Here is a 57,671-nt window from a genome sequence, read left to right on the forward strand (position 1 = left end):
CCCAAATCAGAATAACTGCTACACTTGCTACAATTAAATTCTGTTAAATTCCCATTCTCACAAAACATTTCCGGAAATAGATAGTTATACATATCGAATTATCCAGATGTTTCGATAATTTTAACAATATAGAACAATGAGCAAACAACAATTTTTGAAGCGTGCCTCATTGACTTTTCTACTTACCCTTATTCTATCGGGTATCTCGTTTGGTCAAAATTGGCAAACCGATTTTCAGCAAACATTACAAACAGCAAAAGCAAAAGACCAACCCATTATCCTGGTATTTTCGGGATCGGATTGGTGCGCCCCGTGTATGAAGCTGGAGAACGAGATTTGGAGTTCGGATGAATTTAAAAACTATTCAGCAGAACATTTTGTACTTTACAATGCCGATTTTCCGCGAAAGAAAAAGAACCAGCCCGACAGCGAGCAGGTAAAAGCCAACAAAGCATTGGCCGAGAAATACAATACCAAAGGCTTCTTTCCGCTGGTGGTGGTGTTGGATAAAACCGGAAAGGTGCTGGGCGAAACAGGCTACAAAAAACTGTCGCCCAACGAATACATCAAACATCTTGAAACCTTTGTGAACTAATGGTTCGCCGTTTTTTAATACTACTTTTTTTAGTGTCTCTCGGAATTTCGGGTTTTAGTCAGCAAGCTTACAAGCAAACACTAAAACTTATGGGAAGCCGCTTTGATATTACTGTGGTTGCCACTAACGAGCAGGAAGGAAACGAATATATCGATCTGGCAGTTTCGGAGATTAAACGCATCGAAAAACTGATCTCATCGTGGGATGCCAATTCAGAAACCTCGGCAATAAATAACAATGCCGGAGTTCAACCGGTAAAAGTATCTCCTGAGTTATTTGCTTTAATCGAGCGGGCCATTCGTATTTCGGAATTAACCGACGGCGCTTTCGATATCAGCTATGCCTCGATGGACCGCATCTGGCAATTCGATGGAAGTATGACAGTGATGCCTTCGGAAGAAACCATTGCAGCTTCAGTGGCGAAAGTTGGATTTAAAAATATTGTGCTTGATAAAAGTGCCTCAACCGTTTTTCTGAAAAAAGAAGGGATGAAAATTGGTTTTGGTGCCATTGGCAAAGGTTATGCAGCCGACAAAGCCAAAGCGCTGCTGATGGAAAAAGGCGTGAGTGCAGGGATAATCAACGCATCGGGCGATATGAATACCTGGGGCAAACAACCCGACGGAACATACTGGAAGGTGGCGATTACCAACCCGATGAACAAAGACAAGGCTTTTGCACTGCTACCCATTAAAAATAGTGCAGTTGTTACTTCGGGCGACTACGAGAAGTTTGTAAAATTTAATGGGATCAGGTATACACACATTATCGATCCGCGCACCGGTTATCCGGCACATGGTATTATTAGTGCTACCGTATTTGCGCCAAAAGCCGAACTGGCCGATGCACTGGCAACATCCGTTTTTGTGATGGGAATTGATGTAGGCCTCGACCGCATTAACCAGCTGCCTCAAATAGAATGTATAATCATTGATGATAAAGGAACGATTCATCAATCAGAAAATATAAAAATCGAAACAGAATGACGATGAAGAAAAAATTCATTTTACTGGCCGGACTGGGCATAATGCTTTTCAGTTCGTGTACAGTGCTAAAGGAGTACGAGAAAGTAAATATAAACGATCCGGATATGGCACTGGCCAACCGCAAGATCGACAAATTTCAAACTACTTTTCAATCGTACCGCGAAGCGGCATCGGGAGCAAACGGAGGTAAAACCGGTGGTGGATGCGGCTGCAATTAAATCCAATTTCAGATATGAAGTATTTATTTAGTTTATTATTTATTGCTTCAGTACTTGTTGCAAGTGCCCAGGAAGATAACGCTGCGGGCGAATACAAAAAACGCGTACTGGAACATACCGAGATCGATTTTCTACTGAACTATTACGAGCAGGATGGAGAGAATGCCGCTGTTACAGGTGGCCGTGGAACCGAGGAATTACAGGATGTTTCGCCAACAATTATTGTAGCTGTTCCGTTAAACGACGACGATGTGCTGACCATTAACGCCAATATTTCGGCCTACACTTCAGCCTCGTCGAGCAATATAAATCCTTTCGACGGCAAACAACCTGCCGATCCTTTTGTGGCCAGCAGTGGTGCCTCAAAATCGGATATGTGGGGCAATGTGGTTGGTAGTTACAGCCACAGTTCCGACGACCGAAACCGGCTATGGAATGCCAATTTATCGGTTTCTGCCGAATTTGATTATGTCTCGTTTGGTTTTGGTGCGGGCCGTACCTGGTTGTTTAACGAAAAGAATACGGAATTATCGCTGAACGGAAATGTGTACCTCGATACCTGGAGCCTGATCTACCCCATCGAGCTGCGTCCACCGGGAGATGATGAGCCCGACGAAGACGATTATATGCTGGACGATGAAGATGACTTTTCGGGTAGTACGTTCGAACTCATTGTTCCCGGTTACAATCCGTCGTTTACCGAGCATCCGGGTAAGGGGCGAAACTCGTATTCGGCGGGACTTGGCCTGTCGCAAATTCTGTCGAGTAAACTGGTTGGCTATGTTTCGGCCGATTTTATTCTGCAGGATGGATTACTGTCGACACCCTACCATCGTATTTATTTTGCCGATAAAGAAGATTCTTTCTACGAAAACTTTCATTTGGCCGATGATGTGGAACGCCTTCCCGACTCGCGTTTTAAAATTGCATTGGGTGGCCGGCTCAACTATTTTGTGAATCACCGCATAACGCTGCGCACCTACTACCGGTATTATACTGATGACTGGGGCATAACATCGCACACGGCAAGTATTGAGATTCCGGTAAAGGTAACTGATAAGTTTACCATTTATCCGTCGTACCGGTTCTACAACCAAACGGCAGCCGATTATTTTGCGCCGTACAACGCGCATTTATCGACAGAAGAATTCTACACTTCGGATTACGACCTATCGGAATTCAGTGCCAACAACTACGGTTTTGGTGTTAGCTACACCGATGTATTTACCCAAAGCCACATCTGGAAACTGGGTTTAAAAAGTATCGATTTGAAATTCCATAAATACGACCGCGACTCGGAATTCTCGGCATCGATGGTTTCATTAGGGGTGAAGTTTGTTGTTGATTAAGCAATAGTAACTTTTAAAAAAAGCCCGGGGCTGTAAAATTTAAAACTTTGCAACTCTGGGCTTTTTTGCTTTAAAAACTGAATGGCTGTTTAATTCGCTACCCCTCTCCCTGTCGGGAGTTCCCCTCGCGAGGGGAGCCGGTTACCAGCTGCTGCACTGCGTTCCATCAACGCTTTTCACGAGTTTATTGGGATGTTGACAGACAAAGGGGTAAATTTTACAGTTAAAAATAACCGTTTATTCGCCAGAACCTACCGCTTATTGCCTGAGACCTACCGTTTATAAATTACCTCTTCATTTAAGTAGTATTTAACGTAACTTCATGGTCGATATCAATCAAAAGATCAAATACTAATTTTAAAATTTAAAAAATGAACAAAACTCAAACAAATCAATTCAGGATGTTTTTGAATACGCAGGAAGCATTAGACTCGAACAGCACATTATGGAGCAGTATTCCGATTATGCTAAGTACCAAGAACAATTTAGATGAACTGATTCAGCGCATTAGCGATGTAAACGAAAAAACAGTTTTGAATAGCAAGGCTGTAACGGCCAACAAAACGGCATCACTGAATGCCCTTATCGAAAAAGCGGTAACGCTCTCGGGAATTTTGCAGGCATATGCTGCTGTTACCGACAATATGAAGCTGGCAGGAAAAATTGCCCTTACCAAATCGGATATTACCAAAATACGCGAAACCGATGTTGAGGCTGTTGTGACCCCGGTAATTGATGAAGCGCGTAAAGAGTTGTCGAACCTGGCCGATTACGGATTAACCGAAGAGCTAATTGTAGAAGCAGAAACGTCGCTTGACGATTTTAAAACACAGATTGGCCAGCCACGAGTAGTACGCAACCAGGCTTTTGCTGCCATGACCTTGATGGAAGAACTTTTTGATGCGGCCAACGATTTAGTAAAAAACACGCTCGATAAACTGATGATCCGGTTTAAGTTTACCAACACCGAATTTTACTCGGAATACGAAAGGGCACGTACAATTGTAGATTAATTTAACGAAAAATATAATCTGGTTTCCGAAACGATTGTCGGAAGCCGGATTTTTTAGCAGGCCTGCAGTGAAAAGATGATGACGACAAATGAAAAGCTAAACAGAGTTGATGAAAAGATGTTGGCAAGTAAAATTTCGATAACAACAAGATGTGATCTGATTGAAGCAAGCAGTGAAAACAACTCCACACCTTATGAAAACATGACTGAACTGTATGAAAACATGATGCAAAGCAGTGAAAACATGTCGGCAAGTTGTGAATTGATCGTGCCCACAAGTGAATTGAACACCAGCAGAAGCGAAAACCACTCCATGCCTCATGCAAAGAACACCCAATCAGCATGTTACGGCACTTAAACTAAAAATATAATAACGCAATCTAAAACGCTATTAAACAACAATACAGCTCATTATACCCGAATTATGTATATATTTATGCTACCAAAAGATTAAAACCGTTGAATACTCGCCCGCAAATAAAGCTTGAACCAGGGAAACACCAACAACAGGAAATTATTCTGGTGAAGTTCGCACACAACCATGCGATTACAAACCGTTTGAAAGAATTATTCGCAGCACGGTGGAGTTCCACGCTTTTAGGCTGGACAATAGCAAGGGAGGATTTTAACCTGAGCCATTTTTTCGAAGCATTCAGAGAACTGGCTTATATTGATTATTCGGCGCTGAAAATAAAAACCAGGCCTGAGGTTTCGGAGAAAGCTAAGCGCGACTATTCTCACCGATTAGCCACCAAGCTGCCCAAAGGCTATCTTGAACTTTTAAAACAAAAACGATACAGCAAGAGTACAGGCAAGACTTACTCGGCCTATTTCAAAGATTTTATGCATTATTTTGATGAGAGGGATTTAGCGGAACTACAGGTTGAAGAGATAAATGCGTATTTGTTGGAACTAATAAACAAATGGGACATAACCACTAGCGAGCAGAACCAACGAATAAATGCCATCAAATTTTTTTACGAAAAAGTTCTCGGAAAAGGAAGACATGTGTACGAATTAGAAAGGCCCAGAAAAGAAACACTTTTACCGGATGTACTGAGTAAAGAAGAGGTAGGCGACATTTTAAATGCCACAAAAAATTTGAAACATAAAACAATGCTTTCGGCTATTTACTCCTGTGGTTTGCGAAGAAGCGAGGTTATTAATGTGCAAATTACCCATATTGACTCGAAACGAATGATGATAAAAATAAAGGGGGCAAAAGGGAAAAAAGACCGTTACGTTCAACTTTCGCCCAAGCTTTTAGAAATGTTACGTCAGTACTATACCCAATACAAACCAAAAGTTTGGTTATTTGAAGGACAAACGGGAGGCCGGTACGGAGCAGAAAGTATTTCGAAGTTATTAAAAGCAGCAGCCTACAGGGCCGGAATTAAAAGACGCGTGCACCTGCACATGCTGAGACATAGTTTTGCCACGCATCAGCTTGAACAAGGAGTTGATATACGTTATATACAAGCCTGGCTAGGACACGAAAGTGTTAAAACCACACAACGCTACACCCATGTTACGGAACATAATTTTAAGAATTTTAAAAATCCATTAGATGAACTACTTTAGCAAAAAGGTTGGGTTACACACCCATATTAGCCGTATAACCCAACCCGACAATAGAGATATAACCCAATGTTTTGGGTTCCAAATACGTTGTGTGGCATATTAAACAAAAGAAAATCGACAATCTAAGACATCAAATTGATACCAAAGAATAAAATGATATGAATTATAGTACTAATGAATCAACGAAAATCTTAAGTGATTATACTCAAAAAATTGAGCGCACATTACGTGAAAAAATTGAAAATCAAATTAATGGAAAATGGAATACAACCAATGGTGAATATGAAATAATTAAAATTGAACATTTTTCTCTGCATACAATTAATATTGAGGACGATAAATTTCATCTTTTGTTTTCACCGACTGGATGTGAGATTTCTGGGAATATTTCAATTAGAGCATTAGCTTATCCTCCTGGCTCAGATAGAAATGGTTATACGTCACATTATTTCGAGATTAACTTTAATCCAACAAACATAAAGTTCAATTTTGAGAATGAAATATTTATAATAGAGAACAATATCGATATTAGTTATATCTCCGTAAATAGAAATCATTTCTTTTAAAAGACTACTCCACAAATTGGTTGGTGCATATTGACAAATAAAGACATGGATGATTTAAAAAAGATATTTAGATTTTTCACTAAAGAGAATATTTCAATTACTCTCTTAATTATTTATTCAATCAGCTTTGTTAACTATTATCTTTATTATAAAAGCTTCAACATTCCTGTTTTTAATTACCTGTCTATTCCAGATTTGGTGTATTTCCCACTTGAATATATTTTTCAGATAGTGTTAATAATATTAATTTATGAAATATTTTTTTTCATAGTCTTTTCGATTTTTTGGACAATTTATGAGAGAATCGTACTAATCATAAGGAAAAAATTCTTTTACTATTTGCGTTTAGATAAAACCCAAAAAGCAAGGATTACTGATTTATTTGAAAAACCATTTAAAAATGGACTAACTGGCAGTAAATTTATAATCGCACTACTTGGAGTCTTTTTTATAGGTTATCTTCCAAATAAGTTACTTTTCATACCAGCATATTTTGTGTATTTCATTTATCTGACGGAGATTATGTCTGACAAAAAAATGCTAAATATTTCAATACCGATGGTGACAGTAATAATAATACTTTGCATGATTTTCACCACCTTATATAATTCATACACAAAAAGATTTGAAAAAGATGAATATTTAATTTCGTTCATTGAGAATAATGAATTTATCACAACGGAAAAGTGTAAAAGCAATTTAAATTATTTAGGAGAAACTTCCACAAATATTTTCTTGTACGATATTGAAAACAAAGTATCTAAAATATATAGCAAGTCAAAAATTACCAATTTGGAGATTCAAAATACGAGTAGTTTGGATGACATAATTCTGAAAATACGAGATTTTTACCCAATTAAAATATTTAGGGAGATGCTAAATGAATAAAATACGCCACACAACACGGTACATATTGCAGGGCGGGGTTCGGCGGTACGCCAACTGCGGATTCTCGCATCGCAGTTCCGTGTCCTTCGGACAGGAACGCTCTCCGAAATCCGCCCCGACAACATGTACCAACCGTTAACAACAAGCTTAAAAAAAGACGACAACGATGAATAATGAAAAATGGAATGAAATCTGCTTTCTGCTCTCCGAAAATATTCGGTCTGACATTAGTGAAAGTGATTTTGAAAAAAATGTAATTCAAGCATTGAGAGTTTTAGATTGGAAAGAATATTTGGGTGATATTCAAATCCGACCTTCATTTCAAATTGGAGCATCAAACAGAATAACTCCAGACTTTGTAATTAATTCATCGGAAAAAAGAAACCTTTTTGTAATTGAAATAAAACAACCAAACCTACCTTTAAATACAAATTTCCAACAACAATTATTCTCATATATGCGCCAATTGAGACTTCAATATGGAATTCTAATTGGTCAAGTCATTCAAGTATTTTATGACGGTGATTTAGCAAACCACGACGACCCCGTTTTACTTGAAACGATTGAATTTGAACAGAATAATCCCAAAGGAGCTAAATTCGTCGAGTTGTTTAGTAAAGAAAGTTTCAGCTTTGAATCATTAAAATCGTTCACAATAAACTCACTCAAAAAGATAAATCGCCGAACTGATAAAAAAATATTGGCACAAAAAATCTTGTCAGCGGACTACGAAAAAGAAGTGAAAAAATTGATTAAGCAAGACTTTTTAAATCAATACGACAGCGAGCTAATTGACAGTGTTTTAAATGAAATTTCAATAAACATTTCAAATCAAAATCAGGAGATAATTGGACAGCCAGAAATACAATCAGGAATTTTTGAAAAACCGGTAACGAATAGTTCAAGGGACAAAACAAAATACATAATCAACGGGACAGGACAAAAACTTGGGAAAAATAGGTTTGTCTTGGAATTAGTTCGAGCGTATTTGAGAAATAAACCGACGGATTTTATGAGCTTAAAAAACATTTTTAGGGATGATTTCCAAGGTTCAATTGGCGTAATTAACAGACTTGACCACGTTGAGACAAAATATGCAAATAAATCAGACAAAAGACATTTCACCGGGAAAGACGAAATTTTAACAAGTTCAGACCATGTGAAATTTGTTGTTTCGACACAATGGGGAAAAGGTAATATTGACAACATCGTGAGTTTAGGAAGAAAATTAGGATTTAAAATTGAAGAAATTGAATAAAAGCCAGTTGTTAACACAGTACATATTGCAGGGCGGGGTTTGGTGGTACGCCAACTGCGGATTCTCGTTTCGCAGTTCCGTGTCCTACGGACAGGAACGCTCTTCGAAATCCGTCCCGACAACATGTACCAACCGTTAGCAACAAGGCTAAAACTGTCTGTGGCAACAATCTCTAAAAAAAATCGTTTATTTGTAAAAATGGACTAAAAAGAAATTAAAATGAAAAGAAAAATGAAGATGAGGCTTAAATTTCTAATTGTATTATTATCAATTTCAGTTGCATTTGTTGCATGCGACAAAGACGACTTAAGTGGAGATGCTACCTTAAAAATTTCAGCAAAAATAAAAAATGGAGTAACTGAAAAAAGTAGCAGTAATATTACATCTGCTCAACTAACCTTTAATGAAGGATATGTCTGGGTTAGTGAAATTGTATTTGACGGAGATATAAAAGGAGAAGCATCCGTGAGTAAGTCAATTGAACGATTTTCTAAAATTAATTTTGCTACCGGGATTGCCGAGCCATCTTTGGATGATATTATAATTCCTGCCGGTGAATATACATCTGTATATCTCGGAGTTGAATTAAGAGACGAAGATAGTCAACCATGTATATTAATGAAAGGTACTTATCAAAGGACAGATGGGACTTCTTCGCCAATTGAATTCAGGTTTAATTCAGGTGAGGTGTTCGAGGCTGAGTCGGATGGAACCATTGTTGAAAGTAATAAAACCGCAATTGCAAGTATTGTTTTCGACCCTTCTGTATGGTTTAGTGTTATAAGTGCAACTCGCCTGGACAATGCAACGGTAAATAATGACGGAGTGATTATAATTAGTGAAAGCAGCAATGAATCTATTTTTGACGATGTTGCAGATAGATTGGATGTTTCGACAGAAGCTGAATTTAAATAAATGCAATAAAAATATTTGTGTAGAATGAGGGTATTAATATATCCTCATTTTTTTTGTTAATTAAATCAAAGCCCAGTTGCTAACATTTTGTAAATTGCATTGCGGGGTTCGTGGTGTGTCGTTCGCTGGATTCTCGCAACATCGTTCCGTCCTGCCGGACAGGAACGAGCTCCGAAATCCGCAACGACAACTTACAAGTGACCGTTATGCGGCATATTAAAAAAGACAAACTAACGAATTCTCAAATATGAAAAAACTAATTTTTATTGCATTTATTCTTTTCATCGCATTTTCATGTGAGAAAGAAGATTTTGGAGATGAAAATGAAACTCCACAGGAAACTAATCTAAAAAGTAAAACCATTAAAACATATCCTTATAAATACGGAGATGTTTATGGTGTTCCAATTATCGAAAAAAGCTGGGAATATGACTCAAACGGACTTTTAACGAAATACATTTTTAATCAAGACAATGGAAATTATTTTAACAGAGACAAAGAAGAATATTTTTACGATGAAAATAATCTATTGATAGAAAAAAAAGAATACAGTTTCAGCTCATTAGATTATCGTTACACCTATGAATACAACGAAAAAAACCAATGTACTAAAATGGTGCAACATGGTGAATATTCAAGTCAATCATACATCTACGAGTACGACAATAATGGTTTCCTCAAAAAAGAAACATGGAGATTTGATGACAGTGGAAACATAGGAAGAATAAAGACATTTTATAAAAATCAAATGGGACTTGACACTTTGGTAATCTATGATTACTCATCATCTGGAGTTTCCGAATATCGTTACAAATATGACTCAAAATGGAATATATTATCATGCGACATTTACAAGGTGGAAGACGCTGAAAATCACAATGAATACACAAACTCCTATGAATATGACGAAAAAGGAAGAATAAAAAGAAAAACAACCGTTTGGGAATATGTTATAAATTTTAATGGATATTACTATTCATACGACTACACATACATGGACAACGATTCAATTGAAAGTATTGATATTGACAATGCAATAAATACTGACTACCAACTTGAAGATTGGAGAATTGAAAAATATGAATACGAATATTATTAAATGCTAAAAATCAATAAAATAAAGAAAAAATACGACCGCATAACAAATTGTAAATTGCATTGCGGGGTTCGTGGTGTGTCGTTCGCTGGATTCTCGCAACATCGTTCCGTCCTGCCGGACAGGAACGAGCTCCGAAATCCGCAACGACAACTTACAAGTGACCGTTATGGGGCATTTTAAAATCAAATACAAACTAAAAATTTAGAATCATGAAACATCTAACATTTCTATTCAGTTTATTACTTTTCGCTTGTTCTATTCATGCGAAACATAGTTTTAATCCTATCGAGGTTAATGGCATTGAAGGCTACAATAATTTAAACAGATTGCAGCCAAATGACAAACATTTCGAAAAAGGAATGGAGTATCTTAAGTCAAAAAAATATGAGGAAGCGATTAAAGAATTTGACAAATCAATTAAACTTAATTCGGAGAATGGGAATGCATATAAGCAAAGAGGAATTGCCAAAGCTGAATTAGTTGGACAATGTTCAATTTACAATGCAAAAAAAGAGGAAGGAACTCCAGAGAAAAAGCCTCCTTTCAGTAAAGATTCGGCAAAAGAAGATTTAAAAAAAGCAAAGGAACTTGGTTGCGAGACAGACAAAGAAACTTTATTCATGCTTGGAATAAAACCGTCAGAATTATAAAAACACTCCATAGAAACTAAAATTTAGAAAAGGAAAATGAGAAATATTAGTTTTAAACTTTTTGTATTAAGTATATTAATTTTGTTTTTAATAAATTGTCAGAAACCTGATGGATTTATAATCAAAGGATATTTGACCAACGCTGATGGCAAAAAGGTTTACATAACACAAAGAGGAGGTGGGTTGTCAAGTGGCTCAAAAGTTGAGTTATTAGATTCTTGTATTGTAAAAAATGGAAAATTTCAATTTCATGGGAATTTAGACGAACCAAATTATTATTCAGTATTAGTTGAAAACACTAAGGGATGGAAACATTTTATTTTGGATTGTAATTCTATGTTGACTATTGATGGAAATGCAGATTCAATCTGGAAAGCAACGATTTCGGGTTCTGCAGACAATAAACTTTTGGATTCGTTAAAAATTGAATTAACAAGCCTATATAAGACAAATAAAGAAATCTGGGATTCTATCCGTGTGGCAAGAAAACAAAAAGATGAAATAAGAATCAAAGAATTGTACGCTGAACGTGCGTTATTAGATAAAGAAATTCTAAATCATCGTATTAATTTTATTCGAAAACACCCCGATTCATTTGAGAGTTTAATCCAACTATCAATTATATATGACGATGGAAGGAACGAAGAAAACACAATTGAGTTGTTTGATATTATTTCAGATAAACTTAAACAACACTCTGTTGGAAAAGAGATTCATTATCAATTATTTGAATTAAAAGATTTTTTGTCCCAACCTGTTTCATTTACACAGCCTGACACTACAGGGGAATTAATAAGTACAGATTCTTTTAAGGGTAATTACTTGTTGATTGAATTTTGGGCAAGTTGGTGCGGACCATGCAGAGCCGAAAATCCAAACCTTAAAGAAGCATACAATAAATTTAATAAAAAGGGATTTGAAATTATTGCTGTTTCTTTAGATACAAAGAAACAAAACTGGATTAATGCCATTCGAGAAGATAATTTAAACTGGATTCATGTTTCGGACTTAAAAGGTTGGAAAAATGAAATTGCCCAGAAATATGTTATTACCTCAGTCCCTTCAAATCTTCTTTTGGATAAAGATGGAAATATTATTGCAAAAGATTTAAAAGGTGAAAAATTATATAAAAAAATAACTGAACTATATGAATGACAAAAAACACCCCATAACAAAAGCTATATGTAATGCGGGGTTCAGCGGGTAAATCAACCGCAGTTCTTCGCATCAATACCGCCAATTCATCTTTGACGATTTGGCTATAAAAACAAAAATAGGAATAAACGAATTGGCTCAGTGGCAGCCTGACTGTGAAGCGTTTCAAAGTCCCGCACTCCACATAGCCAAACCGTTAGTGCCCATTTAAATGAACATTTACAGAAATGAATAAACGATTTTTAATATTTTGTTTTCTTTTAGTCTTGGTCAACCTGATTGGATTCAGCCAATCTGCAGCTGATTCATTGAAAATAGATATTTATTCCAGTGATTCAATAAACGGAATTTATATTCCCAAAGATTTGAATGATTGTTTTATTCAAATAGATGGATTTTGGAATGATTCTATAAAAACCAAGGTTCAGTCTTGGACAGAAAATGAATTTTGTGGTAATGCTCATTTGGGATTTGGGATGTGGATGAGAAATAATTGGGGATTATGGAGTGGTTCAAGACTACAAGTATATTTTAAAGATAAAGGAATATATCATCCTGATGATATGAGTGGTATCATCTTGACATCTTATCATAGGTATTTGACAGGGAAAGACGTTGAATTAAAAAAACAAATAAAGGAATATAAAGCATATTGGAAAAGTACTAACGCTAAACAAACTTCTTTGCGATTCGAAGCTAAAACAATTGGAAATAGAAAGTATACAAATATTGACACAGCTTTATTATATACTGATAGTATTATTGATATTGAACTTATTGGATATACCAAATTACCCAAGAAACTGAATAAATTTAGTAATTTAAGTAAATTAACTATTGAAGACTGTCCAAATTTAGATTTTCATAAAGCTTTTAATTCATTAGCAAATTATCAGAATCTTACAGAATTATATCTTTTTGATAATCGGATTAATGATTATCCATCAAATCTTGGCGATTTATCGAGATTAAAAAAATTATGGATATCAGGAGATAGTCTTACAAAACTACCTCTTGAAATTAAAAAAATAGAAAGCTTGAATGAATTAATGATAACCGAATGTCCTAATATCAATCTAGATACATTATTTAATTTATTAGTTGATGTAAAAAGCTTACGTGAACTTGATTTATCAGAAAATGAATTGTCCGAGATTCCCAATAGTATAAGAAACCTCACTCAAATAACTGAATTGTGGTTGGATGAAAATCAATTAACCGAAATACCACAAGGTGTCAAATCCTTATCTAACCTTGATTATTTAAGGTTGTTTAGCAATAATATTGAATCATTGAATTTAAAATCAGGTGATTTAATAAATCTTACAAATATTGATTTGTGTTACAATAGTTTTGAGAGTTTTCCGATGGAATTGGAATACTTAAAAAAATTGAGACGAGTGACAATGTGGTATAGTGAGATATCAATTATTCCTGAAGAAATAACTAAATTGAAAGGATTGGAATATCTAAACCTTACAAGAAATAATTTAACAGAAGAACAAAAGGAAAAATTGAAATTACAATTACCTAATACTGAGTTGAAACTGTAAAAAAAAACGGGCACTAACAATGTATATACAAAATAGGCGAAATGGTAGTAAATTCAACGGTTGTAGCCCGCTTCAAAATCATATCAGTTTGATAGGTTTGAAGCCCGCAATCGCCTACATTGCATATACTAACCGTTATGCGGCATATTAAAAAAGACAAACTAACGAATTCTCAAATATGAAAAAACTAATTTTTATTGCATTTATTCTTTTCATCGCATTTTCATGTGAGAAAGAAGATTTTGGAGATGAAAATGAAACTCCACAGGAAACTAATCTAAAAAGTAAAACCATTAAAACATATCCTTATAAATACGGAGATGTTTATGGTGTTCCAATTATCGAAAAAAGCTGGGAATATGACTCAAACGGACTTTTAACGAAATACATTTTTAATCAAGACAATGGAAATTATTTTAACAGAGACAAAGAAGAATATTTTTACGATGAAAATAATCTATTGATAGAAAAAAAAGAATACAGTTTCAGCTCATTAGATTATCGTTACACCTATGAATACAACGAAAAAAACCAATGTACTAAAATGGTGCAACATGGTGAATATTCAAGTCAATCATACATCTACGAGTACGACAATAATGGTTTCCTCAAAAAAGAAACATGGAGATTTGATGACAGTGGAAACATAGGAAGAATAAAGACATTTTATAAAAATCAAATGGGACTTGACACTTTGGTAATCTATGATTACTCATCATCTGGAGTTTCCGAATATCGTTACAAATATGACTCAAAATGGAATATATTATCATGCGACATTTACAAGGTGGAAGACGCTGAAAATCACAATGAATACACAAACTCCTATGAATATGACGAAAAAGGAAGAATAAAAAGAAAAACAACCGTTTGGGAATATGTTATAAATTTTAATGGATATTACTATTCATACGACTACACATACATGGACAACGATTCAATTGAAAGTATTGATATTGACAATGCAATAAATACTGACTACCAACTTGAAGATTGGAGAATTGAAAAATATGAATACGAATATTATTAAATGCTAAAAATCAATAAAATAAAGAAAAAATACGACCGCATAACAAATTGTAAATTGCATTGCGGGGTTCGTGGTGTGTCGTTCGCTGGATTCTCGCAACATCGTTCCGTCCTGCCGGACAGGAACGAGCTCCGAAATCCGCAACGACAACTTACAAGTGACCGTTGGCAATAATACTAAAAAAGCACCGTGCAATTGAATATGTCAGTTCTTATGTGTATATTTGCAAAATAAATGCACATTTTAAAATAAGAAAAATGATTATTCAAGAATTTAGTTTCGGAAACTTCAGGTCATTTAAGGATATTCAAACCTTAAATCTTGCATCCGCTAAAATAAAATCAAAATATGAATCTATTGATGAAAGTAATATTATTACAGATTCAAAATATAAGGATGCTTCATTTCTTAAATCAAAAGCAGTTTACGGAGCCAATGCGTGTGGGAAGAGTAATATTGTAAAAGCTTTTGTAACTTTTATTCGCATTATTCGGCAATCTGTTAAAGATGAGGAAATTTTAAATTTGGTTGAACCATTTAGACTTTCTACAGAGACAGAGAACGAACCAAGTTTTTTCCAATTAATCTTTTGGGTTGGCGATGTTAGATATAGGTATGGATTTGAACTGGATGATACCAAGGTTTTCGCAGAATGGCTTTATGCTAAACCAGGTGAACGAGAGCTTGCTTATTTCATTAGAGAAAATCAAGAAATCATTGAAATTGATAAAACCAACTTTAGTGAAGGGAACAAACTAGTAAGTTTATTTGACGATAGTTCTACTGACAATGAGATTTTTAGAAACAACTCCTTATTCCTATCGAGTATCTCTTCTCTGGGGTTTGGGAAATTATCAAAACAACTGACTGATAATATTGCATCAATTTTTGTGATTAATGGTTTAGGACATAGTGGACTCTTTTCATATGCTGGTGATTCTTTAAGTGATGAAAAAAGGAAGAAATATATTATTAATTTCTTGAAATACGGTGATACTGGTATTGAAGATATAGATACCTTTGACGTCCCATCAGAAGGTTCTTCAAAAGAATCAGAAACAGAAAACACTAACTCAGAAAAGGATAAAAAAACAAAGCTGGTTGTTTCGACAAGAAAAAAATATGATGAAAATCTTGAATTTTTAGAGAATGAACCTTTTCCTTTTAGAATGATGGAATCCGAAGGTACTCTAAAGTTGTTTGAACTAAGCCCTTTTGTATTTGAAGCATTGAAAGAAAATAGACCATTAATTATTGATGAATTCGATGCGAGGTTCCATCCATTGCTGACTAAAAAGATTATTGAATTGTTTAATTCAAAGAACAACCTGAGTTCTCAATTAATTTTCACTACTCACGACACAAATTTGTTATCAGCAGATATACTACGTAGAGACCAAATTGAATTTGTTGAAAAGGATAAATATGGTGCTAGTCATTTATACTCTTTAGTCAAATTTAAAGGAATTAGAAATACAGCTTCTTTTGAAAAGGATTATATCAATGGTAAATATGGCGCAATCCCATTCTTAGGTGATTTTAAAAAACTTTTAAACTTTGAAGACAATGCCTAAGAAAACGAAAGCGATAAAAGTTACTGATAAAAGAGCACAAAAGGCTTGGTTAAAGAAAGTCAAACCTTCGGTATATGAGATAGAGGTCAAGGAGCCAAACAAGACAATTTTAATTGTCGGAGAAGGACAAGCTGAAAAGTTATATTTTGAATCATTTCCTGTATTAACATTGACGGTAGAAGCAATCGATTTAGGTGGACAAAGTAAGCTTAAGTTGATTGAAATGACTGAATCTATTATTGCTAATAGCAAAAAGAAATATGATGAAGTCTGGTGTGTCTTTGATATGGATATAAAACAAGGTGAAAAAGAATTAGCAGATTTTGACAATGCAATAATAAGTGGTAAAGCAAAAGGTTATAACATAGCATACTCAAATGATGCTTTTGAGTTGTGGTTCTATTTGCATTATAATTTCACAGACCAAGCAAGCCATCGTAAATTCTATTATAAAACATTGGGGGATTTATGGAACTGTAATTATGAAAAAATTGGTAAATCGTATGAATTCTGCCAAAACATTTATGCTAGACTAGAGTCTGACATAAGTGCTTCACAGGAAGAAGCGATAAAACGAGCTGACAAACTTTTTAAGTCTCAATCACACTTGGACTATCACAAACAAAATCCCGTGACATTAGTATATGAACTTGTCAAATTCCTCAATGAGAATTCTAGAAAGTAGAAAGTACTATTGCCAACATTTTGTATAAGTAATGGCAGGGAAAGTACTAAATATCGAGGTTTGTAACCCGCTCAAACTGCTTAGCGGTTTGACAGGAAAGTACCACGCAATCTGCCACTACTCATACAATTTAACGTTGTAAGCAAGCTTGAACAAAAAACAAAAACTAAAATAGACTATGGCAAAAATCCCAATCGAAATTGAAAAAATCAAAACACTGAGTAAAAGTTATCGAATTGATAATTCAGACAATGAAGAAAATTATGTGACTGAATATCTTATTTCTGTAACTGAGAAGGGACAGGAATGGAGTAAAACTTTTCGTTGTGGGATAAACGAATTAATCAATTTCCGAGACAAAATTTCGGAACTAATAGAATCGACAACGACTGCTGAAAAGCTAAATATTACTAACGGCAAAGCAAACATTCTTGACAAACATTATGCTAACGATGAACTTTGTCAAAATTGTAATTACAAACTAACAAATCATTGTCTGACTTGTATTTTTGATTTACAAAGTCCTCTAGAAAGAAAATTATTTCTTGCATTAAACAAAGAGTATGTTCGATTTCAAACCCAATATACTCTAAATTGGAGAGGCGAAAGCATTTCAATTGCAGGGAAATCATACGACAACCCTAAAAACAATTTTAGAGAAGTTCTAACTGTTGTTGATTTTTATATTGAGAAAAGTGATGTTAAATTATGCATTTACACGGACGGACATACTTATCACGAAAGGACAGAAGAACAAGCTCAAAGAGACAAGCGTATTGACAGAAAACTTCAAGAATTGGGATTTAAAGTCTTGAGATATACGGGAAAAGATGTTAATGAAAATATTGATGAAATTATAAATGAAATTAAAAAATGGATATAAAAGCCAGCTTACAACAAATTGTATATGGCAGGCGGGGGTTTTAGCGGTCTGACAAGTCAGACCTTGTGCCTACTTTCCTGCGGGTCTGACACTCCCGATTGCATCGGGACCGCCCGACCACATACAAGTGACCGTTATAGGGCAGTTTGAAATAAAACACGACGATAAATGAAATAAAAAGATGCTTTAAATGATTTGTAGAGAGTAGAGACACAGGACGCATAGTTCAATGGATAGAACACGAGTTTGCCTAACACGGAGATGTGGGTTCGAGTCCCACTGCGTTTACTCTCAATTACAAATAAGGCACTAGGCAAAAAGCAACACTTGGAAAAGTGCTGCTTTGAATATTTTTAAAAATATCTGTGTGCCTAACACGGATGAAACAAAGATAAACGTTTTTTATAACACCTACAATACTGCTATAGGGCAGTTTAAAATGAATAAACGCGAAAACTAAACTAAAAAATAATGACATGGCAACATTCACCGAAATCAAAAACCAAGTAGAAGAGAAAATTAAAAATATAAAATCATTTAAAATAGGCAAAACAGGTCAACAGATGAAAGACAGGTTTGACAACAAATACAAAGACGAATATTCAAACTACGAAGAACTTGGTTGGTCTAACGAAAGAAATGTTATTGACAATGCAGAAGAATTTTTAATAAAAGAGTTTATAAACAACATGAAATGCAAAAATGAGCAAATCGGTAGCGGAGAAATGAAAGAATCAAAAAAATATATCATTTATATTGTTTGGAACTGATATGTAGATATGGGCGCGGCAATGCTCCAATAATCCAACGACTAGTATTGGGTAAACATCTCTCAACTATCTTGATGTGACAAATCCAAGAAACAATTTCTGAATATGTGTTTATAATTTTTTTCATACAACAAAAATACAACACTAAAAATCAACCGATAAAAAAGCCTACCGATGGAACAACAAACTGCATTAATAATATCAGCAACAATCTTAATTATTTCTGGTGTTTACAGTAAAATAAGGTTTACTTTAAACGACTTATCTGCCAAGATGTCTCATTTTAAACACGAACGAAACAAATTTGAGGTAATCATGCAGCCGAAGTGGTTTTTGCATAGCACGTATCCAATGATTGTTTTATGGTTGACATTGTCTATAATCTTATTTATGACTTTTAAATGGTGGGCGTTGCTTTACTTCCCATTAAGTATTATTGCTGTGTCAGTAATTTCGCTTATCACGCCTCCGAGTAAAAAATCAATTACTGTAATGTTTTTCAAAACAACACACATTAAATACAGGCAGAGGTTTAATTATAGCTCCGATGACGAAGAACTGCTAATAAAGGCAAATGACTTTCTATCCAAACTAACGGGGCTTAAAAACTAAACTAAATAATATGGAATTTATAGAAATAGAAAGCGGGATAGGGTCTACTTCGGAAGTGTCAGACTTTATTAAAGAAAATACGCGAATTACATTTCAGTTCGGATTTGACTTGACAATTAGGGGAACACGGGATGGTAAAAAAATACTTGCAACTAGATGGACTGCAAGACCAACTCGAAACAATATACGCACGTTTGAAATGTATTCAAACAAAGACTACGAAACGTGCGGAAAATACGATGCAAGCGATAAATATAAAATAAACGAGATACTGGATAAATCTCGTGAGAAATTCAACAATTACATAAAGGAAGAGATAAATGATGGCAAAATAAGAAATTTTGATTTTAGATATTTTCCCGAGGATTATCGTCTTGACCTTCTTCGTCGAATGAGTCAATATCTGGAATCTCATAAGTAAATCTGCCACCTATGCATTTGCCACTGCTGTCGTATATCCACTTGAAGGAATATCCCTTGTCATTTAATTCTTCTTTCATGAAACAAAGATACTCACCTTGAAAATAACACTTTAAAAAGCACCATGTACGAACCACATAGACAAAATAATAAATACGCAAAAGCAGCACTTAGGGGCTGTTGAGACTTGTCGTAGGAATTGTTATTGGAATAATTAGTGCAAAACGACACGACTGGTTGATTATTATAAATAAAGGCGGTGGCTTTATATTTATTGAAGCAGTGTTGACTTTTATAATAATCTACATAAAAGTACATAGAGATAATAAATTATACCAAGACATTCTTCCCAACCTCCCATATGTGATTGCAAATAAAGTCATGTGGCAGCAAGTGTTTTTATCGACACTATTCATTGGAGTTGTGGCGACTTTGACAAAACTAATAACAAATATTTTCGTGTAATGAAAATAAACGGAACATATCAAGATATAATAGAATCAAAAAACATAGAATGCATCCTGACAATAGAAAACAAAGAGTTATCTGTATCAGCTCCAATCAAGATATTTGGGCAAATAAAACAACCTAAAAACAAAAAAGACTTTAGATGTCACGAGTTTTCAGGAAACAAAAACTTCAGTTACACGCACATCATAAAATACATAGATACAGAAAACAAAGACATTGAAATCTTTGCGATATTATCTAAGAAAGAAGCTAAAAAGATAGACAATATTTTAAATGGGGTTTGGTTTAGAGGAAATCAGGCAATATTAGCATTTGTTACAACTGCAATTATACTTGCAGCTACAATTATTTTATTTGTAATACAAAACTATTGCATTAAATAAACAAACAACAAAACAGGAGTCATTATGGGAATCACAAACATTATAGCGACTATTGTTCCTCTGATTATAAAACCTAAGAAAGATTGGTGGTCTCTTGAGAAATAAAAGTCACCAAGGAAGTCTGCAAATCGTTCAAAAATATCTTCTATAAAATTATATATACGCATGACTATTAACCTTTAAAATTTATAAATTATGAAAACACCTGAATTTATTACAGTTCACACACCTCATGGAAAACGAATCTTAAACACATCAGAAATCGCATCAATAGAGCATAGAACAGATGGTAGTTTAATACGAATGACAGTAAAAAATGAAGATGACAAGTTTGTTGAATATTTCACAACTAAAACTGTATTCATAAACACTAACGAAACGGATTAGAAGATGAGTCAATAGGGCAATTGCGGGTTAGTGTCTTTAATTCATCGAGTAATAATTCAATAGCACTAATCGAGAGACCACTCAGAATTGGAAATATCTCTTCATAAGCATCTTTCCTTTTCTGTTCCATTGTTTTTTCTTTTTTTAGTTCTGACATGACAAAATTAAAAAACCGCCCTATAACAATCTGTATATAACACGCTTGGTGTTGTAGTACGGTGATAAAACATTATTTTAATTAACTCTGCGGTTAGTATGAAATGATACAGACTTTAATCAAGCGCATTACATACAGGTAACCGTTGTGTGGCATATTAAACAAAAGAAAATCGACAATCTAAGACATCAAATTGATACCAAAGAATAAAATGATATGAATTATAGTACTAATGAATCAACGAAAATCTTAAGTGATTATACTCAAAAAATTGAGCGCACATTACGTGAAAAAATTGAAAATCAAATTAATGGAAAATGGAATACAACCAATGGTGAATATGAAATAATTAAAATTGAACATTTTTCTCTGCATACAATTAATATTGAGGACGATAAATTTCATCTTTTGTTTTCACCGACTGGATGTGAGATTTCTGGGAATATTTCAATTAGAGCATTAGCTTATCCTCCTGGCTCAGATAGAAATGGTTATACGTCACATTATTTCGAGATTAACTTTAATCCAACTGTAAGCTTCCCCTTTTTAGGACTATCTAAAAATAGATTATTTTCTTTTTTATAACCAAATTCTAAAAGCCTTTTCAGTGTGATTTTTGGTTCTGTCAAGGGCGACTGAGTGAGCGAAGTCGTTTATATACCCTTGACAGGTTCATGAATCACATTTTCTTTGCTTTTTAGCTTTTGGTTTTTCATTTTATTGGCATAATCTATGGGAGTCATTCCCCCCAGTGAATCATGCGGCCTTTTATAGTTGTAATCAAATATCCATTTATCTGTTTCATCTCTGGCTTCATCCAGCGATTGGAACAGGTAAGCATCCAGTACCGCTCTGCGGTATGTTCCGTTTAGTCGTTCCACAAAAGCATTCTGCGTTGGCTTTCCTGGCTGAATATATAAAAGTTCTATTCCTTGAAGTTCACTCCATTCTTTTAAAAGTTCTGCAATAAACTCAGGACCATTATCCATCCTTATTTTCATTGGTTTGCCTCTACGCTTTATTAAGTGGTTCAAAACATAAACTACTTTATTACTTCGAATCGAATGGTCAAGTTCAACATGAAGTGCTTCTCGGTTAAAATCGTCCATGATATTAAAACTCTTTATCTTCCGCCCGTTTTCAAGTGCATCGTGCATAAAATCAATCGACCAGCAATGATTGATGGTTTCAGGAATTACCAAAGGAAGCTTAACTCTGGCAGGGAGCCTTTTCTTTACTTTCCTTCGCATGTTTAGCTTCATCATGCAATAAACCCGATATACCCGCTTGTGGTTCCAGTCATGACCTTCCAGGCGTAATCGGCCATAGGTTTTCCAAAAACCTTCGGTTGGGTGCTCTTTCGCTTTTATGGTAAGTGCTTCAATTATCTCAGCATCATCTTTTATCGATTCATAATAATAAACCGAACGACTGATGTTTAGTACACGGCACGCCCTGCGGATGCCTACTTTTGGAACTTTGCAAACTTCTTTTGCAATCTCTCGTTTTTCACAAGGCTTTAAAGCTTTTTTTCGATAATCTGTTTGGCAAGTTTTAAATCCAGGGCTTGTTCAGCATACATCATTTTTAACTTGCGGTTCTCCTCTTCAAGTGCCTTGAGCTTTTTTAACTCAGAGGCTTCCATGCCACCAAAACGTTGACGCCATTTATAAAAGGAGGCTCGGCTAACGCCATGGTCTCGAACAATTTCTTCTACGCTTTTGCCGTTCTCGTACTCCTTCAAAATGGAGGAGATTTGCTGTGGTGTAAATCTTTTCTTCTTCATCTTTTAACAGTTCAAAATTAACGTTTATTTGTCTACTTTTAAACTGTCCTGTTTTTGGGGAAGCTTACACAACAAACATAAAGTTCAATTTTGAGAATGAAATATTTATAATAGAGAACAATATCGATATTAGTTATATCTCCGTAAATAGAAATCATTTCTTTTAAAAGACTACTCCACAAATTGGTTGGTGCATATTGACAAATAAAGACATGGATGATTTAAAAAAGATATTTAGATTTTTCACTAAAGAGAATATTTCAATTACTCTCTTAATTATTTATTCAATCAGCTTTGTTAACTATTATCTTTATTATAAAAGCTTCAACATTCCTGTTTTTAATTACCTGTCTATTCCAGATTTGGTGTATTTCCCACTTGAATATATTTTTCAGATAGTGTTAATAATATTAATTTATGAAATATTTTTTTTCATAGTCTTTTCGATTTTTTGGACAATTTATGAGAGAATCGTACTAATCATAAGGAAAAAATTCTTTTACTATTTGCGTTTAGATAAAACCCAAAAAGCAAGGATTACTGATTTATTTGAAAAACCATTTAAAAATGGACTAACTGGCAGTAAATTTATAATCGCACTACTTGGAGTCTTTTTTATAGGTTATCTTCCAAATAAGTTACTTTTCATACCAGCATATTTTGTGTATTTCATTTATCTGACGGAGATTATGTCTGACAAAAAAATGCTAAATATTTCAATACCGATGGTGACAGTAATAATAATACTTTGCATGATTTTCACCACCTTATATAATTCATACACAAAAAGATTTGAAAAAGATGAATATTTAATTTCGTTCATTGAGAATAATGAATTTATCACAACGGAAAAGTGTAAAAGCAATTTAAATTATTTAGGAGAAACTTCCACAAATATTTTCTTGTACGATATTGAAAACAAAGTATCTAAAATATATAGCAAGTCAAAAATTACCAATTTGGAGATTCAAAATACGAGTAGTTTGGATGACATAATTCTGAAAATACGAGATTTTTACCCAATTAAAATATTTAGGGAGATGCTAAATGAATAAAATACGCCACACAACACGGTACATATTGCAGGGCGGGGTTCGGCGGTACGCCAACTGCGGATTCTCGCATCGCAGTTCCGTGTCCTTCGGACAGGAACGCTCTCCGAAATCCGCCCCGACAACATGTACCAACCGTTACATGTAATTTTGAAGAGAACACAAATGAGAACTATTTTAGTAATACTTTCAATATTATTTTCTTGCAGTCTTAACGCACAGACTAAAGAAAAAAATCAAATTAAAATTGAGCAAGGAGAATTGGGAATTGTTCGAGATTCCAATTTGGAATTTAAACTATTAGAATCAGGTGTTTATTCGAAAGACAGATTGTCAATAATTACAATTTATACGCTTACTGAACAGAATTTCGAACAAGATTGTAACGTCTATTCAAAGCATGGTAAGAAATATGACATTAAGATATCGACAAAGTATCAATTTAACAGAGAAGCTATTTCTAATATCTCAAAGCTTTCAAATCCAATCCCCTTAGATTATTTAAGATATGAGTTAATACCAGAAATAAGATTTGCAGCAAGAGAAATAACAGGATATTACACATTTGATGAATTAGACCAGAATAAGGCAGGGAAAGAAATATTGGAATTTCTTAAGACTCGCTTGAAAACCGGAGTTTTAATAAAATCAATTGATATTGAAATAATAAATAAATAAAAAACTACATGTAACACAGTGTAAATTTAATAGCGGGTTCGGTGGGTGTTCCAACGTTGGATTCACGCCCAATTATCCGTTCCTATCGGACGGATAACCGCACGCAAATCCGCTACAAAACTTACACAAACCGTTATCATTCAGTTTAAACAGTATGGTGGTAGATAAAGGGGAAGTGGAATCTAGCGGAAAGAAAAATGGATAAGAAAATAACCAAAATAATAAAGGAAAGATTCGCTAATAATGAATTTGATGTGAAGTCAAATTTGACGTTCTATAAGCAAAATAAAGCTGAGTTTTACGAAATGGTCAGGCGTGGAATTATCACCAAGAATGTAGGTGGTAAGATTTACTTAATCGAAAAACCAAAGCCATTTATTAAGAAACACGCAAAATGGATAATTACAACAGTAATCGCACTGGTTGTAGCAATTACCCCATTTGTAATCAAAAAATGTGATACGGATTCCCCGGCAAATAAGCAGAAAGATATAACCCAATCGTCATACCAAGAACAAAATAAAATAGAATCTGAAAAAAATTATCAGAATTTAAACCAAGTAGATTCAATACGTTATCAAAAAACCGATTCAGCAAGCGTCCCATAACTTAAAACTTAACAACACTATCGTGTTGGTTGATGTAGGAATAAAAATTTACAACTATGAAAAAATTACTATTCATTAGAAAAATCAAATTAGACTTTAATGGCAATGATCGCATGTTTATTCAATATCAAGATATCATAGATGGTGAACTATTGAGTCTTAAAGATGAAAACAAAGGCATTCAATTTAAATTTGCCGAAGAATTAACAGCAATAACAGAGGATCATGTCATTTTTTCATTCTGGGGCGATTATAAAGGCTAATAATATTCATAATACCTAATGCTAAACCTAAAGAACAAAAACCTTACAATACGCTTCTTTTTGAAGAAATTGCCATACAGTTTCTTTCGGGTTTCGTTCACAAGTTCATCGTGAATATAAAACAGAGGCCTTTTTACCATCACTTAGATTAAAAACCGAATGATAACAAATTGTATATTTCATTTCGGTGTGGTTACTTAAAACGGCCAGTATTTGTTATGAAACGATTGGTTAATACTTGAAATATCTTATTCCCGAAATAGAAACATACAAGTGACCGTTACCGCCAATATTGAGGGAAAATAATGACACATGCTAAAAGATAAAAACCATCTTAATTAGGGAGAAAATAAATACTAACAAAAACCAATAACAATGAAACTTGAAAAAATCCTCGACAATGTTAATTCTCTTGAGAAAAATTCATTTTTAAAGATAGTTGACAACATCAAATCTTGTAATCCAAAGAATAGCAAGGAAATTGACAAAATCCTCTCCGAGAGCAGCAACAACCTAAAAAGTGTTGACAGTATTAACATTGCAAAAGTTTTTGATTTAGTAAAAGATGAGTTTGCAGAAACTGTTAAAGCCGAATTTGTAAACACAACATCGCAATTGGACATACTAATTGATATAATCATAAAAGATGGCAACAACATATTAAAACAAGATTGGTTTGCCAGACTTTATGAGAAGGAATTAGCAAAAATCAAGAAGAAAACAAAAGAACTAAAAACACAACTTGAATCCGATAAATCTGAAATTGACGAATTAAGAAAACGTGACTATTTGATTTATAAAGCATGTGTGGAAACCGCCTACAATAATGACTATGAAAATAACAGGGATTCCAAAATTACTGATGATGAATTGTCAATTTTGTTAACCTTAACAAATCAACTAGAATTATCGCAAGAGGAAGTAAAACTAATCAACTACTTAATTATTCCTCCTGAAAAATCAGATATTGATACGGTAACAACATTCCTAAAAAATATTGGTGTAATATTCTATTCCAAGAAAAATAACCTGATTTATGTTGCTGACGAAGTTGTTCGTGTTTTACGAAAAATCAGAAAAAAGGAAATTGCCGACAAATATTTCCGGCGTGTACTAAAAACGTTAAAAGAATCACAAATAAATCTTATTTGCCGTAAGCATAATATTGACGTGAAAGACCTCGATTATGAGTCAAAAATTAAACAAATAATTAAAGAAGGAATTTCTTTTTCAAATTTATTCAAAAGCAGTATCCACAAAGACGGAACTAACTTAACAGACAGAAAAAAAGCGGTTAATGATATTTGGAGCAAAGGATTAAAAATTAATACAAATTTGAAAGGCGTTACTCTGGAGGAAAAAATTGAGAATATAATTACCTATTTCAATGAAATTGAACTTGACGAGAAAGTTGGAATTTCTGTTGAGGGCTATGAAAAACTACTTTTAGAATTAAATGAAGAATTAAAGTCATTTAGAAAGTTAGTACTGAATGAGTTTGAAATGCCAGAAGAAACAATATTAAACAGTAGCACACTTTTAGACTTTAACATAAAACCACGAGATGTTCTCGATATCTTACCGACAGAAGACCTGAAAACTTTTATTGCTGCAAAAGAGCTAAAATCACGAGGCGATTTAGTACTTAACATTTTGGATGCTTATAAAGACGCTGAAAACTTGCTAATTGAAAATTACGTTGAGATTGGCTTTAGAAATTTGAACCTACTAAAAGAGAACGGTATTACCATAAAAGAAAGTGAACTCGGATTAAAATTTGAATGTCTTACACAAAAAATATTTGAGCAACTAGGGTTCAATGTTGATGATTCATTAAGGAAGAAACTTAACACCGCAAAAAACAAAATCGACCTTGTTTTAAATTTGGGAAACAATGACATTATAATTGTTGAGTGCAAAACCGTAAAAGAAAGTGGTTACAATAAATTTAGTTCTGTTTCAAGACAAATAAAATCGTATGTTGACTTAGCAAAAAAAGAAGGACTAAATGTTGTAAAATCTTTACTTGTAGCGCCAGACTTTAGCGATGAGTTTGTAAACGACTGCGACTTAGAATTTGAAATTAATTTATCATTGATAACCGCAGGTTCGTTGGTAAATATCCTTGATGGATTTAGAGAATCAAAACACAAACAATTCCCTTATCAATTGCTAATGAAAGACGTTTTGATAAAAGAAGAAAGAATTTTAAAAGCAATAAAAAAATAAAATACTGGCGGTAACAAATTGTAAATTGCATTGCGGGGTTCGTGGTGTATCGTTCGCTGGATTCTCGCAACATCGTTCCGTCCTGCCGGACAGGAACGAGCTCCGAAATCCGCAACGACAACTTACAAGTGACCGTTAACAACAAGCTTAAAAAAAGACGACAACGATGAATAATGAAAAATGGAATGAAATCTGCTTTCTGCTCTCCGAAAATATTCGGTCTGACATTAGTGAAAGTGATTTTGAAAAAAATGTAATTCAAGCATTGAGAGTTTTAGATTGGAAAGAATATTTGGGTGATATTCAAATCCGACCTTCATTTCAAATTGGAGCATCAAACAGAATAACTCCAGACTTTGTAATTAATTCATCGGAAAAAAGAAACCTTTTTGTAATTGAAATAAAACAACCAAACCTACCTTTAAATACAAATTTCCAACAACAATTATTCTCATATATGCGCCAATTGAGACTTCAATATGGAATTCTAATTGGTCAAGTCATTCAAGTATTTTATGACGGTGATTTAGCAAACCACGACGACCCCGTTTTACTTGAAACGATTGAATTTGAACAGAATAATCCCAAAGGAGCTAAATTCGTCGAGTTGTTTAGTAAAGAAAGTTTCAGCTTTGAATCATTAAAATCGTTCACAATAAACTCACTCAAAAAGATAAATCGCCGAACTGATAAAAAAATATTGGCACAAAAAATCTTGTCAGCGGACTACGAAAAAGAAGTGAAAAAATTGATTAAGCAAGACTTTTTAAATCAATACGACAGCGAGCTAATTGACAGTGTTTTAAATGAAATTTCAATAAACATTTCAAATCAAAATCAGGAGATAATTGGACAGCCAGAAATACAATCAGGAATTTTTGAAAAACCGGTAACGAATAGTTCAAGGGACAAAACAAAATACATAATCAACGGGACAGGACAAAAACTTGGGAAAAATAGGTTTGTCTTGGAATTAGTTCGAGCGTATTTGAGAAATAAACCGACGGATTTTATGAGCTTAAAAAACATTTTTAGGGATGATTTCCAAGGTTCAATTGGCGTAATTAACAGACTTGACCACGTTGAGACAAAATATGCAAATAAATCAGACAAAAGACATTTCACCGGGAAAGACGAAATTTTAACAAGTTCAGACCATGTGAAATTTGTTGTTTCGACACAATGGGGAAAAGGTAATATTGACAACATCGTGAGTTTAGGAAGAAAATTAGGATTTAAAATTGAAGAAATTGAATAAAAGCCAGTTGTTAACACAGTACATATTGCAGGGCGGGGTTTGGTGGTACGCCAACTGCGGATTCTCGTTTCGCAGTTCCGTGTCCTACGGACAGGAACGCTCTTCGAAATCCGTCCCGACAACATGTACCAACCGTTACCTGCCATTTTGAATTGGGAAGAATGAAACTATAACAAACCATATTAATTGACATGAAAACCATACTATCCTTGACTTTTTTGTTTTTATCAACGACAATATTGTTCGGGCAAGACATTAAAATTGGGTTTAAAGATTCGATTCATTCGAGTGTGCTACATGAGAGCCGAAAATTCATCGTAAAACTTCCCCGAGATTATAATAATTCATATAAACCTTACCCTGTTCTTTATCGACTAGATGGAGACTTAGACATGTTTACCGAAACAGTGGGAACAACCAACCGACTAATTTATTTGGATGAAGCGATACCAGACATGATTGTGATTATGATTGAAAACACAAATAGGAATCGTGACATGATGCCAACAAATACAAGCTTTTTTACCTCAGAACCTGGTGCTGATAATTTTAAAAGATTCATAGAGGAAGAATTAGTTCCGCATGTAAATAGTTCGTATCGGACAACAAAGGAAAAACTCCTGTGCGGACAATCATTAAGTGCAATATTTACAATATATTATTTCTTAACGAGTCCAAATTCATTTGATTCATTTATTGCTTGTAGTGGAGGTTTTCCTGATTGTGAAGACTTTTTCATCGACCTAACAAACAATTTTTTTAAAGTCAAACAAAACAGGTCGACAAATATTTTCATGACACATGGTATGACTGATTTTTTAGACCCAGAAGGAGCAATAAAAAAGCAACTTGATGATTTTAGTCGAAGGATTGAATCAAAAGAAAATATTGTAAGTAAATTAAAAATCTATGAGGACGAGGGACACGTTCCGTTTCAGAGTTTATATCACGGACTGAGATTTATTTATACATTACCAAATGACAAATAAAAATAAAAACGGCAGGTAACAAAGTGCATATTTCAGAGCGGGTTTGGTGGGGTTCGAGCCGCGGATTCTCGCATCGCCGTTCAGTCCTACCGGACATGAACGCTCTCCGAAATCCGCTCCGCAACATGCACAAACCGTTATCACTCAGTTTAAACTAAAGATGATGAATAAAGGAAGCTACAATAAGATTGTAGGGTACATTGGTTCTATGGAAAACCAGAATGAAATAAAACCAAGCGAATTAAGTGAAATAATCAATGTAAATAAAAAGGAAATAGATAATGTATTTAAATCTTTACTAGAAAAAGGAAAAGCAATAGACCTAACGGGTACAGAATTAGAAACAACTATTACTTATGATAAAAAAGTAAATTATTCAGAATTGATTAAAAAATCTAGTATTAATCAGAAAATAATGAAGGGCATAATAGGTATAGGAATAGTATTAGGAGCGTTGTGGACGGCAATACAATTTTATGAATGGGCAACAATAAAATATAATGCACGGAATGAAGCAAAACAAAAACAGCCATCAAATAACGAAAAATTAAATGAAAATTATCATTATATTGATTCCATAAGTGAATAATAAATTTCATATCAATAAAGTTTGTTCAAAAATAATCCAAGATACTTGCGGATTATACGCAATGTCAGTAACGACTGAAATCGTTTAAATTTATTTTTATGATTGTTATTATTTTAATTTCTGCAATAATCGAATTGTTAAGGCAATTTGTAAAACTTGCAGATGAAACTCTTTCACTTATACATAAATGGAAGTGGAAATAATAATTAATTCCATGAAAAACAGAAAGTAGGTCGTTTATTAACAAAGGGACTTTGCGTGCCATCGTCCCTTTTACCTTGGATTATTTCAAAGAACTAAAAAACCGAGTGATAACAATTTGTATATGTAATTAGACATTGAATAAATGAACGGCTTGTTATTATTCGATTCGATTAGACATTAAGTTAATTTTTTGTTGTCTAACTACACATACAATTAACCGTTGTAGGGCATTTAAACAAATCCACCGATAAATATTGACAAACCGATTATAAATTGAAATATGAAAATTGCTAGATATATAATTACAACCTTGATAATATTTGGATTAAGTTATGTTTTTCTATTTCTTTTAGAATACATTCTCTCTAGTAGGATTAACATTCCCAATCAAATAAAATTTTCATATTCTGTGATATATAGCCTATTTGGGTTGACATCTATATTGTTATTTCGAACGATTTCAAATATAGGACTACTTTACTTATTGATAATTTTGATAGCATTATTTATAATCGAAGGACTTCTTTTTATGTTTACGGCAAACTATAATATCTCGCCAAATGTTACAAATGATATTTACTACGATTTTAAAAGCTTATATTATTTCCCTTTACTTCCTTTTATCCTGATTATAATATCTTTTGGATTAAAAAAATTGAGATTTAAGATGATTTTAAATAAAATACCTGTCATCAATACAACCCTTCAACCAAATGTCTCAAGATTTTTAGCATATATAATTGATTGGTTATTAATCTTAGTGATTGGCTGGATATTTTCTTCATTTATGCTAATACTCTGGTTTCCAGTTGAGATATTTTTAATTGCATTTGCTTATAGATTAATATTTGAGAGTTCAACCGATACGACAATAGGCAAAAGATTATTTGGATTATCTATTCAACAAAATAATGATTCTGACATTAGCTTTAAGAGCATATTGATTAGAAATTTAGCTCGAATAATTTTGATATATTGGATTCCAATTATAAATGGAAAATCAGGATTGCATGATAAGATTGCAAATACACAAATTAATAAAAACGCCCTACAACACACAATATAAAACAGTTGGGGTTCAGTGGTTTGCAAGGGTTTGGTTCTCGCTCCAGCATACTTGTCGGTGGATAGGAACGCAGCCCGAAAACCCAACCGTTTCATATTGTTATACGTTAGCAACCAGGTTAAAAGAACCTCATTTTCAATATAAAAACCTTGTGAAATTGAAATACATTTTTACAAACCAAGATTTAGTCCTCTCTTTTATGACAGGCAGCTGCAAGCTTGTTACAAATTTATTTCCCCCTCCCCGCGTTTGCCCTGATGGGCAAGTGGAAATTGGGGCAGCATTTCAAATCAACAGCCACCGCACAAAACAGCACTTTCGCAAACCCCTGCAAGCCGACCCGCAAACCAAAGTTTGCAAAAAAGCTGTTTTTCCCCCTCGCAACTATGATATTTTGAAAGTGAATCTGTATTTTTATCAGATTTTAAAATGTAAAAAAGGAAAACAATAAATGTCAGAAGACCAGAAAAAACAATTAGAACAACAACTTTGGCACATAGCAGATACGCTTCGAGGGAGAATGAACGCCGATGAATTCCGGGATTATATACTCGGATTTATTTTTTACAAATATCTGGCTGAGAAGATGGAAATATATGCCGACACCATCTTAAAACCCGACGGAATTACATACAAAGATATAAAGGAAAACACTGATAAAGGAAAAGAATATATCGATGCCATAAGAGAAGAATCGCTCGAAAAACTAGGATACTTTTTAAAACCATCGGAGTTGTTCAGCGAACTTGTAAAACGTGGTAACGGACTTGGTCACGATGCCTTTGATACTGACGAGGAACAAATCGAAGAAATCAAATCGGGTAAACTTGACGACAAAATAACCGCCAGCAATTTCATCCTCGAAGACCTTCAAAAAATCCTGATTAATATCCAAAATAGTACAATGGGTACAGATAGCGAAGAAGATTTCGACAATCTTTTCGAGGACATGGATTTAAACAGTACCAAACTCGGTAAAACACCCGAAGCACGAAATACTATTATTGCAAAGGTGCTGGCGCACCTTAACAAAATTGATTTCAGGCTAAATGATACCGAACTGGATGTGTTGGGCGATGCCTACGAATACCTGATTGGACAGTTTGCCAGTGGAGCAGGAAAAAAAGCAGGAGAGTTTTACACCCCACAAGGCGTAAGTACCATTTTGGCAAAACTGGTAACCACTGGAAAAACAAAACTAAAATCAGTATATGACCCAACCTGTGGTTCGGGTTCTTTATTGTTGCGTGTAGCCAAAGAGGTGGAAAATGTAAACAACTATTACGGACAGGAACTCAACCGTACCACATACAACCTTTGCCGAATGAACATGATTTTGCACGATGTGCATTACCGTAAATTCGACATTAAACAGGAAGATACACTGGAACACCCGCAGCACACTGATTTACGTTTCGAGGCTGTGGTGGCGAATCCTCCTTTCTCAGCCAAGTGGAGTGCTAACCAATTATTCACAAGCGACGACCGCTTTAGCCAATACGGCAAACTGGCACCAGGCAGTAAAGCAGATTTTGCCTTTGTGCAACACATGATTTACCAGTTAGACGACAACGGCACAATGGCAATTGTACTACCTCATGGTGTTTTATTCCGTGGAGCTGCCGAAGGACATATCCGTCGTTTCCTCATTGAAGAAAAAAACTACCTCGATGCAGTAATAGGCTTGCCAGCCAATATCTTTTACGGTACAAGTATTCCAACCTGTATTTTGGTATTCAAGAAGTGTCGTGAAAATCCCGAAAAAATATTGTTTATTGATGCTTCGCAGGAATTCGACAAAGCCAAAACGCAAAACTATTTACGCCCTGCCGATATCAATAAAATTATTGAAACCTACCGCAATCGCACCGAATTACAAAAGTATAGCCATTTGGCAAGCTTACAGGAAATAGTTGAAAACGATTACAACTTAAACATACCGCGTTATGTAGATACCTTCGAAGAAGAAGAACCTATCGACATTAATTTAGTAGCTTCTGAAGTTAAAGCACTCGACCAACAAATGGCAGAAACCGATAAAACCATTGATGCTTTTTGTAAAGAACTCAATATCTCAACGCCTTTTTAAGTATGGAAAAACAACAAAACATACCGCAGTTGAGATTTCCTGAGTTTGAAGGGGAATGGAAAAGCAATAAATTAAAAACTCTTGTTACAGAATCTCGTTTAGGTGGGAATTATGAAAACATAGAATCTAATAGCGGAATACCATTAATAAAAATGGGCAATATTGGTAGGGGCAATATTATCTTAGATAAGATTCAAAATATTCCTAAAAACTTAGAATTTGATAAAGCAGATATCTTAAAAGAAGGGGACTTACTTTTTAATACTCGAAACACACTTGAGTTAGTTGGCAAGGTGTCTATCTGGCGGAATGAACTGCCATTGGCTTTGTACAATTCAAATTTAATGAGGTTAAAATTTAATAACAAAATTGAAAGTTCTAATAGATTTGTAAATTATTTATTTAATACAAAACCAACAATCAAAAGATTGAGGAGGTACGCAACTGGTACTACTAGTGTAGCTGCCATATATGGTAGAGATTTAAATAATTTGAAAATAGTATACCCCACCCTCCCGAACAACAAAAAATAGCCTCCTTCCTCACCGCAGTAGACGAAAAGCTCACCGCCCTTAAAAAGAAAAAAGCCCTTTTAGAGCAATACAAAAAAGGGGTAATGCAAAAGATATTTTCTCAGGAAATAAGGTTTAAAGATAATGGGAAAGAGTTTCCGAAGTGGGAGAAGAAAAAGTTGGGGGGCATTGCAGAGAAAATCAATAATAAGAATACGGTCAATCAAATAAACTTTGTATTAACGAATTCGGCAATTGATGGAATAGTTAGTCAGAGAGATTATTTTGAAAAAGACATCGCTAACCAAAACAATTTAATAGGTTATTATATTGTTGAAAAGGATGATTTCGTATACAACCCTCGTATTTCAAATGCAGCACCTGTAGGTCCTATAAAAAGAAATAAACTTCAATTGGGCATCGTGTCCCCATTATATACCATCTTTAGATTTAATGAAGGGAATTTAGATTTCTATGAATATTACTTTGAAACTACTAATTGGCATGATTATATGAATAGTGTTGCAAACTTTGGTGCAAGATTCGACAGGATGAATATTACAAATTCAGATTTCCTTAAAATGCCAATAATATATCCTTGCCTCGAAGAACAAACCAAAATAGCCAACTACCTATCAGCCATCGACAAAAAAATAAACCAATGCCAACAGCAAATAGAGCAAACTACTCAATGGAAAAAAGGATTGTTACAAAAAATGTTTGTGTAAAATTCCGACTATGAAAAAAACATTCAACATATACTGCGATGAAAGTTGCCATATCGAAAACGATCACAAAAACTTTATGCTTTTGGGTTGTGTAAGTTCTGCATACAATCAGGTAAAAAGGCATACCGTGCGGATTAAAAACATAAAAGAAAAACACAACTTTTATGGCGAGATAAAATGGAGCAACGTTTCATCGTCGCAATACCATTTTTATAAAGAGTTATTGGAATATTTTTTCGATACCGATTTATGCTATCGGGCTATCATTGTTAACAAGTCGAAAATTAAGAACAACGAATTTAACCAGGATTACGATACCTTTTACTATAAAATGTATTATTACCTGCTTAACCACAATAAAAATAGCCTGTATAGCTACAATGTTTACCTCGATATAAAGGATACGCTCAGTGCTTACAAAGTCAACAAACTAAAGGAAATTCTGAATACCAAATTTGGTATTTTCCGCAATGTACAAAACATCCGCTCTCACGAAAGTATCATGTTACAAATTGCCGATTTAATTACAGGCGCTTTGGCATACAACTTAAATGATAAGGAGAAAAAAGTGAAAGCCAAAACCGATTTAATAAGTTTGCTCGAAAAACATTCTGCAAACGGATTATCGGAAAATTCCGATTATAGAGATACAAAGTTGAACCTGTTTTTATCGAATTAAAGTAACATGCCATTAAATCAGTTAAAACAATACAATCAATTACTCGAACTGGCAGCCTTAAATCCTGCCCAGCGCAACAAATCATTGTATGGCATATTCAACAGGGATATTTACAACAACCCTTCATTCAAATTTAAAGGGAAGCAAATATCCCCTACGCCGCAAGACGGTGAAATTAAAATGAGCACTCTGTTTACGCATCTTACAACGGTTATTGTTGATAAAGCAACCCGAAAACGTGAATTCGAGATGGACAGGTCGGTACGTTTACATTGGGTTAAACACCATATCGACGAAAAGAAAAAAGATAACATGTTGGTTTTCTCGGTAAAAGAACCAGAAGGCAACCGAACATATATTTACGATATCGACGAAAGTTATGTGGTAATATTAGAACCTTTACGAAAGAAAAACGAGTATTATTTACTTACGGCTTATTACGTAAAAGGGAAAGATGCGAAAAGAAATAAGTTTATGAAAAAGTACAAACGCCGGTTAAATGAAGTGCTATAAAAGCAAAAAACGCAGAGCTTCGTGGCTTGCGTTTTTCGATTTCCTTCCTCCGAACGGTAGGATGAACTCGCTACAAATATAAGGCATATATTTGGATAAATACAACAATTTGGTGTATAAAAACAATTTATATTGATAGTTTAAGGATTTATAAATGAGCAAGCAACCCGAACAAATATTAGAAAACCAGTTAATTGAACAGCTTCAAAAGTTGGGGTATGGTATGGTGCATATCACAAACGAAACCGAACTGATTGACAACCTGAAAAACCAGATTGAAAAGCATAATAACGTTAAATTTTCAAGCAGTGAATTTGAAAAAGTGCTGAATATCCTTAGCAAAGGTTCGGTATTCGAGAAAGCAAAAACACTTCGTGAAAAGCAACATATTGTTCGTGATAATGGAGATAACTTGTATTTCGAGTTTATTCAAACCGAACATTGGTGTCAAAACCAATTTCAAGTCACTCACCAAGTCACAGTTGAAGGAAATACTTCCGATAGCTATCGGAACCGTTACGATGTTACCTTACTTATAAACGGTTTGCCCTTGGTTCAAATCGAACTCAAACGCCGTGGTTTGGAACTCAAAGAAGCTTTCAACCAAATCAACCGCTATCAAAGGCATTCGTTCGGGGCAAATTCAGCCTTGTTTCAATACATCCAGTTGTTTGTCATCAGCAACGGGGTAAATACAAAATACTACGCCAATAACCGATACCAGTCATTCAAACAAACTTTTTACTGGACAGACAAGGAGAATAAACGCCTTACTAATATTCTAAACGGTTTCACCAGCGAATTTCTCGAACCTTGCCATATCTCAAAAATGATATGTAAGTACATCGTACTCAACGAAACCAACAAAATATTTATGGTATTGCGTCCTTATCAGTTTTATGCCGTTGAAGCATTAATCGACAAGGTAATGCACAGCCGCAAAAACGGTTATGTTTGGCATACCACAGGTTCGGGCAAAACGTTAACCTCGTTTAAAGCCAGCCAAATTTTAACAGCTCTGCCAAAGGTTAAAAAGGTAGTGTTTGTGGTCGACCGTAAAGACCTCGATTACCAAACCAACAAGGAGTTTAACAGTTTTAGCAAAGGGTGTATCGATGGCACCGACAACACAAAACAGCTGGTTAAACAGTTTGCCGACGATACCAAGCTTATTGTAACCACCATTCAAAAGCTTAATACTGCCATCAGTAAAAAACAGTATCAGGGCAAAATGGAGAAAATGCAAGACGAACGAATTGTTTTCATTTTCGATGAGTGCCACCGTTCACAATTTGGAGATACCCACAACCGCATAAAGCACTTTTTCAATAATCCGCAAATGTTCGGATTTACGGGTACGCCAATCTTTGCCGATAATGCTGCCAAAAATGAATTAGGCAAACGCACCACCAAAGATTTATTTGGCGATTGCCTCCATAAATATGTGATTACCGATGCCATAAAAGACGAGAACGTACTGAAATTCTCGGTTGAATATGTTGGGCGATATAAAAAGGTAGAGACTCATCATGATGCGTCTGCCACTGAAATTGACATTGAGGTAGAAGATATCGACACCAAAGAACTCATGGAATCGCCTGTTCGTTTAGAGAAAATTTCCAATTACATACTGGCACATCACAAACGCAAAACCCACAATCAGGAATTTACAGGCATGTTTTGTGTGAATGGTGTTGAAACACTCATTAAGTATTATGATATACTGCACAAGAAAAAGGAAGCAGGTGAACACAACCTGAAAATAGCAACCATTTTCAGCTTTGCAGCCAACGAAGAAGATGCCGATGCCAATGGCTTTTTACCCGAAGAACTTTCAGTTGTGGAAGACCCCGTGCCTTGTATGGCTTGAACAAACACAGCCGTGAAAAGCTCGATGAATACATAGGGCATTACAACCAAATGTTCGGCAGTAACTTTTCAACCAAAGACAGTCAGTCGTTTTACAACTATTACAACGATATTTCCAAAAAAGTAAAAGAACGCAAAGTTGATATCTTACTGGTCGTAAACATGTTCCTGACAGGTTTCGACAGCCCTGCACTAAATACTTTGTACGTTGATAAAAACCTAAAGTACCACGGTTTAATTCAAGCCTATTCACGAACCAATCGCATACTGAACGAGCAAAAATCGCAGGGAAATATTGTCGTATTCCGCAACCTTAAAAAGCATACCGATGATGCCATAACCCTCTTTAGCAACAAAGAAGCTATCGAGGAAATCATCATGAAGCCTTACGAAGAATATGTAAATAAATTCAACGAGATTTTTATTGAACTACTTAAAATTACCCCTACGGTTAACAGTGTAAACAATTTACAAACCGAAGAAGACGAGCTGAAATTTATTAAGGCGTTCAGGGAATTAATGAGGATTAAAAACATCCTCACCACTTTTGCCGATTTCAAGTGGGAAGATTTGGCAATGACCGAACAACAGTTCGAAGATTACAAAAGCAAGTACCTCGATTTATACGACAAAGTAAAATCCGACCATCAGAAAGAAAAAGTTTCCATTTTAGATGATGTTGATTTTGAACTTGAATTAATCCATCGTGACGAAATAAATGTCAACTACATTCTCAAACTGTTAGCCAACCTGAAAGATGCTAAACAAGCAGAACAGGAGAAAAAACGGAAAGAAATTCTCGATATACTTTCGGGCGAAGCTCACTTACGTAGCAAGCGTGAACTGATTGAGAAATTTATCTTAGAAAACCTACCCGTAATTGAAGATTCCGAAGATGTACCCGAAGCCTTTGAAAAATTTTGGAACGAAGAACAAATCAAAGCATTCAATAAACTGGTAGAGGAAGAAAATCTGGAAGCCGATAAAGCCGAAAAGCTCATTGAAGAATACCTTTTTGCCGAGCGTGAGCCATTACGTGATGAAGTACTGGCATTAATCGAAGGTGAACAACCCTCGGTACTCCAACGCAAAAAAGTTGGCGACCGAATTATAAGTAAAATTGTAAAGTTTGTTGATACTTTTATTAACGGAATAACTGGAAATTAAAATGATGAATTTTATTTACAGGATATTACTAACATTTAACTCTACTTCTTTACTATTAGTAGTTTTTGCAATTAAAGAGCAATACACTGTTAATTGGGTTGATTTGCATCCAAAGTTGTATTTTTTACCTGATTGGGTTTCGTATCTTCTTTATTTTTTAGCTCCTGTATTGTTAACATTATTTAGCCTTTGGCTTTCCCGTTTTTTATCTAAAGACAACATTGACAAAGGAAAAGTGGAAGAAGTAGAACAAGCAAATAATGCTTTCTTGCCTAGCTATTTAGGATATTTCTTTGTTGCATTAAGCGTGTCACAATGTGAAACATTATGCTTTATCTTTGCCATATTATTTATATTTACTTTTTTCTCACAAACACTATATTTCAACCCTTTATTCCTACTATTTCGCTATCATTTTTACTATCTAACAACTACGAATAGAGTTAAAATATTCATAATTACACGCAAAACATTAAAAAATCCAGTTAATATAGATTTACCTAAACTACAGAGAATAAACAATTTTACTTTCATCGATAAACAGAAATAATTATGCCGAACTATTTACTTGCTGAAATTAAAAAGAGAGGAAAAGGAGAAAAAACATTTAAGATTTTTGATGAAGAAAAGGAAATATACACCTTACCTACCGACCTTGATAACCCTAAAGAGTATAACAGTGATTACAAATTAGAAGATGACGAATGGTTTCATATAGCTAACTTTAGTGAAACTGAATACTGCATTGATATTTTAAAAACTGATTTTATTTCCACTGAATTTAATCAAATAACCCGAAAACAATTATCAAAAGTAAAATATCTGTTTGCCCACCAACAACACAGAGAAGATGCTTATTTCTTTTTTCAAAAAATAAATAAATCACAAGTCGTTCACAAAAGATGGTTCACAATGTCTGATGCTCCAGTGTTAGAAACAGGTCAAACAATTGTGTTTATAAACGATGTTGCTGATGCTATTTATTCAGTAAATGAAGACATTTTATATTTTAAACGTCTATCATCAATTTCATCAATCTTTAATGGCATATCGGAACTATATAGAGTTGCCACACAAAAAGAAACAGAAGAATTCCTAAAAGAAGATTTTATCAATTTAGAAGAGGATTTCACTGTAGATAATGTCGGGAAAGCTAATCGAAAACGAATTGCAATGGCAGTTGATACGTTCAATGATTTTAGCAATGATGATAAGGATAAAATTTTCTCATATATAAAGGATTACTGTAAGGACATTCCTTATGATATAAACAACAAAAAATTTACAATAAAGAATGAAGAAGGTCTAAAGCATTTGCTTTGGGGTATTGAGCAACGATATTACACAACTAAAGTTGGTAATGAAAAAAGAGTGGCAAACTCAATTTCAAAAGTTGAATAATAATTTGGATTTAATAACATTTTTAATCATATTTATGGTCATATTTTTAAAACTAAACCCCTAAAAACAAACAGCTTCAATTGCTAAATGCTTTCTATACATTGCAACTACAAACCCTAAAAACAAAACACCATGGTATCACACCCTCAACCTCCCGACAATGGATTTACATTTAATGTAAGCACCGAAAAACGACGTTTAACTTACCATTTCAAAAAAAGGGGAATCCCTAAAAAAGAAAAAGGAAAAGTATTAATTGCAACTTGGAACCTTACCAATTTTGGACAACAAAAGCGCACACCCCACCACCTCGAAATAATGGCGCACATACTAAGCAAATTCGATGTAATTGCCGTACAGGAAGTAGCCGATAACTTAGAACAATTCGACACATTATTAAATGAAATGGATGGCAACTACGAAGCCTTCTTCTCCGATATTGCCGGTAATTACGAGCGCCTTGGTTTTATTTACGATGCAACAAAGCTCAAACGCCGGGGCTTGGTTGCCGAATTGGCAATGCGTAACAGCCAACGGAAACATATCACCATTGAGGTCGGCGATGAAAAAGAGGAACAAGAGTTCAGCGGTTTCAACCGCAACCCATACATGGCAACCTTTTATGCCGATAACTTTGAATTCACACTTGTTAATGTCCACCTTTACCGGTCAAACAAAAACATCCGCTTACTAGAAACAAAAGCCATATCAAACTGGGCACGCAAACGCTGCGAAAAACCTTTAAGCAATGTACCATCAAAAGACATCATGCTCCTTGGCGATTTCAACATGCCCAAACTCTCCGAAGAAGACCAGTATTACAGCGAGATAACCCACAATGGGCTTGTTGCGCCATTGCACGAAACCGAATACATTGGCAGCAACCTGGCAGGTGACAAAAACTACGACCAGTTATTTTTCTTTCCAAAGCATACCAACGAAGATTTCAACAACGGGAAAATTGGTGTAGTCGACTTCGATAATTGCGTATTCAAAGACTTATGGAAATCCGATAAATCACACAAAAAGGAATACTTCTTCCAGTACATCCGTTATTACATGGCCGACCATAGGCCACTATGGGCCCAATTCAACTATTAAACTGCAAGTAGGGGCATAACTTCCACATGTAGGAAATAATTATTTAAATGTAGGGCTACACAAAATAGCAGTAGGAGCCAGAAAAATAAAAGTAGGATGTCTTCACCGGTTTGTAGGAACACATAATTAAAAAGTAGGTATTAATAAATAAACTGTAGGAACAAACAATTAACTGGTAGGAACAAATAAATTGAAAGTAGGAATACCTCATCTACAAAAATGAAAAAAATGAACCTTTATATTAACTAAAACAAATTAAATTATGGCATCTAAATTAAAGAACACTGAAGCAGCGCTTCTTGAAAACTATCGTGTAGCATTAGAAAATGCCGAATCCCAACCTGAAATCGCACAAGAACTAAACGAAATTGGCTACAGCCCCGAAGTAATTTCCGAGGGCAAAGCAATTTATGAAGAAACACGTTTAGCCTATGACACAAACAAAACCGAAGATGATGAAACATCTGTGGCATCAGCTACTTTCAAAGAAAAAAGAAAAGAACTTGAAGACTTTTTCATTGTACACCGTAAAAAAGCCCGTGTAATCTTCCGGAACGATGAAGTAACACAAGAAAAACTGGCAATCGACCATTATCCTTCAGGGGCTTATGTGAAATGGCTTGAGCAAGTCAAGAAATTTTATACGGTGGCAGCTTCCGATACTGAAATACAAAATAAATTAGCCCGCCTGGCAATTTCTGTTGATGAAATATCACAAGGCAATACCCTCGTGTCGGAGATTGAAACAGCACGTGCAAATTACTTACGCGAAGTGGGGGAATCACAAGACGCCACAAAAGCAAAAGACCAAGCATTTATGAAACTTGCAAACTGGATGCAGGACTTTTATGCCGTTGCCAAAATTGCATTAGAAGATAAACCGCAGCTATTAGAGGCACTTGGATTAACCATCAGGTCATAAACTAAAACTCTAGCACATGCAATTTAAATTCCTTTCTAAACTATTTGGTGGCTCTGCAACTGATTTTGTTGACAGCCTGACCAACTCAATCGATGAATTCACATTATCGAAAGAAGAAAAGAACGAGTTCAAGCTAAAACTGCAAGAAAACATGTTAAAGCTTGACCAAAGCGCTGAAGAGACCTATAGGGACGAACTAAGTGCACGTACTGAAATTATAAAAGCCGAATTAGCACAGGGTGACAAATATACAAAGCGTGCCCGCCCTACAATTATTTATGTTGGCTTGATTTTTATTTTTCTCGTCCATGTGGTGTTGCCATTTATTGCATTCTTTACAAAAAACCTCGAATACGATGCAAACAAAATGATACTACCCGAAGCCTTTTGGTGGGCATGGGGCGCTGTTGTCGGTATTTATGGTACTGGCCGCACGTTTGAGAAATTTGGAATTTCGAACAAGATAACCCAGGCGATGACTGGTTCTGGTGCTTCAAAGGCCAATCAAAAAGTTAAAGATACATTTAACAATCAAAATGCAGTAGGATGATTACGGTTCGAAAACATTTATTAGTAAATGAGGCTTCCGAAAAACCAATAACCTTTAAAGAAACACCTAATAACTCAGGCCGTTTTTCAGGGGGGATGCCAGATACAATTGTAATTCATTATACCGCTGGTGGTTCATTTGTTTCTTCTGCAAATTGGCTGTTAAGGAAAGAAGCACGTGCATCCGCACATCTTGTTATAGGCCGCAAGGGCGATATTTTCCAATTGCTCGGGCTCGATAAGATATCCTGGCATGCAGGTAGAAGCGAATGGAATGGAAGAAAAAACCTCAATAATTACAGTATAGGTATTGAACTTGCCAACTATGGTTTGTTGAAAAAAAGCCCTAAAGGTTATGTTACAAGTTATGGCCAGTTAATTGACGATGACAATGTCATTTTAGCCAGCCATAAAAGCGGGGGCACTGAGTTGCCCTGGGAGCGTTACACCGAAGAGCAACTTAGTACCTTAGAAGAGGTTTGTCTTGCCATCAGGCAAAAATACAGCATCAACGAAATTGTTGGGCACGAAGATATTGCCCCTGTCCGCAAAACAGACCCTGGGCCGGCATTCCCAATGCTGGAATTTAAAAATAAGATTCTTTACGGACGCATGGATAATAGTGAGGAAGAATCAAATATCACTTCATCCGGTGGGATTGTCTTGGCCAATCGTTTAAATATCCGAAATGCCCCAAGGGGTAATGCAACAACAGTTTCAGACCCATTAAAAAAAGGCACAATGTTCAATGTGCTCGAAGAAAAAGGGGAATGGGTAAAAGTTCGGGTTCAAACAGAGGGTTGGGTTCACAAGAACTATATAAAGTACTATAAATAACCCTGCCCTAATTGTAAGCACATTGGCAAGCCCCATAAGCCCACGCTTTACCAAATGCTTGCCAATAAGCTTACAATTTTGCCCTCGCAGTTGCCGCTAAGGCGGCATTGGGGTTGCCCCCCACAAATAAATTTAGCTCAATGCACAAACGTTGCTGGGATGAAAGTTACGATAAACAATATTTCCAAATATTATGAAAAGTATTAGCTTTGAACAACACCAAACCCAGTTGCTAACATTTTGTATATTTAACTGTGGGGGCAGTGGTAGTTTCAACTCCCCCACCCGCCTCAAGTTGGTGTGTATGCGGACTGGAAATTCTCACGAAAACCACAGCTAAACATACAATTTCACGTTATCATTCAGTTTAAACAGTATGGTGGTAGATAAAGGGGAAGTGGAATCTAGCGGAAAGAAAAATGGATAAGAAAATAACCAAAATAATAAAGGAAAGATTCGCTAATAATGAATTTGATGTGAAGTCAAATTTGACGTTCTATAAGCAAAATAAAGCTGAGTTTTACGAAATGGTCAGGCGTGGAATTATCACCAAGAATGTAGGTGGTAAGATTTACTTAATCGAAAAACCAAAGCCATTTATTAAGAAACACGCAAAATGGATAATTACAACAGTAATCGCACTGGTTGTAGCAATTACCCCATTTGTAATCAAAAAATGTGATACGGATTCCCCGGCAAATAAGCAGAAAGATATAACCCAATCGTCATACCAAGAACAAAATAAAATAGAATCTGAAAAAAATTATCAGAATTTAAACCAAGTAGATTCAATACGTTATCAAAAAACCGATTCAGCAAGCGTCCCATAACTTAAAACTTAACAACACTATCGTGTTGGTTGATGTAGGAATAAAAATTTACAACTATGAAAAAATTACTATTCATTAGAAAAATCAAATTAGACTTTAATGGCAATGATCGCATGTTTATTCAATATCAAGATATCATAGATGGTGAACTATTGAGTCTTAAAGATGAAAACAAAGGCATTCAATTTAAATTTGCCGAAGAATTAACAGCAATAACAGAGGATCATGTCATTTTTTCATTCTGGGGCGATTATAAAGGCTAATAATATTCATAATACCTAATGCTAAACCTAAAGAACAAAAACCTTACAATACGCTTCTTTTTGAAGAAATTGCCATACAGTTTCTTTCGGGTTTCGTTCACAAGTTCATCGTGAATATAAAACAGAGGCCTTTTTACCATCACTTAGATTAAAAACCGAATGATAACAAATTGTATATTTCATTTCGGTGTGGTTACTTAAAACGGCCAGTATTTGTTATGAAACGATTGGTTAATACTTGAAATATCTTATTCCCGAAATAGAAACATACAAGTGACCGTTAACCGCAAGGTTGAAAAAATGAGACTTTAATGACAGAAATTTCTTCCATAAAAAAAGGTGATTCTTTCGAAAAGAAAGTTTTTAATATTATTGACGACTTGCTTCGAAATGATGAATTCTTTGTAAGTGGAAAGAAAAGTAAGATTTTTTGGAAAAAGAAATACCCATCCTCAAAAACCGGAGAAGTTGAAGTTGATATTTCCATAGAAACCTATTTAAACGGAGCAGAAGAATATTCTTTCCTTACAGTCATCGAATGCAAGAATTACAAAGGCAAAATACCAATTAATGATATTCGTGAATTTGGTTCGGTTCTTAATGAAATCGGTGAACATAACACAAAAGGGATTTTAATATCAAGTTCTACATTTCAACAGGGGACAATAAATTTTGCGAAATCAACAAAGATTGGTTTAGGAAGAATAAATTTCGAAAATGAAATAGATTGGATTAACCACAGATTAGATAAAAAGGGAAAAGTTCTAAGCGTAGAAATATCAAATCAACAACTTACATCTGACGACCTTGATAGGAAAAACTTTATTGCAATTAATGAGAATCAGGTTTATGACAACTTGCCAAGCTTATTGATAGGTTTTGAAATTTTTGACAGGTTTAGAAATCTTACTAAATACGTTGACGTTCCTTATAAAACTGAAGAAAATATTGAAAAGTCAGTAAAGGAAATTTTTGATTATTCTTTCTACAAAAATGATGAATTTGTAATAGAAAGAGCGTGTTCTAAACTGTCTGAATTATTTGATATTGAATTTATCTTTGGTGAAGAATTGCCAATTCATATTCTTGGGAAAATTGAATTTAATCCTTTAAAAATCTTCGTCACCAAATCCTTACAAACTGACATTTATAGATGGAGGTTTACAGTTGCTCATGAATTTGGACATCTAATCCTCCACAAGCAATTATTAAATGAATTTCTAAACAAAAAAGAAGATGGGGAAAAAACACTTTCATTTTCTCAAAGTGAAGCTTTTACAAATAACAAAAGATTAGAAATACAAGCAAATCTTTTTGCAAGCTTTTCGTTACTCCCGACTAATTCCTTTCTAAAACAGGTTGAGAAATACTTTGAGAAAGAAAATATTCACAAAGGATATTTATATTTAGACAATCAGCCTGTTAATCAAAGGTTAGTGCTTGGATTTTTAAATGAAATGCAATTACATTTTGGAGTGTCGAAAGATGTGGCAAAATATAGACTAATTAAATTAGGGTTATTAAAAGATGCAACCGATACTTCAATATCAAGTATAATGAGAAAATTATGAAAACCCAGCGGTTAACAAATTGTAAATTGCATTGCGGGGTTTGTGGTGTGTCGTTCGCTGGATTCTCGCAACATCGTTCCGTCCTGCCGGACAGGAACGAGCTCCGAAATCCGCAACGACAACTTACAAGTGACCGTTACATGTAATTTTGAAGAGAACACAAATGAGAACTATTTTAGTAATACTTTCAATATTATTTTCTTGCAGTCTTAACGCACAGACTAAAGAAAAAAATCAAATTAAAATTGAGCAAGGAGAATTGGGAATTGTTCGAGATTCCAATTTGGAATTTAAACTATTAGAATCAGGTGTTTATTCGAAAGACAGATTGTCAATAATTACAATTTATACGCTTACTGAACAGAATTTCGAACAAGATTGTAACGTCTATTCAAAGTATGGTAAGAAATATGACATTAAGATATCGACAAAGTATCAATTTAACAGAGAAGCTATTTCTAATATCTCAAAGCTTTCAAATCCAATCCCCTTAGATTATTTAAAATATGAGTTAATACCAGAAATAAGATTTGCAGCAAGAGAAATAACAGGATATTACACATTTGATGAATTAGACCAGAATAAGGCAGGTAAAGAAATATTGGAATTTCTTAAGACTCGCTTGAAAACCGGAGTTTTAATAAAATCAATTGATATTGAAATAATAAATAAATAAATAAATAAATAAATAAAAAACTACATGTAACACAGTGTAAATTTAATAGCGGGTTCGGTGGGTGTTCCAACGTAGGATTCACGCCCAATTATCCGTTCCTATCGGACGGATAACCGCACGTAAATCCGCTACTAAACTTACACAAACCGTTAGCGGGAATTTAAAAATAGAGAATGAGAAATTTAAAAATACAGCATCATGAAAAAAACTTGGAATTTTTATTTCAATTTAGCACAAATACTCTTATTGAGTTCATTTGTCTCTTGCAATAATTATAAGGAGAAAACTTTTCTTGATTTTGAGTTTGGCATGACTTATAATGAATATATTAATCATGCACGAAGTCTTCAGAAATCAGGTTTCATTAGTAATCTTAATGGAACGGACTTTGATTATACTATAAAACTTAGTGAAAATGAATTTGTATTCTTCCGTGTTCATGCGTATGTATATTCAAATTCTAGACTTTCAATGATAAGTGCTGATTCAAAATATGATTTGAATGACAAGGAAAAAGAACAATTATATAAAATTTTTGTCGCAAACCGAGGACAAACAACCGAACCATACAGAAAATCCTATTCTGAAAATATCTGGAGAGCAATTTGGGACTATCGAAATACAGATACAAGAATCGTATTTGTAGACAAAGATGAAGATGGTGAATGGGAAACATCAATTAATTACATGGCAACAGGGAATCTTAGAGATAGAATCGACAGGAAGGACAAAAAAGAAAATGGGATTATAGATGTGAAAAATAAATATTAGTGTCATGCTTTGTGCGTTATGTAAAAATATTGAAGCGGATAAAAAAAATACCCACTTTTTAACAGATAGTGTTATCAGAACCTGCCTTAATGAAAACGGAGAAAACATTCGTGAAAAGGGACTATATTTTGATATTTCTAATGAAAATCCATTTGTTGAATTCAATTTTCAAAGACGGACGACTTTTGAAAAATTAAACACAATTTTAGGCAGACAACCTGATGATTTGGAGATTGAGAAAGCAAAACAAATTCCATTTTCAGTGGATTTTGTGTTTTGTTCAAATTGTGAGAAAAAATTTTCTGAAATTGAAGAAAGTTTTACGAAAAAATATTTAAAGGATTTTAGGAATAATCAATATACAGGAAATTTGAAATCTATAAACGACTATAAACTCATCAAATTATTCTTTCTCTTACAAGTTTGGAGAACTAGTATTTGCGACAGTATCTTCACAATTGATGAAGAAGTTTCTGAAAAACTACGATTGATATTTTTAAATAAAGAGGAGATTGAACCTGAAGTTTTAAATGAGTTTCCAATCTCTGTTACATACTTGATTACTGAGCATAATGACGATGCAAATAAAGCTAACTTTGTTGGTTATACAGACGACAAAAACCCAAATTTAATTTTCATGAATGATTTCATTATTCAATTTTACAATAATTATGACTCAATAAGATTTTTTGATTTTTATGGGCTAAACGATAAAACGGATTATACAAATTATCTCAATCTGGATACACAAGCATTTATATTTAAGTTATTTACTGCTGAGCAGAGAATTAATCTCCTAAATGAATTTATACTTGGTGATAAAATTCGAGCATTGATTGATTTTTATTCTGAGAATTTTGCAAGACTTTGGTTTTCACTATTTGGCAATTATCCACAAATTTCATTAATACAATCTTATTTATCGTTTATTACAAATGGAAGTGAAAAGAACTTATTGCATTATACAAAAGATAACATATTTAAGCTTACAAGTAAATTTATAGAAAAACAATTAAAATAAAAACTCCCGCTAACAAAGTACATATTGCAGGGCGGGGTTCGGTGGTACGCCAACTGCGGATTCTCGCATCGCAGTTCCGTGTCCTTCGGACAGGAACGCTCTCCGAAATCCGCCCCGACAACATGTACCAACCGTTATAACCAATTTTAAACAAACTCGATGGCAAAACGACAATCTGACGGAGATGAAACTTGGAATAGACTTTTAAATTGGACTAAAGGACAAAAATCAAGTGAGAGACTTTCTGCTCATATTTTGAATTCAGAAGGATTTAAGTCACTTGACCCATCGCACCCATTGGGTGGAAAGGATGGTTTAAAAGATATTGTTTCGATAAAAGATAACCTTCAATGGATTGGTGCTGCATACTTTCCAAGGGGACAAATGAAATTTACTGAAATAAAAAAGAAATTTTCAGAAGATTTAAAAGGAATTGATGCAAATAGTGTAAGTGGACTTGCTTTTGTTACAAACCAAGAATTGACCCTAAACGAAAGAAAAGAATTAAAAAAAATTGGAAAACCACATACAATTGAGGTATTCCATTTAGAAAGAATTGCTCATATTTTGGATAATGCAAAAAATTATGGAGTTAGGTTAGAATTCTTAGATATCGAAATGACAAAAGAAGAACAACTGGCTTATTTTGTCGTCAAAGATGAAAAAATGTTAGACCTGAGTGAAAAAATAGAAAATCTAATGGTTGATTATTCCAGTTTTAAGCGTTCACTTATGTTAGACGAAGATTCTGAAATTTTTAAAAATAGAACAGAGGAAGAGGTATATGAAATGATTGAAAGATTTTCAGACCAAATTTGGTATAATAGGCATCAAGGTTTAAAACAAAGACTAGCAGCTAAACAAACTACTGTTGACCCCGAAATTTGGGCAGGTGCTTTGAAAGCAGCCAAACGAATTGAGGAAAAATATGGTGAAGAAAATCTGTGGCACGAAAGCGATTTTGAATGGGGTATGCTCAATGGGAAATTATCGGCATTAAGATGGTTGACTGGAGATGAGTGGGATATGCTTGATACATAAAAAACTGGTTATAACAAATTGTAAATTGCATTGCGGGGTTCGTGCGGTGTCGTTTGCTGGATTCTCGCAACATCGTTCCGTCCTGCCGGACATGAACGAGCTCCGAAATCCGCAACGACAACTTAGTGTGCCGAGAAGCGATGAATCGGCAATTAACGTTCATTGCATGCTATAATTAAGATGGTGGAAACGACCCACCAAAACCGTTGTACAGGCAAGGGTTTTAAACCACCTAAAGGTGCTGTGTTTAAGAGGCATGGTATTGAGCGTTTAGGAAAAGGTTCTGTCAAGAGCAGAATCAGGTATGGATAAAGGAGATGAACTAACCGTAACCGCTGAAGAGGTGTCGAGAAGTTGCCACATTCTGTCAAAAGCTGTAGAGTAAGTTATGCAGTGATAAGCACAGCGGAAACCTGTTTACTGGCTGTGCGGCAGACGTCATTCAGGCGGCATGACCTTTATCTGGGCTTAATTATGGAACTCGGGAATCTGTCCTGCAATGCAAAGGGAAACGCACAACGGGAACAACCTGAAGGCAGAATACCGATGAGCAGGAACAGAGACGGACTAACCCGTAGTAGCGATGAAGTTTCTGTAATGGAAATGGAGCGAAGGGGTTAGGTTATACAGTATCATAACATTGAACAACTCGCAAGAGGATGAATTTATGGAATGAGACAAAATCAGTACCTATAAGCAAAACCATGGTATGGGAAGCTTATAAGAAGGTAAAAGCCAACAAAGGGAGTGCAGGTGTTGACCAAATCAGCATTGAAGAATTTGATGCCGAAAGGTCGAAACATTTGTACAAGCTTTGGAATCGTATGGCATCGGGCAGTTACTTTCCGCCACCTGTTAAAGAAGTTGAGATAGCAAAGAAAGACGGTAAAACCCGCTTACTTGGTATACCAACTATCTCCGACAGGATTGGACAGATGGTTGTAAAAGATTATTTAGAACCAAGGTTTGAGGCTATATTCAGTACTAATTCCTATGGTTATCGTCCGAGCAGGAATGCCCATCAGGCTCTTGCAAAGGTTCGTGAGAATTGTAGGAAGACAGACTGGGTAATCGACCTCGATATAAAAGGTTTCTTTGATAATATCGACCATGGAAAACTACTGCGTGCCTTGGAGAAACATTTAACCGAGAATTGGTGCTTATTTTACATCAAACGGTGGCTGAATGCACCCGTGCAAACGAAATCAGGAGAACTGGTTCACAAGCAGGGGAAAGGCACTCCACAAGGCGGTGTGATAAGCCCGTTACTTGCCAATTTGTTTCTGCATTATGCCATGGATAAATGGCTTGAACTAAAGCACAAAACAGTGAATTTTGTTCGCTATGCCGATGATGCAATAATTCACTGTGAGAGTAAAGCCCAAGCAGAATGGCTGCTGGAAAAGTTACGTGTAAGGCTTGAAGATTGTGGATTGGAACTCCACCCAGAAAAGACAAAATTGGTTTACTGTCTTGACTATCGTAGACAAGGCACTCATCCAATTGTAAAGTTCGATTTTCTGGGTTATTCGTTTCAACCATGTACAACCAAATCGCCAAGAACAGGAAAACTGTTTCTCGGGTACGATTGTGCTATCAGCATTAGTTCTAAGAAACGCATTGCTGATAAAATGGAAGAACTTAACATTGTTGGATTGACCTATAAAAGCATTGTTGGTGTAGCTCAATTTCTAAACCCGTTTATTCGGGGATGGATTAACTATTTTGGTAAGTTCAGAAAACACGAGTTGAATCCAATCTTTATTTGGCTGAACAAGCGATTAATCCGCTGGGCAAGGAAAAGGTACAAACGCTATAAAACCAGTATAAAACGAGCTTTCCAATGGTTCACGAGAGTTAAGGAACAATTCCCGAGCCTGTTTTACCATTGGCAACTTGGATTAGGTTGATGAAGCGTTTAGATTTGTATAACAAGAGCCGTATGACGGGAGACTGTCACGTACGGTTCTGTGAGAGGCTTAGGGTGAAAGTCCCTTTGCCTACTCGACCAAGTGACCGTTAGCCACAATTATGAAGACAATAACTACCATAATATTAATAAGTTTCTCGTTTTTTGTATCAGGACAAACGATTAAACCTAATTCATACTGGATTGCTGTAGAGTCGAATCAAATTGGCGAATATGGTATTTCACCATTAGATGGTATGATTTTAAAATTTAAAGAGAAATCGGTTGAGTTTGAACATGTCTTCTTTGACTCAATTCAGTCCGTTCCAATGAAAATCAGAAAAAACAGAATTAGTCTTGAGAAGAAGTTATGGGCAAGAATTTATCACATTGACAAAGACAGTTTATTGTTGGACTTTGACAAAAGAATGAGGGTAAAGTTTGTACCATTAGAAACACATAAAAAAACAATGACTAATATTGATTTCTGGAATTACATTGACTGGACATTTAATAGAAATGATTATTGTGAAGAAATAAAACTTACAGACCATTTATGGGATATGTATCCAAATGAAATTGCAAAAAATTGCTTAGTCTTCTCTGAATGGGAAGACAAACCATATGCAAGAAATGAAAAATGGAATGTTAAAGTCGTTAATGACAATCATATTTTTGTTAAAACTTTTGGGCAGTTTGACTATGAGATTTATAAAGTTCTAAAATACTCTGGTGATTCAGTTGTTTTAAAAAACTTAATTGATAAAAATGAATCCTTAATGGTTAAAACTTCTTCCATATCAGATTCAGATTACAACTCCATTTTTAAAAAGATTAAGAATTACAAATGGAAAACAATTGAATTAGTTAATAAGAGACAAGCATTCGAGGGTGATTCTGCATTTTCCAAATACAATTCAGGAGGGACATTTTTGCCTGACACATCATTGATAAAGATGTCAAGTCTCAAAAATCAACAAATCTCTTTATTATTTGATGATGCTGAATATAAATACTTTGTTTCTGACACTTTATACAACTCTGGAAAATGGAAATTATCGAAAAGTGGAAAGGAAATTATTTTAAATGAAGGATGTATTCAAGAAGACTATATTGACTTATTAAATGTAGGCCAAGACACTCTCACAATAGGTAAATTTGATATGATTCAGTTTAGTGATATAAAAAGGAGGTACGTTGACTTTTATTATGTATTGAAACTTATAAAATAACTGTGGCTAACAAAGTGCAAATGTAATGCGGGCGGGCTGCGTGTTTAAGCGTAAGCGCCCTGTTCAAACACCGCCAATCCGTCGTTGACGGATTATCGGTTAAAAACAAAATTTAGTGCTACGCCGGCTTGGCTCCGTGCAACCCTGAAAAGTTGCCGTTTTAAAGCTCCGCACTACACTTGCACCAACCGTTATGCAACAGTTTAAAACCGACACGAAAATGTTTGACGAGAAAACAAGACAAGAACTAAAATATTACGTTTACATGCTTATCGACCCGACTGATAATAAACCATTTTATATTGGAAAAGGTATCGATAATCGAGTATTTAATCATTTGGACTTGTAAGCTTCCCCAAAAACAGGACAGTTTAAAAGTAGACAAATAAACGTTAATTTTGAACTGTTAAAAGATGAAGAAGAAAAGATTTACACCACAGCAAATCTCCTCCATTTTGAAGGAGTACGAGAACGGCAAAAGCGTAGAAGAAATTGTTCGAGACCATGGCGTTAGCCGAGCCTCCTTTTATAAATGGCGTCAACGTTTTGGTGGCATGGAAGCCTCTGAGTTAAAAAAGCTCAAGGCACTTGAAGAGGAGAACCGCAAGTTAAAAATGATGTATGCTGAACAAGCCCTGGATTTAAAACTTGCCAAACAGATTATCGAAAAAAAGCTTTAAAGCCTTGTGAAAAACGAGAGATTGCAAAAGAAGTTTGCAAAGTTCCAAAAGTAGGCATCCGCAGGGCGTGCCGTGTACTAAACATCAGTCGTTCGGTTTATTATTATGAATCGATAAAAGATGATGCTGAGATAATTGAAGCACTTACCATAAAAGCGAAAGAGCACCCAACCGAAGGTTTTTGGAAAACCTATGGCCGATTACGCCTGGAAGGTCATGACTGGAACCACAAGCGGGTATATCGGGTTTATTGCATGATGAAGCTAAACATGCGAAGGAAAGTAAAGAAAAGGCTCCCTGCCAGAGTTAAGCTTCCTTTGGTAATTCCTGAAACCATCAATCATTGCTGGTCGATTGATTTTATGCACGATGCACTTGAAAACGGGCGGAAGATAAAGAGTTTTAATATCATGGACGATTTTAACCGAGAAGCACTTCATGTTGAACTTGACCATTCGATTCGAAGTAATAAAGTAGTTTATGTTTTGAACCACTTAATAAAGCGTAGAGGCAAACCAATGAAAATAAGGATGGATAATGGTCCTGAGTTTATTGCAGAACTTTTAAAAGAATGGAGTGAACTTCAAGGAATAGAACTTTTATATATTCAGCCAGGAAAGCCAACGCAGAATGCTTTTGTGGAACGACTAAACGGAACATACCGCAGAGCGGTACTGGATGCTTACCTGTTCCAATCGCTGGATGAAGCCAGAGATGAAACAGATAAATGGATATTTGATTACAACTATAAAAGGCCGCATGATTCACTGGGGGGAATGACTCCCATAGATTATGCCAATAAAATGAAAAACCAAAAGCTAAAAAGCAAAGAAAATGTGATTCATGAACCTGTCAAGGGTATATAAACGACTTCGCTCACTCAGTCGCCCTTGACAGAACCAAAAATCACACTGAAAAGGCTTTTAGAATTTGGTTATAAAAAAGAAAATAATCTATTTTTAGATAGTCCTAAAAAGGGGAAGCTTACAGACTGTGCACTGACAGACTTAGATTTGACAAGTGCCAAGTATGAGAAAATTAGGGAAATAACAAATAGTGGACAAACAGTCGGACACATTATTGTTAGGCACGGGCTGACTGAAAAAGAAGCGTTCCAAATCGAAGCAAGTTTAATTGATGCGTTTAACTTCAGTGGCATATTGCTTTCAAACAAAGTTTTAGGACACAACTCAATAGAAAAAGGATTAATGACCTCGGATGAAATCAAACGTTTATACAATGCAGAGCCACTTGACAAAATCGAAGAGGATTGTATAATAATCAATATCAACAAAAAGTATCAACGAGGAAAAGGAGAACAATCAATTTACGAGGCAACGAAAGAAACTTGGACAATTAGAGAAAGTCGGTTATATCAATTAAAATATGTTTTGAGTGAGTATCGGGGACTAATCGTTGAAGTGTTCGAAGTTTTTGAATGGTATGAAAAAGAAAGAGGCTTCACTCCCAACGCAAAAAGATTCGGAGAAACAAAAATAGGATTTGGTTTTAACGGACAGATTGCACCCGAAAATATTCGCATGAAGTATTTAAACAAATCAATTGCACATGTAAAAAAGAGAGGAGCAGCTTCTGCGATAAGATATAATTTGTAAATAATGAATAAAAACCGTTGCATAACACAGTACATATTGCAGGGCGGGGTTCGGTGGTACGCCAACTGCGGATTCTCGTTTCGCAGTTCCGTGTCCTTCGGACAGGAACGCGCTCCAAAATCCGCCCCGACAACATGTACCAACCGTTAGTGCCCATTTAAATGAACATTTACAGAAATGAATAAACGATTTTTAATATTTTGTTTTCTTTTAGTCTTGGTCAACCTGATTGGATTCAGCCAATCTGCAGCTGATTCATTGAAAATAGATATTTATTCCAGTGATTCAATAAACGGAATTTATATTCCCAAAGATTTGAATGATTGTTTTATTCAAATAGATGGATTTTGGAATGATTCTATAAAAACCAAGGTTCAGTCTTGGACAGAAAATGAATTTTGTGGTAATGCTCATTTGGGATTTGGGATGTGGATGAGAAATAATTGGGGATTATGGAGTGGTTCAAGACTACAAGTATATTTTAAAGATAAAGGAATATATCATCCTGATGATATGAGTGGTATCATCTTGACATCTTATCATAGGTATTTGACAGGGAAAGACGTTGAATTAAAAAAACAAATAAAGGAATATAAAGCATATTGGAAAAGTACTAACGCTAAACAAACTTCTTTGCGATTCGAAGCTAAAACAATTGGAAATAGAAAGTATACAAATATTGACACAGCTTTATTATATACTGATAGTATTATTGATATTGAACTTATTGGATATACCAAATTACCCAAGAAACTGAATAAATTTAGTAATTTAAGTAAATTAACTATTGAAGACTGTCCAAATTTAGATTTTCATAAAGCTTTTAATTCATTAGCAAATTATCAGAATCTTACAGAATTATATCTTTTTGATAATCGGATTAATGATTATCCATCAAATCTTGGCGATTTATCGAGATTAAAAAATTATGGATATCAGGAGATAGTCTTACAAAACTACCTCTTGAAATTAAAAAAATAGAAAGCTTGAATGAATTAATGATAACCGAATGTCCTAATATCAATCTAGATACATTATTTAATTTATTAGTTGATGTAAAAAGCTTACGTGAACTTGATTTATCAGAAAATGAATTGTCCGAGATTCCCAATAGTATAAGAAACCTCACTCAAATAACTGAATTGTGGTTGGATGAAAATCAATTAACCGAAATACCACAAGGTGTCAAATCCTTATCTAACCTTGATTATTTAAGGTTGTTTAGCAATAATATTGAATCATTGAATTTAAAATCAGGTGATTTAATAAATCTTACAAATATTGATTTGTGTTACAATAGTTTTGAGAGTTTTCCGATGGAATTGGAATACTTAAAAAAATTGAGACGAGTGACAATGTGGTATAGTGAGATATCAATTATTCCTGAAGAAATAACTAAATTGAAAGGATTGGAATATCTAAACCTTACAAGAAATAATTTAACAGAAGAACAAAAGGAAAAATTGAAATTACAATTACCTAATACTGAGTTGAAACTGTAAAAAAAAACGGGCACTAACAATGTATATACAAAATAGGCGAAATGGTAGTAAATTCAACGGTTGTAGCCCGCTTCAAAATCATATCAGTTTGATAGGTTTGAAGCCCGCAATCGCCTACATTGCATATACTAACCGTTGTGCGTCAGTGTAAAAAGCCAACGCTCGGTCAAGCACATTCGATTTTTCCCCGACACACAAAGCCAATACTAAAAATCAAAAGAGCTTGGCCTTCCCCGACACAAAAAAGGAGTAAACATTTCTCAATTTTCAATA

General features: G+C 34.7%; 64 protein-coding genes and 1 tRNA gene (1 of these 65 cut by a window edge). 63 read left to right on the forward strand and 2 right to left on the reverse strand.

The features are described 5' to 3' along the window. The 26 genes from G0Q07_RS14075 to G0Q07_RS14200 form a co-directional block, all read left to right on the forward strand. On the forward strand, window positions 1-15 hold the end of the coding sequence (locus G0Q07_RS14075; RefSeq protein ID WP_163347207.1) for a hypothetical protein. It extends 345 nt beyond the left edge of the window; only the last 15 of its 360 coding nucleotides appear in the window; the start codon falls outside the window, past its left edge; the stop codon is at window positions 13-15. A gap of 121 nt (window positions 16-136) precedes the next feature. Continuing rightward, the gene (locus tag G0Q07_RS14080) at window positions 137-595 is read left to right on the forward strand and encodes a thioredoxin family protein (protein ID WP_163347209.1); all 459 of its coding nucleotides are present in this window, start codon (window positions 137-139) and stop codon (window positions 593-595) included. Window positions 596-684: 89 nt separating this feature from the next. Further along, window positions 685-1,581 (forward strand): FAD:protein FMN transferase, encoded by an 897-nt coding sequence (locus G0Q07_RS14085; protein WP_246222905.1) that lies wholly within the window; start codon window positions 685-687, stop codon window positions 1,579-1,581. Between the two features lie 2 nt (window positions 1,582-1,583). Continuing rightward, window positions 1,584-1,799 (forward strand): DUF4266 domain-containing protein, encoded by a 216-nt coding sequence (locus tag G0Q07_RS14090; protein ID WP_203532552.1) that lies wholly within the window; start codon window positions 1,584-1,586, stop codon window positions 1,797-1,799. A gap of 14 nt (window positions 1,800-1,813) precedes the next feature. Beyond that, complete coding sequence (locus G0Q07_RS14095; protein ID WP_203532553.1) at window positions 1,814-3,148, forward strand: DUF3570 domain-containing protein; 1,335 nt, start codon at window positions 1,814-1,816, stop codon at window positions 3,146-3,148. Window positions 3,149-3,519: 371 nt separating this feature from the next. Beyond that, window positions 3,520-4,161 (forward strand): hypothetical protein, encoded by a 642-nt coding sequence (locus G0Q07_RS14100; RefSeq protein WP_163347216.1) that lies wholly within the window; start codon window positions 3,520-3,522, stop codon window positions 4,159-4,161. A 75-nt stretch (window positions 4,162-4,236) separates the two neighbouring features. After that, on the forward strand, window positions 4,237-4,518 hold the full coding sequence (locus tag G0Q07_RS14105; protein WP_163347218.1) for a hypothetical protein: 282 nt from the start codon (window positions 4,237-4,239) through the stop codon (window positions 4,516-4,518). Between the two features lie 101 nt (window positions 4,519-4,619). After that, window positions 4,620-5,741, forward strand: coding sequence for a tyrosine-type recombinase/integrase (locus G0Q07_RS14110; RefSeq protein ID WP_163347226.1), 1,122 nt, complete (start codon window positions 4,620-4,622; stop codon window positions 5,739-5,741). A gap of 158 nt (window positions 5,742-5,899) precedes the next feature. After that, window positions 5,900-6,307: a hypothetical protein gene (locus G0Q07_RS14115; protein WP_163347228.1), complete on the forward strand. Its 408-nt coding sequence runs from the start codon at window positions 5,900-5,902 to the stop codon at window positions 6,305-6,307. A gap of 45 nt (window positions 6,308-6,352) precedes the next feature. Continuing rightward, entirely contained in the window at window positions 6,353-7,195 is an 843-nt protein-coding gene (locus tag G0Q07_RS14120; protein ID WP_163347230.1) for a hypothetical protein, read from the forward strand. 166 nt (window positions 7,196-7,361) lie between these two features. Continuing rightward, entirely contained in the window at window positions 7,362-8,453 is a 1,092-nt protein-coding gene (locus G0Q07_RS14125; RefSeq protein WP_163347232.1) for a type I restriction enzyme HsdR N-terminal domain-containing protein, read from the forward strand. A gap of 219 nt (window positions 8,454-8,672) precedes the next feature. Then, entirely contained in the window at window positions 8,673-9,368 is a 696-nt protein-coding gene (locus G0Q07_RS14130) for a hypothetical protein (RefSeq protein ID WP_163347234.1), read from the forward strand. A gap of 247 nt (window positions 9,369-9,615) precedes the next feature. After that, window positions 9,616-10,467, forward strand: coding sequence for a hypothetical protein (locus G0Q07_RS14135; protein ID WP_163347236.1), 852 nt, complete (start codon window positions 9,616-9,618; stop codon window positions 10,465-10,467). Window positions 10,468-10,676: 209 nt separating this feature from the next. Next, a complete protein-coding gene (locus G0Q07_RS14140) occupies window positions 10,677-11,117 on the forward strand; it encodes a tetratricopeptide repeat protein (RefSeq protein ID WP_163347238.1) in 441 nt (146 codons plus the stop codon). A 36-nt stretch (window positions 11,118-11,153) separates the two neighbouring features. Beyond that, entirely contained in the window at window positions 11,154-12,272 is a 1,119-nt protein-coding gene (locus G0Q07_RS14145) for a TlpA disulfide reductase family protein (protein WP_163347240.1), read from the forward strand. 227 nt (window positions 12,273-12,499) lie between these two features. Further along, a complete protein-coding gene (locus tag G0Q07_RS14150) occupies window positions 12,500-13,825 on the forward strand; it encodes a DUF6794 domain-containing protein (RefSeq protein ID WP_163347242.1) in 1,326 nt (441 codons plus the stop codon). 178 nt (window positions 13,826-14,003) lie between these two features. Continuing rightward, entirely contained in the window at window positions 14,004-14,855 is an 852-nt protein-coding gene (locus G0Q07_RS14155) for a hypothetical protein (RefSeq protein ID WP_163347236.1), read from the forward strand. A gap of 257 nt (window positions 14,856-15,112) precedes the next feature. Beyond that, a complete protein-coding gene (locus G0Q07_RS14160) occupies window positions 15,113-16,429 on the forward strand; it encodes an AAA family ATPase (RefSeq protein ID WP_163347244.1) in 1,317 nt (438 codons plus the stop codon). Next, window positions 16,422-17,114, forward strand: coding sequence for an RloB family protein (locus G0Q07_RS14165; protein WP_163347246.1), 693 nt, complete (start codon window positions 16,422-16,424; stop codon window positions 17,112-17,114). The genes G0Q07_RS14160 and G0Q07_RS14165 overlap by 8 nt, the downstream gene beginning before the upstream one ends. Window positions 17,115-17,292: 178 nt before the next feature. Further along, complete coding sequence (locus G0Q07_RS14170) at window positions 17,293-17,997, forward strand: endonuclease domain-containing protein (protein WP_163347248.1); 705 nt, start codon at window positions 17,293-17,295, stop codon at window positions 17,995-17,997. A 215-nt stretch (window positions 17,998-18,212) separates the two neighbouring features. After that, window positions 18,213-18,285: transfer RNA gene (locus tag G0Q07_RS14175), tRNA-Gly, on the forward strand. A gap of 188 nt (window positions 18,286-18,473) precedes the next feature. Continuing rightward, the gene (locus G0Q07_RS14180; RefSeq protein ID WP_163347250.1) at window positions 18,474-18,767 is read left to right on the forward strand and encodes a hypothetical protein; all 294 of its coding nucleotides are present in this window, start codon (window positions 18,474-18,476) and stop codon (window positions 18,765-18,767) included. A gap of 174 nt (window positions 18,768-18,941) precedes the next feature. Beyond that, window positions 18,942-19,379 carry a hypothetical protein gene (locus G0Q07_RS14185; protein ID WP_163347252.1) on the forward strand — a complete coding sequence of 146 codons (438 nt, stop codon included), beginning with the start codon at window positions 18,942-18,944 and terminating at the stop codon, window positions 19,377-19,379. Window positions 19,380-19,389: 10 nt separating this feature from the next. Then, window positions 19,390-19,800 carry a hypothetical protein gene (locus tag G0Q07_RS14190; protein WP_163347254.1) on the forward strand — a complete coding sequence of 137 codons (411 nt, stop codon included), beginning with the start codon at window positions 19,390-19,392 and terminating at the stop codon, window positions 19,798-19,800. A 382-nt stretch (window positions 19,801-20,182) separates the two neighbouring features. Then, window positions 20,183-20,653 (forward strand): hypothetical protein, encoded by a 471-nt coding sequence (locus G0Q07_RS14195; RefSeq protein WP_163347257.1) that lies wholly within the window; start codon window positions 20,183-20,185, stop codon window positions 20,651-20,653. A 195-nt stretch (window positions 20,654-20,848) separates the two neighbouring features. Continuing rightward, complete coding sequence (locus G0Q07_RS14200; RefSeq protein ID WP_163347259.1) at window positions 20,849-21,040, forward strand: hypothetical protein; 192 nt, start codon at window positions 20,849-20,851, stop codon at window positions 21,038-21,040. Here the strand turns inward: G0Q07_RS14200 and G0Q07_RS14205 are convergent. Then, window positions 21,024-21,170, reverse strand: a complete 147-nt coding sequence (locus tag G0Q07_RS14205; RefSeq protein ID WP_163347261.1) for a hypothetical protein — start codon at window positions 21,168-21,170, stop codon at window positions 21,024-21,026. The two genes, G0Q07_RS14200 and G0Q07_RS14205, sit on opposite strands and share 17 nt — an antisense overlap. A 243-nt stretch (window positions 21,171-21,413) precedes the next feature. Between G0Q07_RS14205 and G0Q07_RS14210 the strand changes: the two genes are divergently transcribed. After that, complete coding sequence (locus tag G0Q07_RS14210; RefSeq protein ID WP_163347263.1) at window positions 21,414-21,782, forward strand: hypothetical protein; 369 nt, start codon at window positions 21,414-21,416, stop codon at window positions 21,780-21,782. A 68-nt stretch (window positions 21,783-21,850) separates the two neighbouring features. Here the strand turns inward: G0Q07_RS14210 and G0Q07_RS14215 are convergent. Beyond that, a protein-coding gene (locus G0Q07_RS14215) for an IS3 family transposase (RefSeq protein WP_394366525.1) occupies window positions 21,851-22,983 on the reverse strand; the annotation gives its coding sequence in 2 pieces (ribosomal slippage) (window positions 21,851-22,722 and window positions 22,722-22,983; 1,134 coding nt in all). A gap of 212 nt (window positions 22,984-23,195) precedes the next feature. Between G0Q07_RS14215 and G0Q07_RS14220 the strand changes: the two genes are divergently transcribed. The 36 genes from G0Q07_RS14220 (at window position 23,196) to G0Q07_RS14385 (ending at window position 57,398) form a co-directional block, all read left to right on the forward strand. Beyond that, window positions 23,196-24,038 (forward strand): hypothetical protein, encoded by an 843-nt coding sequence (locus tag G0Q07_RS14220; protein ID WP_163347230.1) that lies wholly within the window; start codon window positions 23,196-23,198, stop codon window positions 24,036-24,038. 162 nt (window positions 24,039-24,200) lie between these two features. Continuing rightward, window positions 24,201-24,713 (forward strand): SPFH domain-containing protein, encoded by a 513-nt coding sequence (locus tag G0Q07_RS14225; RefSeq protein WP_163347267.1) that lies wholly within the window; start codon window positions 24,201-24,203, stop codon window positions 24,711-24,713. 197 nt (window positions 24,714-24,910) lie between these two features. Next, complete coding sequence (locus G0Q07_RS14230) at window positions 24,911-25,321, forward strand: hypothetical protein (RefSeq protein WP_163347269.1); 411 nt, start codon at window positions 24,911-24,913, stop codon at window positions 25,319-25,321. A 56-nt stretch (window positions 25,322-25,377) separates the two neighbouring features. Then, a complete protein-coding gene (locus G0Q07_RS14235; RefSeq protein ID WP_163347271.1) occupies window positions 25,378-25,584 on the forward strand; it encodes a hypothetical protein in 207 nt (68 codons plus the stop codon). A gap of 375 nt (window positions 25,585-25,959) precedes the next feature. After that, window positions 25,960-27,813: a PDDEXK family nuclease gene (locus tag G0Q07_RS14240; protein ID WP_163347273.1), complete on the forward strand. Its 1,854-nt coding sequence runs from the start codon at window positions 25,960-25,962 to the stop codon at window positions 27,811-27,813. A gap of 166 nt (window positions 27,814-27,979) precedes the next feature. Next, complete coding sequence (locus G0Q07_RS14245) at window positions 27,980-29,071, forward strand: type I restriction enzyme HsdR N-terminal domain-containing protein (protein WP_163347232.1); 1,092 nt, start codon at window positions 27,980-27,982, stop codon at window positions 29,069-29,071. A 191-nt stretch (window positions 29,072-29,262) separates the two neighbouring features. Further along, complete coding sequence (locus G0Q07_RS14250; RefSeq protein ID WP_163347276.1) at window positions 29,263-30,060, forward strand: alpha/beta hydrolase; 798 nt, start codon at window positions 29,263-29,265, stop codon at window positions 30,058-30,060. 160 nt (window positions 30,061-30,220) lie between these two features. Next, window positions 30,221-30,649 carry a hypothetical protein gene (locus G0Q07_RS14255; RefSeq protein WP_163347278.1) on the forward strand — a complete coding sequence of 143 codons (429 nt, stop codon included), beginning with the start codon at window positions 30,221-30,223 and terminating at the stop codon, window positions 30,647-30,649. A gap of 871 nt (window positions 30,650-31,520) precedes the next feature. Next, window positions 31,521-31,919: an RDD family protein gene (locus tag G0Q07_RS14260; RefSeq protein ID WP_163347280.1), complete on the forward strand. Its 399-nt coding sequence runs from the start codon at window positions 31,521-31,523 to the stop codon at window positions 31,917-31,919. Window positions 31,920-32,076: 157 nt separating this feature from the next. Continuing rightward, a complete protein-coding gene (locus G0Q07_RS14265) occupies window positions 32,077-32,370 on the forward strand; it encodes a hypothetical protein (RefSeq protein WP_163347282.1) in 294 nt (97 codons plus the stop codon). Then, window positions 32,371-34,008: a type I restriction-modification system subunit M gene (locus tag G0Q07_RS14270; protein ID WP_163347290.1), complete on the forward strand. Its 1,638-nt coding sequence runs from the start codon at window positions 32,371-32,373 to the stop codon at window positions 34,006-34,008. 2 nt (window positions 34,009-34,010) lie between these two features. Next, on the forward strand, window positions 34,011-34,541 hold the full coding sequence (locus G0Q07_RS20390; RefSeq protein ID WP_203532554.1) for a restriction endonuclease subunit S domain-containing protein: 531 nt from the start codon (window positions 34,011-34,013) through the stop codon (window positions 34,539-34,541). 83 nt (window positions 34,542-34,624) lie between these two features. Then, the gene (locus G0Q07_RS20395; RefSeq protein WP_203532555.1) at window positions 34,625-35,248 is read left to right on the forward strand and encodes a restriction endonuclease subunit S; all 624 of its coding nucleotides are present in this window, start codon (window positions 34,625-34,627) and stop codon (window positions 35,246-35,248) included. A gap of 10 nt (window positions 35,249-35,258) precedes the next feature. After that, window positions 35,259-35,927: a DUF3800 domain-containing protein gene (locus tag G0Q07_RS14280; RefSeq protein WP_163347293.1), complete on the forward strand. Its 669-nt coding sequence runs from the start codon at window positions 35,259-35,261 to the stop codon at window positions 35,925-35,927. A 6-nt stretch (window positions 35,928-35,933) separates the two neighbouring features. Further along, window positions 35,934-36,440, forward strand: a complete 507-nt coding sequence (locus tag G0Q07_RS14285) for a hypothetical protein (protein WP_163347295.1) — start codon at window positions 35,934-35,936, stop codon at window positions 36,438-36,440. Between the two features lie 154 nt (window positions 36,441-36,594). Then, complete coding sequence (locus G0Q07_RS20400; RefSeq protein WP_203532556.1) at window positions 36,595-38,310, forward strand: type I restriction endonuclease subunit R; 1,716 nt, start codon at window positions 36,595-36,597, stop codon at window positions 38,308-38,310. Beyond that, complete coding sequence (locus G0Q07_RS20405; protein ID WP_203532557.1) at window positions 38,307-39,476, forward strand: type I restriction endonuclease subunit R, EcoR124 family; 1,170 nt, start codon at window positions 38,307-38,309, stop codon at window positions 39,474-39,476. Before G0Q07_RS20400 ends, G0Q07_RS20405 begins: the two co-directional genes overlap by 4 nt. Before the next feature lies 1 nt (window position 39,477). Then, window positions 39,478-40,026 (forward strand): hypothetical protein, encoded by a 549-nt coding sequence (locus G0Q07_RS14295; protein ID WP_163347297.1) that lies wholly within the window; start codon window positions 39,478-39,480, stop codon window positions 40,024-40,026. Between the two features lie 2 nt (window positions 40,027-40,028). After that, window positions 40,029-40,877, forward strand: a complete 849-nt coding sequence (locus G0Q07_RS14300; RefSeq protein ID WP_163347299.1) for a hypothetical protein — start codon at window positions 40,029-40,031, stop codon at window positions 40,875-40,877. A gap of 132 nt (window positions 40,878-41,009) precedes the next feature. After that, window positions 41,010-41,978, forward strand: coding sequence for an endonuclease/exonuclease/phosphatase family protein (locus G0Q07_RS14305; RefSeq protein WP_163347301.1), 969 nt, complete (start codon window positions 41,010-41,012; stop codon window positions 41,976-41,978). Window positions 41,979-42,240: 262 nt separating this feature from the next. Beyond that, window positions 42,241-42,900, forward strand: a complete 660-nt coding sequence (locus G0Q07_RS14310) for a hypothetical protein (protein WP_163347303.1) — start codon at window positions 42,241-42,243, stop codon at window positions 42,898-42,900. A gap of 16 nt (window positions 42,901-42,916) precedes the next feature. After that, complete coding sequence (locus G0Q07_RS14315) at window positions 42,917-43,450, forward strand: holin family protein (protein WP_163347305.1); 534 nt, start codon at window positions 42,917-42,919, stop codon at window positions 43,448-43,450. Next, a complete protein-coding gene (locus G0Q07_RS14320) occupies window positions 43,447-44,286 on the forward strand; it encodes an N-acetylmuramoyl-L-alanine amidase (RefSeq protein WP_163347307.1) in 840 nt (279 codons plus the stop codon). Before G0Q07_RS14315 ends, G0Q07_RS14320 begins: the two co-directional genes overlap by 4 nt. 419 nt (window positions 44,287-44,705) lie before the next feature. Next, window positions 44,706-45,116, forward strand: coding sequence for a hypothetical protein (locus G0Q07_RS14325; protein WP_163347269.1), 411 nt, complete (start codon window positions 44,706-44,708; stop codon window positions 45,114-45,116). A 56-nt stretch (window positions 45,117-45,172) separates the two neighbouring features. Continuing rightward, window positions 45,173-45,379 carry a hypothetical protein gene (locus tag G0Q07_RS14330; RefSeq protein WP_163347271.1) on the forward strand — a complete coding sequence of 69 codons (207 nt, stop codon included), beginning with the start codon at window positions 45,173-45,175 and terminating at the stop codon, window positions 45,377-45,379. Between the two features lie 311 nt (window positions 45,380-45,690). Continuing rightward, complete coding sequence (locus G0Q07_RS14335) at window positions 45,691-46,950, forward strand: ImmA/IrrE family metallo-endopeptidase (protein ID WP_163347315.1); 1,260 nt, start codon at window positions 45,691-45,693, stop codon at window positions 46,948-46,950. Window positions 46,951-47,113: 163 nt separating this feature from the next. Continuing rightward, window positions 47,114-47,626, forward strand: a complete 513-nt coding sequence (locus G0Q07_RS14340; protein ID WP_163347317.1) for an SPFH domain-containing protein — start codon at window positions 47,114-47,116, stop codon at window positions 47,624-47,626. 198 nt (window positions 47,627-47,824) lie between these two features. Further along, a complete protein-coding gene (locus G0Q07_RS14345; RefSeq protein WP_163347319.1) occupies window positions 47,825-48,397 on the forward strand; it encodes a hypothetical protein in 573 nt (190 codons plus the stop codon). Window positions 48,398-48,401: 4 nt separating this feature from the next. Further along, window positions 48,402-49,418: a hypothetical protein gene (locus tag G0Q07_RS14350; protein WP_163347321.1), complete on the forward strand. Its 1,017-nt coding sequence runs from the start codon at window positions 48,402-48,404 to the stop codon at window positions 49,416-49,418. Window positions 49,419-49,577: 159 nt separating this feature from the next. Beyond that, the gene (locus tag G0Q07_RS14355) at window positions 49,578-50,459 is read left to right on the forward strand and encodes a hypothetical protein (RefSeq protein WP_163344037.1); all 882 of its coding nucleotides are present in this window, start codon (window positions 49,578-49,580) and stop codon (window positions 50,457-50,459) included. A gap of 659 nt (window positions 50,460-51,118) precedes the next feature. Continuing rightward, a complete protein-coding gene (ltrA, locus tag G0Q07_RS14360) occupies window positions 51,119-52,369 on the forward strand; it encodes a group II intron reverse transcriptase/maturase (RefSeq protein ID WP_163347329.1) in 1,251 nt (416 codons plus the stop codon). Between the two features lie 121 nt (window positions 52,370-52,490). Continuing rightward, on the forward strand, window positions 52,491-53,600 hold the full coding sequence (locus G0Q07_RS14365) for a hypothetical protein (RefSeq protein ID WP_163347331.1): 1,110 nt from the start codon (window positions 52,491-52,493) through the stop codon (window positions 53,598-53,600). 413 nt (window positions 53,601-54,013) lie between these two features. Next, window positions 54,014-55,146, forward strand: a protein-coding gene (locus tag G0Q07_RS14370; protein WP_394366525.1) for an IS3 family transposase whose coding sequence is annotated in 2 segments (ribosomal slippage) — window positions 54,014-54,275 and window positions 54,275-55,146 — 1,134 coding nt in all. Because the reading frame shifts where the segments join, the coding sequence is not laid out codon by codon here. Window positions 55,147-55,170: 24 nt separating this feature from the next. Continuing rightward, window positions 55,171-55,896, forward strand: a complete 726-nt coding sequence (locus G0Q07_RS14375) for an LEM-3-like GIY-YIG domain-containing protein (RefSeq protein ID WP_163347334.1) — start codon at window positions 55,171-55,173, stop codon at window positions 55,894-55,896. Between the two features lie 177 nt (window positions 55,897-56,073). Further along, entirely contained in the window at window positions 56,074-56,877 is an 804-nt protein-coding gene (locus G0Q07_RS14380; protein WP_163347336.1) for a DUF6794 domain-containing protein, read from the forward strand. A 5-nt stretch (window positions 56,878-56,882) separates the two neighbouring features. After that, window positions 56,883-57,398: a leucine-rich repeat domain-containing protein gene (locus G0Q07_RS14385; RefSeq protein WP_163347338.1), complete on the forward strand. Its 516-nt coding sequence runs from the start codon at window positions 56,883-56,885 to the stop codon at window positions 57,396-57,398. Window positions 57,399-57,671: the final 273 nt, after the last annotated feature.

Origin of the sequence: Draconibacterium halophilum (assembly GCF_010448835.1) — a bacterium.
Classification (GTDB): domain Bacteria; phylum Bacteroidota; class Bacteroidia; order Bacteroidales; family Prolixibacteraceae; genus Draconibacterium; species Draconibacterium halophilum.

Bases quoted from the DNA above. Each gene is read 5' to 3' on its own strand.
- G0Q07_RS20390 (WP_203532554.1), top strand. From the start codon at position 34,011: ATGGAAAAACAACAAAACATACCGCAGTTGAGATTTCCTGAGTTTGAA.
- G0Q07_RS14315 (WP_163347305.1), top strand. From the start codon at position 42,917: ATGCAATTTAAATTCCTTTCTAAACTATTTGGTGGCTCTGCAACTGAT.
- G0Q07_RS14090 (WP_203532552.1), top strand. From the start codon at position 1,584: ATGAAGAAAAAATTCATTTTACTGGCCGGACTGGGCATAATGCTTTTC.
- G0Q07_RS14080 (WP_163347209.1), top strand. From the start codon at position 137: ATGAGCAAACAACAATTTTTGAAGCGTGCCTCATTGACTTTTCTACTT.
- G0Q07_RS14335 (WP_163347315.1), top strand. From the start codon at position 45,691: ATGACAGAAATTTCTTCCATAAAAAAAGGTGATTCTTTCGAAAAGAAA.
- G0Q07_RS14270 (WP_163347290.1), top strand. From the start codon at position 32,371: ATGTCAGAAGACCAGAAAAAACAATTAGAACAACAACTTTGGCACATA.
- G0Q07_RS14240 (WP_163347273.1), top strand. From the start codon at position 25,960: ATGAAACTTGAAAAAATCCTCGACAATGTTAATTCTCTTGAGAAAAAT.
- G0Q07_RS14305 (WP_163347301.1), top strand. From the start codon at position 41,010: ATGGTATCACACCCTCAACCTCCCGACAATGGATTTACATTTAATGTA.
- G0Q07_RS14140 (WP_163347238.1), top strand. From the start codon at position 10,677: ATGAAACATCTAACATTTCTATTCAGTTTATTACTTTTCGCTTGTTCT.
- G0Q07_RS20395 (WP_203532555.1), top strand. From the start codon at position 34,625: ATGCAAAAGATATTTTCTCAGGAAATAAGGTTTAAAGATAATGGGAAA.
- G0Q07_RS14220 (WP_163347230.1), top strand. From the start codon at position 23,196: ATGGATGATTTAAAAAAGATATTTAGATTTTTCACTAAAGAGAATATT.
- G0Q07_RS14120 (WP_163347230.1), top strand. From the start codon at position 6,353: ATGGATGATTTAAAAAAGATATTTAGATTTTTCACTAAAGAGAATATT.
- G0Q07_RS14320 (WP_163347307.1), top strand. From the start codon at position 43,447: ATGATTACGGTTCGAAAACATTTATTAGTAAATGAGGCTTCCGAAAAA.
- G0Q07_RS14365 (WP_163347331.1), top strand. From the start codon at position 52,491: ATGAAGACAATAACTACCATAATATTAATAAGTTTCTCGTTTTTTGTA.
- G0Q07_RS14165 (WP_163347246.1), top strand. From the start codon at position 16,422: ATGCCTAAGAAAACGAAAGCGATAAAAGTTACTGATAAAAGAGCACAA.
- G0Q07_RS14100 (WP_163347216.1), top strand. From the start codon at position 3,520: ATGAACAAAACTCAAACAAATCAATTCAGGATGTTTTTGAATACGCAG.
- G0Q07_RS14250 (WP_163347276.1), top strand. From the start codon at position 29,263: ATGAAAACCATACTATCCTTGACTTTTTTGTTTTTATCAACGACAATA.
- G0Q07_RS14160 (WP_163347244.1), top strand. From the start codon at position 15,113: ATGATTATTCAAGAATTTAGTTTCGGAAACTTCAGGTCATTTAAGGAT.
- G0Q07_RS14340 (WP_163347317.1), top strand. From the start codon at position 47,114: ATGAGAACTATTTTAGTAATACTTTCAATATTATTTTCTTGCAGTCTT.
- G0Q07_RS14345 (WP_163347319.1), top strand. From the start codon at position 47,825: ATGAAAAAAACTTGGAATTTTTATTTCAATTTAGCACAAATACTCTTA.
- G0Q07_RS14130 (WP_163347234.1), top strand. From the start codon at position 8,673: ATGAAAAGAAAAATGAAGATGAGGCTTAAATTTCTAATTGTATTATTA.
- G0Q07_RS14325 (WP_163347269.1), top strand. From the start codon at position 44,706: ATGGATAAGAAAATAACCAAAATAATAAAGGAAAGATTCGCTAATAAT.
- G0Q07_RS14350 (WP_163347321.1), top strand. From the start codon at position 48,402: ATGCTTTGTGCGTTATGTAAAAATATTGAAGCGGATAAAAAAAATACC.
- G0Q07_RS14115 (WP_163347228.1), top strand. From the start codon at position 5,900: ATGAATTATAGTACTAATGAATCAACGAAAATCTTAAGTGATTATACT.
- G0Q07_RS14300 (WP_163347299.1), top strand. From the start codon at position 40,029: ATGCCGAACTATTTACTTGCTGAAATTAAAAAGAGAGGAAAAGGAGAA.
- G0Q07_RS14355 (WP_163344037.1), top strand. From the start codon at position 49,578: ATGGCAAAACGACAATCTGACGGAGATGAAACTTGGAATAGACTTTTA.
- G0Q07_RS14205 (WP_163347261.1), bottom strand. From the start codon at position 21,170: ATGGAACAGAAAAGGAAAGATGCTTATGAAGAGATATTTCCAATTCTG.
- G0Q07_RS14125 (WP_163347232.1), top strand. From the start codon at position 7,362: ATGAATAATGAAAAATGGAATGAAATCTGCTTTCTGCTCTCCGAAAAT.
- G0Q07_RS14170 (WP_163347248.1), top strand. From the start codon at position 17,293: ATGGCAAAAATCCCAATCGAAATTGAAAAAATCAAAACACTGAGTAAA.
- G0Q07_RS14230 (WP_163347269.1), top strand. From the start codon at position 24,911: ATGGATAAGAAAATAACCAAAATAATAAAGGAAAGATTCGCTAATAAT.
- G0Q07_RS14245 (WP_163347232.1), top strand. From the start codon at position 27,980: ATGAATAATGAAAAATGGAATGAAATCTGCTTTCTGCTCTCCGAAAAT.
- G0Q07_RS14310 (WP_163347303.1), top strand. From the start codon at position 42,241: ATGGCATCTAAATTAAAGAACACTGAAGCAGCGCTTCTTGAAAACTAT.
- G0Q07_RS14235 (WP_163347271.1), top strand. From the start codon at position 25,378: ATGAAAAAATTACTATTCATTAGAAAAATCAAATTAGACTTTAATGGC.
- G0Q07_RS14330 (WP_163347271.1), top strand. From the start codon at position 45,173: ATGAAAAAATTACTATTCATTAGAAAAATCAAATTAGACTTTAATGGC.
- G0Q07_RS14285 (WP_163347295.1), top strand. From the start codon at position 35,934: ATGCCATTAAATCAGTTAAAACAATACAATCAATTACTCGAACTGGCA.
- G0Q07_RS14380 (WP_163347336.1), top strand. From the start codon at position 56,074: ATGAATAAACGATTTTTAATATTTTGTTTTCTTTTAGTCTTGGTCAAC.
- G0Q07_RS14135 (WP_163347236.1), top strand. From the start codon at position 9,616: ATGAAAAAACTAATTTTTATTGCATTTATTCTTTTCATCGCATTTTCA.
- G0Q07_RS14185 (WP_163347252.1), top strand. From the start codon at position 18,942: ATGGAACAACAAACTGCATTAATAATATCAGCAACAATCTTAATTATT.
- G0Q07_RS14155 (WP_163347236.1), top strand. From the start codon at position 14,004: ATGAAAAAACTAATTTTTATTGCATTTATTCTTTTCATCGCATTTTCA.
- G0Q07_RS14095 (WP_203532553.1), top strand. From the start codon at position 1,814: ATGAAGTATTTATTTAGTTTATTATTTATTGCTTCAGTACTTGTTGCA.
- G0Q07_RS14260 (WP_163347280.1), top strand. From the start codon at position 31,521: ATGATTTTAAATAAAATACCTGTCATCAATACAACCCTTCAACCAAAT.
- G0Q07_RS14085 (WP_246222905.1), top strand. From the start codon at position 685: ATGGGAAGCCGCTTTGATATTACTGTGGTTGCCACTAACGAGCAGGAA.
- G0Q07_RS14150 (WP_163347242.1), top strand. From the start codon at position 12,500: ATGAATAAACGATTTTTAATATTTTGTTTTCTTTTAGTCTTGGTCAAC.
- G0Q07_RS14255 (WP_163347278.1), top strand. From the start codon at position 30,221: ATGATGAATAAAGGAAGCTACAATAAGATTGTAGGGTACATTGGTTCT.
- G0Q07_RS14145 (WP_163347240.1), top strand. From the start codon at position 11,154: ATGAGAAATATTAGTTTTAAACTTTTTGTATTAAGTATATTAATTTTG.
- G0Q07_RS14200 (WP_163347259.1), top strand. From the start codon at position 20,849: ATGAAAACACCTGAATTTATTACAGTTCACACACCTCATGGAAAACGA.
- G0Q07_RS14225 (WP_163347267.1), top strand. From the start codon at position 24,201: ATGAGAACTATTTTAGTAATACTTTCAATATTATTTTCTTGCAGTCTT.
- G0Q07_RS14190 (WP_163347254.1), top strand. From the start codon at position 19,390: ATGGAATTTATAGAAATAGAAAGCGGGATAGGGTCTACTTCGGAAGTG.
- G0Q07_RS14105 (WP_163347218.1), top strand. From the start codon at position 4,237: ATGATGACGACAAATGAAAAGCTAAACAGAGTTGATGAAAAGATGTTG.
- ltrA (WP_163347329.1), top strand. From the start codon at position 51,119: ATGAATTTATGGAATGAGACAAAATCAGTACCTATAAGCAAAACCATG.
- G0Q07_RS14280 (WP_163347293.1), top strand. From the start codon at position 35,259: ATGAAAAAAACATTCAACATATACTGCGATGAAAGTTGCCATATCGAA.
- G0Q07_RS14295 (WP_163347297.1), top strand. From the start codon at position 39,478: ATGATGAATTTTATTTACAGGATATTACTAACATTTAACTCTACTTCT.
- G0Q07_RS20400 (WP_203532556.1), top strand. From the start codon at position 36,595: ATGAGCAAGCAACCCGAACAAATATTAGAAAACCAGTTAATTGAACAG.
- G0Q07_RS14180 (WP_163347250.1), top strand. From the start codon at position 18,474: ATGGCAACATTCACCGAAATCAAAAACCAAGTAGAAGAGAAAATTAAA.
- G0Q07_RS14210 (WP_163347263.1), top strand. From the start codon at position 21,414: ATGAATTATAGTACTAATGAATCAACGAAAATCTTAAGTGATTATACT.